The sequence below is a fragment of the Bacillus fonticola genome (assembly GCF_012955605.1).
GTDB classification, from domain to species: domain Bacteria; phylum Bacillota; class Bacilli; order Bacillales; family JC228; genus Bacillus_CG; species Bacillus_CG fonticola.
Map to the genome: position 1 here is coordinate 2,739,856 of NZ_CP052135.1, position 57,671 is coordinate 2,797,526.

Below are 57,671 nucleotides of genomic sequence, written 5' to 3' on the forward strand. Positions count from 1 at the left end.
GCTGATGGTAATGCTGTTCATAGAGGTCATAACGAGAATAATGACTAAAGACATGGAAATGCCAAATGAGTTGGCCCGCTCCAACATGTTTCCTTGATAAAAACCAAAATATGTGCCCCCGATTCCGATAACTAGCGCCCAAAGACTATAATTGACGCCCGTTAGTGAGCCCAAACCGACTGCTACAGCGCCGCCGAGAAAGATTTGGAATAACAAAATAACTTGTGTTTGATATTTTTCCGGTAGCAAGCTTTTTCTTTTGTTCGTTTCCTCGACAGCATCCGAACTTCCACTTTCAATTGAAGCAGCTGTCGCCTTAAAGTTCCCTTCTTCAATTTGCTTTTGTAGCTTAAAACCGTATTTACGCAAAAAGTAGGCTGACAGTGGCATGCCGATAAAGTTTTGTAGCCCTAAGATGAGTGCGGGAATGGTAATTAAGCTGACGAGTCCAAGCTCCTGAAGCTTTTCTGAGGTCACGACAAAGGCGATGATTCCACCTGTTAATGGACCTGTTCCAGCAATAGAAGACGTGTAGCCAATGATTGGGACAGCAATGAGTAAGATCAGAATAGATGCCACTACGATCCCCGATAGTGCAATCAACACAGCCTTGTATTGCTCTTTAATTTGTTTGAAAGGAATTAAAGTGCCCATGTGAACAATTAACGGAGCAGGAATGAGTGCTGCAAAAGCTGCTAGGTTTGCTTGTTCGATAATATTTTGCGGAAAAATCCCCGTCCACAATAGGATTAAATAGCCAAATAAAACGACAAATAGCATGGGGATTCTAGCTTTCGAGATGACGGACAAAAACTCTCCAAAGGCCAACAGTGCAAAAATCAACATGACCGCAACGATCGGTTCACTAAACACGCGAATACACCCTCTCCTGTTTAATCTTTCTTCTCGAGATAATTGTAAATAGTAAATTTTGAAACATTCAGAATCCTGGCGGCGTTTTGCACTGACCCTTTGATCAAAAATAACCCCATATCGTCCAAGTACTGAATAAAGGCGACCTTTTGATCTTTGTCCATGAGTTGAATGGGTACACCGACCTTTTTCGTACCCTCTTGAATGATCTTTTTTTCCAGATCGGTTATCGACAGCGAAAAGGATTCCTTTTGCTCAGCTTGCTCTTCTTCAGTTTTTAATAAGTCTTGCACGAAGGAGTGTGTGACAGATAAATAGCTAGTGTCCAAGTTAATACAAAGACAACCTAACAATTCACCGTCTTCGTCCCTGATCATCATGGAACTTGATTTGATTTCCTTGCCATTTTCGGCCCTGCTTTTATAATTGGTGAGTAAGTCGTTTCCTTCCAACCCTTTTTTGATCGTTTTCAATCCCAGGTCTGTCATGGGAGAACCCGTTTGTCTGGCAGTGACGTGACCATTAAAGATCGCCACGATAGAATCAGATACATCTGTTACGTCGTGCAGCACGACTTCGCAAAAGTTCCCAAACGTCTTGGCGATCCCTTCAGCGACTGGAATGTAGCTTTTTAAAATCGGATGAATTTCAGCTTTAGTTGACTTCACCTGTTTCAGCCCTCTCTGAGTCTTTCGCGAAAAGTAATGTTCCATCTTGATAGACTTTTCGGATATTCTTTAAGCAAACTATATCTTCTAAAGGATTCCCTTCTACCAAAATCAGATCGGACCGCTTCCCTTTTTCGAGTGATCCAATGTGATCGTCTGCCTTTACGCATTGTGCAGCGGTTATTGTAGCTGATTGAATCGCTTCATGAGGTGTCATTCCTTGCTCGATCATCAGAGCCAGTTCATCCACGAGCAAACCTGGTTCATTAAACGGAGTCCCTGCGTCAGTTCCGGCTGCAATTTTCACTCCCGCCTGATAAGCTCTCCGAAAGCTTTCCATATGTCGCTGAATGAGCTTTTCCGTTTTTCTAATCATATGTTCCGGAACTGTACCCTTTTTATCGACGATCAAAGTTGCGGCCATCAGAGTAGGCACTAAGTAAGTCCCTTTTTCTAGCATCAGCTCCACCGCTTCATCGTCCAAAGTGTTTCCATGCTCGATCGTCGTAATCCCGGCACGAACTGCATTTTTAATACCCTCAATCCCGATCGCGTGGGCGGCTGTCGTTTTCGAAACGTGTTCAGCTTCTACACACGCACATCGCAATTCCTCCTCGCTGAACTGCGTTGACCCTGGATCTGTACCTTTCGTTAAAACACCCCCAGTTGCCATCAGCTTTAACAAATCCGCACCCGCTTTTAATTGCCTACGTGCTGCTTTTCTCACCTCCTCTATCCCGTCCACTTCAGTTGCCATCACGTGACCATGTCCGCCCGTCATGACGATGGGTTGACCTGCAGCAAACACTCTCGGCCCCGTTACCATCCCTTGCTCCATAGCCGTTCGATAAGAAATGTCAACGTTATATCTCGTGCCTAAGTTTCGAACTGTCGTAATACCTGAACGCAAAAAAGTTTGACCTTGCTGATGAGCTCTGTAAGCAGTTGTCGCTACGTCATCCTCTCCGATTTGCTTGAATGGGTCTGGAGAACAGTCCATTCCTAAATGAACGTGACTGTCGATTAAGCCGGGAAGCACCGTCATCCCCCTACCATTGATTTCAACATCCGCCTTCACACCAGCACAATCGTGAGGACTCACTTCAGTCACGCCAGATTCATCGAAAGTGATGGTACCGCTTTCAAATACGCCATCTCTTGAGCAGGTGATGATTCTGACATTATGAATTTTGGTGATCATCACCTGGACACCCCCTTGTTAAAATCCGAAATGAGTGAAGCGTACAGTTCAAAACTAATATTTCCACCGCTAACCATGACAGCTACTTTTTTGCCCTTTAGATGTGTGTGATGATACAACATCGCCGCCAATGCAGCGGCACCCGATGGTTCTACTACCAACTTGGCCCTCTCAGAAAGGAGAATAACGGTTTTGGCAATTTCCTGTTCGGATACTAACACGAGGTCATCCACATATTTTTGTGTATGGGCGAAGGTATTGTCTCCAGGTTTTTTCGCCATCAAACCGTCTGCGATCGTTTCAACTTTGTCGACTTCAGACGGCCGTCCTTGTTGAAGGGAGTGATACATCGCCTGTGCACCTTCCGTATTGACACCAATCACCTCGACAGTTGGCTTCATTTCCTTGACAGCTGCCGCCACCCCAGAGATCAACCCGCCTCCACTGACAGGGACAATGATCGCGTCAACATCAGGGAGTTCAGCCAGGATTTCCATGCCGATCGTTCCTTGGCCTGCAATCGTGTACAGATCTTCAAAAGGATGAATCATCTCCATTCCTTCTTCTTCATGAAACTGTTGGGCTCTCTCAAACATCGCAATCGAATCTGTCCCGTATTCCACAGCCCGTGCCCCGTATCCGATGATGGCATTCTTTTTGCTTGGAACCGGATTTTCTGGCATGACGACCGTTGCTTTCACCCCTAAAGCCCTAGCAGCGTACGCTGTACCGGCACCGTGATTCCCTGCTGAAAAGGCGACAATCCCTTTCTCCTTTTGTTCGTTTGTTAGACTAGAGATTTTGTTGAAAGCACCGCGAATTTTAAAAGAACCCGTTTTTTGCAAGTTTTCCGGCTTCAAATACATCTCATTTCCCGACCATTCTGAAAAGGTTTGTGAAAACTGAAGTGGTGTTTCGTGAATAACGCCAGCTAATTTCGCCTTCGCTTGTTGGATTTGATTCAGTGTTACATACACGCTCTATTCCTCCTCATCCGTTTCGATTTCTACAATGAGCTCAATTTCAACAGGCAGATTCATCGGTAGTACACTGGTTCCGATCGCTGAACGGGCATGTCGACCCTTTTCTGACAAAACGTCATGCAAAAAGTCTGAGGCACCGTCCATTACTGCTGGTTGATCAAAAAAATCAGGGCTACTATTCACAAAGCCTAACAATTTTACAACCTTCCGAATCCGATCTAAATCGCCAATTTCCCCTTTTATCATGCTGAAAAGGTTTAAGACCGTTAGTTTTGCAGCATCATAGCCTTGTTCGACAGTAAGATCATCTCCAACCCTTCCTTGATAAAAGGGTTTTCCGTTTACAAAGCACCCCGAACCTGACGTATACAGTAAGTTACCCGATTTATTCGTCGTTACGTAGTTTGCCAGTGGTTTTGGGTTGGCGGGTAGTACATAGCCCAATTCCGCTAACCTTTTCTCCACAAGTGACATACATTCCCCTCCTCCCGATTGAGTGAATCCGTGTCCCTTTACAAAAATATTTGCATTCAAAAAATTTTTTTGAAACTTGAAACAGTATATGAGGTCAGCTACGGTTGTATGTACACAATTCAACCATGTAGAGGAGGAAGGTTTCATGGCGTCAGAATTGTATGTGACGAACAGTTATGTGAAGGAGGCTCAGCGACAGCGACGATTACAAAAAAAGCGAGCGCTCTAAGACTGGGCGACGATCGTTGAACAAACCAATACAGAAATTGGACGAGATCATCAAATCACTTCAAGATTTTTACCGAGAAGTGAAGCGGAAAGTATCTCAGATATGATTAAAATGCAGCTAGTGAAGAGGAAGAATAAAGGGAAAGGGATTACGCGGTTGGAGGTGGAGGTAAGTTAGGGTGAAGAGTGACCCTGTTTTACAGAACTAAAGCGTTGTTTAACTGTGTAGGACCTGTACAGGATATTCGAGTACAAGACGAAGAAGCCCCGTAGAAATTCTCAACGGGGGTTCCTTGTCATCTGAAAATTTCATTCGACAAATTTCGGGTGGTATCAGTTCCCTGATTTGACAGTGCGGTCAACAAACATGCCGATCGAAAGAGACAGTCGTACTTTTTCGTCAATCGATTTTCCACCCGTCATTTTTTCATTGATTTGAATCATGTCGCTCGGTACAGGAACGGTCATATCACTTTTGTCCAACATACTCGAAGTGTCTTATTTCAGTTGGTGACACCATCCACAATCCGGGGTATGAACATTGCTCATGCCACTCGAAAAATGAAAAGAAACCGCAGAGCTCTCTCTCCGCAGGACTTCCTCTATGTCAAACACATTCATTCGACAAATTTCGAGTGGTGACAGGCACCGTTCACTTAACTCCATTGAGAGGAGGCAAGAATACCACCCCCTCTCTTCTCCCACTATTGTTAAAAATTAGGTAAACACAAGAACCGTCCCCGTGTTTCCCAAACACATTCATTCGACATATTTCGAGGGGTGACAGGCACCGTTCACTTAACTCCCCTGAGAGGAAGCAAGAGTACTGTACCCTCTCTTCTCCCACTATTGTTAAAAATTAGGTAAACACAAGAACCGTCCCCTTGTTTCCCAGAAAGTGTTAAAATTAAGAAAAAAACAAGAAGGGACAAGAATGAATTACCATAGCGAGTGCACCGCAACTTCATTCTTCTTGGGCAATCAAAAATTTTGCGTGAAAGCTTTATACATAAACAAGAAGAAAGCACAACGAGCAGATAAAATCCGCTAATTGTGCTTTCTTTCGGGCAAAACTTCCGATTGTCTCCTAAGAGAACCGTCCCCATACTTCTCCAAAGATTATTCAGCGATAACTACTTTAATTTGTCCAGTAGCAGAACCATATCTCACTGTTAATGTGAAAGTGTCCCCTGCTTCAAGTGCAGTAATGTTTGCACTACCTGTACCATTATCATCCACTTCAATATCTCCTGCTTCGTCTTCTTCAACGATATTAGAGAAAGTGACACGTGGTGATTGTTTATTACTTCCACCATCATATTCTGCCACTCCAAAAGTAGCATCTATTAGCTCTGAACTTAGAGTAGCAGCATTACCGTACTGGTCTTTTACCACAATACGTTCTAATAGGTTATCAAGAGATACACTTGAGTCAGTTGTGCTGAATGTTGCATCCTCAGCATCACCTTCAGTATCTAGGAAGCTAACTGAACCAGCGCTTGGTGCTACGCTAGATACTGTTAATGTCCCTTCAAACTCTTCACCAGTATCACCGATAGTCACAAAGAATGGTACAGCTGTGTCATTTTCAACAGCTTTTTGTGGAGTCAAAGTCCAAGCATCAACAGAAGTAACTTTTACAAGGCTGCTTGATACAGCAACGTTGTATTCAGAGATAGGGAGTTCAACTTTACTTCCATCTGCAGTTATACCGTATACTGTAACATTTCGGCTATAATCTTCATCACCGAAAACGTCTGCAACTTCAGCTACTTCATAGCTTTCAAATTCTGTACGCTCAACAGAACGGAAATCCGCAGAATAGGAGCTAACTTCAGTATCTCCATCCATAAGTTTGAACACCAATTCAGCGGAACCTTTTGAACCTGCTAAAACATTAATAGTAGTTTCAGCAGCTGAAAGTGTTTCACTATCCTCGACAACTACCTCGTCTGTTCCATCAACAGTACCGTCTGGTGTAACAAATCCAGCAATCTCAATATCGTCAGTCCTTACTTCAACTGTATATTCACCAATAGAATCAATTGCTCTTCCATACTGATCTTCGAAGTGTAGGTCAGAAAGTGCAATTTCTTCAGTTTCGCCTGTGAATAGTACAGTCGAAACGTCTTCATCTAAACCAACCAATGAATTAGCTTCAGCTGCAGCTTCAACATTGATACGTACAGAATCAGAATTACCTGTGTTAGTCACAGCAGTCAAGTAAAAGATTGATTGATTAGGAGCTGTGAATTCGTAATAAACTACGCCGTCTTCTTCTACGAATTTAGCTGAATTTTCCACACTAGCTGGAAGTCCACTAATTGTTACACCATCAGTTCCTTCAAGAAGGCCTTCTTCGCTTACAACTTCAGTAAGTTCTTCACCATTACGGTCTAGTGCTGTAACAGGGATTCTTACACCAGTTTGTCCAGCAGAGATTGTGTTGTCAATGCTTCCAAAAGTAAATTCATCAACTTGCAGACCAGGACCTACTTCAATATCAAATTGTGCAATTGCTCCAGTAGCTTTCGATACTAAAGTTACAGGTGCTTTACCTGCTCTTGCAAAATCTGTTCCTGCATCACCATTAGCGTCTACAACACCAGTCAATTGAAGAGCTAATACATCTTCCCCATCAACTTCTACAGTTGTTACAGTGACTACATCGTCATCTGATACAAAGTCAACAGCATCTCCACCAACAGTTACCGCAAGGGCATCTTCTAATGTATCTTCAGAAGTAACGGCATTTCCGTACTGGTCTGTAGCTCCTAGTAAAAGGAAGAACTCGTTTGTAGAAAGGTTAGTATCAGCAGTTAGCGTTTTATCGTCTTCATTGTAAAGACCCAAAACTTCTAACTCATCAACTTGTGCAGCGTCAGAAATTTCTACTGTTCCTGATGCATTTATACCAGTAGTATTGTGCACTACAGTAAGTGGAAGTGTATCTCCAACTTCAAAACCTTCACCTTGAAGCTCAAGAGTGATGCTTTGATCGCCAGCAATAGCTTCTACAGCTGAAGTAGCAGTGATGCTTCCATCTTCTTGTGCAGTGATGTTTTCACCATATTGGTTTAGTACTTGGTATCCTACTTTTGCAATAGCATTGCTATTTACATCTGTAGCCCAAACAGCTTTATCAGAAAGAATCTCGATATCTGCAACTGTTTCATCAGCAACTTCTACAGTTGTAGTCAAGTCTTCTTCTTCTACACCAGAAACTACAACAGTATATTCAGCGTCAACAAGTTTGCTGTTAAGCTCAATTACTACTAATTTTCCACTTTCGTTTACAGTTACTTCTTTAACACTTTGCGTGCTATTCCCACGTTTAACAGAAAAGCTATCTTCATCAACATCAACTGCTTTATTAAACTCAACAGTCAATTTATAAGCCCCACTAGCCTCAAAACTAGCAATCTCTGCTACTTCAGGAACAGTAGTTTCAGCGCGGTAAACGAATAGTGCGAACTCTCCGCGAGTTACTTCGCCGTTAGCGTCGAATTGAGTGTCGCTTACTCCGTTAGCTACTTCAGCTTCGTAAAGAGCTGCAACGAAATCTTTGAATGTATCAGATACATCTGTGAAAGGAAGATCTTCTGGGTTTTCAGCAACAAGATCATAAGCGTTTGCAATGACTTTCGCCATTTCAGAACGAGTCATGTTGTCGTCAGCGCCGAAAGAAGTTCCAGTTTTTCCGCTAAGGATTTCAGCCGCAACTAGTGCGTTAACTGCACCTTGTCCACGTGCTGGTACGTCAGTGAATCCAGCGTCTGGAGCGTTTTCAGTATCAAGACCAAGAAGGCCTGCTACCATGATTGCTGCATCAACACGCTTGATTGATTGTTGTGTACCGAATTGTCCTTCAGCTACACCTTGTGTTACGTCGTTGTCAACTAAGAAGTTAACAGCGTCCGCGTAACGGTCACTCACATCTGTAAAGTTTTCTGCTGCTGCTGCAGGTGCTACTGCAGTTGCTACGAGGGTTGCTGTCGCAGCTGTTGCGATGAACTTGCGGTAAGACTTAGGTTGATAAGCCATGTCTAGTATTTCCTCCCTGTTTTGTATTTCTTTTTTAATAATGAACCGATGGAAGAACCACCAGGTTTTCATAAATGAGTTGCAACTTCTCTCACACACAAAACCTATAAGTATGTCAAAAAGTCAAAATCTATGACTCATTGTCATTCTGTACATGTGTCGAAAAAATTGTCTCGAAACAGTAACAGATGAAATTGGTAGAGATAAAAGTACGTAACTCTTAATCTATTCTACCAAAGGCAAGCTTTTTTTCAACTGTTTTTTACAAATTTCTCTACATTACGACTATCCTACAATAGGTTATGTATTTCAGAAGAAATGGAAGTTAAGAAAACATTTCCTCTAACAACAACTCTACCTCATGTATAGACGTAATGACACAGCAAAGGTTTCAATACTTGAGAACTTTTTTGCAACAATGTTAGTGTAACACATTTGTAACCTTGTAAAAAGAGTTTCATAGTATGCAACTACTGGAAATCTATATGAAAATTACACCAATATTTTGTATAGTTATCCCTTTTTTATTACAGCTCATAAACAAACGTCTTCCCTTACGTAAGGGAAGACGTTTGTTTAGCTTGTTGATGAAGGTAAGCAAATGCCACACCGGATACAAGCCAGAAAATGACGTTCATCTGTGGAATGAAGATTAAGTTATTGGACAAGTTCTGAACTAGGTAACAGACACTCCCTACGAACAAACCTGCCGCAATGACTTTACCTTCTGTACTTCTTTGGCGGAAATAAAGCTTAATGAGTACGAAGTAATAAGCAATATAGATGAAAAGAAAGGCGATTAACCCCGGAAAACCTGTTTCAGCACCGACCTTCAAGTACGAGTTGTGTACAGAGTAGACGTCGTGACCGATATATAACTCTGGATACTTTTGTACTGTTGGTAAGTAGTTGTCACGGTAGTTCCCCATGCCGACACCTAAAACTGGGTTGTCTCGTAGCATGTACCAGCCCGTTTTCCATAGCACTGTACGGGAAACGACAGCCCGTTCCGTATTTTCATCAACGGGTTCGTCCTCTTCCTCACTGCCCTCACTACCAGGATCTACTGGATCACCTGGAGCAGACAGTCCATCGCCCCCGCCGAACTTAATTGGAGACAGTTGCTCTATTGCATAGATCGCCGAGCTCGTTCGCGATTGCACATCTGGAAGGAAGTATAACGTCGTAAGCAGAAGCGCAAACGCAATGATGATTTGTGGCTTCACTGCATTTTTTAAGAAGGGCTTCGGCATGACAAGAACGAGTAGAATAAATGCGGCCGCCATTGTCACCCAGGCTGCACGTGTATACGTGAAAATAACATTCACTACAAATACCGCATACACAGCGAAGATGATCAGTTGTGTTGAAGGTTTTTTCGCGTAAACTACTGCGAACAAGACCGTCACCGGAATCACAAAGTTCATAAAGGCTGAGTAATAGTTCGGATTAATAAACGTGGAAAACACACGACCTTTTGCCTCATCCAATGCATACAGGCCCGCCTTATTCAAATTAAAATCAAACACATATTGTGCAAGACCGTATAATCCGACAAGTACGACTGTAGCAGCAAATACTTTTCCTAGCGTACGATACTCTTCTGCACTAAACTTTACTCGCGTGACGATAAAGAATAAGACTACGTAGGATAAGAACCGTGCGAATTCCATAGCACCTGCCACTAAGTTAACAGCATCGATAAATGAAAGTAGCGAGATGACGATAAAGATCAGAAACGCTAAGAAGATGCTCCGATTGTACATATCGTTCAAGTGAATTTTGTTCGTTTTGTATTCATAGAGGAATACAAGCGTCAATAGAGGGATGAGCACTACCTCAGCTGAAGCCGGGAGCGGTCCAATGTACGTTTTAAAGGACACGAGCGGAATAACAAATAATGAAATCAACACAACGTAATAGGTCAAACTATGTTTCGATAGCATGGTCTAACTCCTTCTGAAAAAATTCTACGCGTCTCTGTTCGTTATCAATTGACGATAAGAGGTGACTGTTTCTTCTACTAAACGGTCCAGGGAAAATTGGGAAGATGCGTGCGTATACAAGGCTTCCCCCATTTCAGGAAGCTTGTCGCGTTTTTCGTATGCATCACGCAATGCTCTAGCAAGTGCACTAGCATCTCCAACTGGCACAACCCATCCAGTTTCATTACTTTGGATTAAGTCACGAACGCCCCCTACGTTTGTTGCGATGATGGGCCTTCGTTCATTCGCCGCTTCTAATAGAGCCAACGGAAAACTTTCGCTAAGTGACGCAAGTAAAGCAACATGACTCATTGCGTAAAGACTCGGTACATCGTTACGATGACCTAACATGTGAATTTTGTTCGTTAAATTCTTAATGCTCAACTTCTCTTCAAGAGCTTCCTTCGCCGGACCGTCACCTATCCAAAGAATATGTATCGGTACGTCTCGTAGCTGCTCCATCGCCTCCATCACCACGTCATGTCCTTTAACAGGGTGTAAACGTGCCACCATAGCAACGACGAAGTCTTCTTTTTGCAATTGTAGTGTATCCCGCTCTATAGGTTCGGCGAGTTTCTCTGTATAGTGAATTCCGTTAAACACGGTTTTTATTTTATCATCTGCAACGCCTAAACGCAGTAGAATTTGTCGAAAAGAATCACTTACTGCAAAATAGTAGTCCATTTTTTGCAAAGCACGCTGATGAAGAACGGAAAACACCTTTCCTTTTATTCCGCCTCCCATAAAGTCAAGAGCGGGGTCGCTATGCAGCGTCGTCACCCACACGACACTTGTACCTTTGATCACCTTTTGGGCTAACACATTAGCACGAGGACCATGGGAATGAAGGATGTCGACACCTTCTTTGACGAGATCGCTTCGTACACGTCTCAACACACTCGTATCATAGCGGGATGTTTGGGGGTACACCCGCACAGAGATGCCTGCTGCGCGTGCTTCCTTCGTGAGGGGGCCCTCCTCGAACACAGCAAGCGTTACTTCTTCCTTTGGGAGCTGCGAGAGTAAGGACACGAGGTGGGCACGTGAACCCCCTGTCTCTGCCCCCGTTATAAGATGGAAAACCTTCACGAGTCATTCCCCCTAACTGGTGTGGTCATCGTCTCTTGGAAGATGGCTTCTTTTTTGTTGTACCCTTGGAAGATTGCCCACATGAGCGTTGACGCTTTGTTCACTTGTTTAAACAGCTGATTAAACTGCTCGTTTCGCCCACTCGCTACTTCTACTTCGTGGCAAAACATCACTTTCGGTAGATCGCGGAACGTTTCGACTGCATATACATCGGACTCATTGACTAAACTAGCTTTCAGTTCACCTAGGCGAAGAAATCCGTCAAAATCGATAGACTGTGAAGCGAAGATGTCTGTTGCCTGCGCTTTTTTTCCTTGTTGGTTCGAAATATCAACAATGCAATTAATCGCGTTGTGCGGTAGTGGCGTATTGATTTCATATAAACGTATACGCATATCAAGATCAATAGATTCCAATGCTGACGCTAAGTGGCGCGCGGTGGCCACATGATCGGGGTGGCAGTCTACATAAGTGGTGCAGTAGATGACATCAGGGCTTATCTTCTCGATGATTCCTCTCATCTGCTGCGGCAATGTATCGTCTTCTGCTATCTTCCCGTCTGGTGCATCGAGAAATTGGATGTCTTGGATACCCAGAAGTTGTTGTGCACGCTTTGCCTCTTGTTTGCGTGTTTTCACCAAGTGTGACGTGTCATGTGCCCCGACACTCTTGGCACCGTCTGTCATGTACACTACTGTCGTATGGGCATTTTTTTGTGCGTATCGCAACAGCGTGCCACCGAGCCCGATTGTTTCATCGTCGACGTGTGGAGCAAAAACGAGTACTCGTTGGTTTTCGTCCAATTTTGTTGTCGTTCGATTATCTTGATAGTGACGCTTCACAAAAAAAGTCGTCAGTGGGGCCACAATCGGTTCTAAGATGCGTAACATTGTTCGTTTCCAAGTCAAAGGCCACAGCCTCCTTTTAAAATGAATCCACGTCACCTTGAGCTACTGTCCATCGAGAAAGGTGCGCATCTGCTTCCATTTCTTCCTTCGTAAAATGATTCGATAGGAGAACAAGTGGCATCGGCGCGTCCTTTTGCAAGAACTTCCACCGCCTCAATACTTGCACCGATGTCATTTCTGGGTGTGCCCAAGTTTGGACGAGATCTGCTTTTCGCAAATCATACAACACTGCTGAAAAGAGATCGTCTTCCTTTTGCCTATCTTGTCCACGGATGACGAGGTCGACAATATGTCCGACACGCATACCGTTTCTTTCTTCTTCATAAGACACTACATATCCGAACAGCCCTTTGTCGTCTTCTATAGCGCGCATGTTGTACTTTTTCGTCGGGTGCTGGTGATAGCGCCAATTTAAATAATCCTTATCTCGAATAAGTCCGACTTTCATTGGCGAACAATGGGCGAGTTCCGTAAAGCGCGCATCGCACTCTGTAACGCTCTCTACTTGCGAGGCTCTTTTCATACTCCCCGAACCGACAAAGCGTAAAGGACTGAAAAGAAGTCTAGCAACTCCACGGAAAGCAGGAACACGACTCGCTATAAGCCTGTCCACTCGTTGTAGGCGCACCCAACGCGGAATGTTCCCCACCGTGAAGGCGTCCAACTGCTTTGTTAGCAATTCGTGTGCCTTCTGAGCAGGATATCCGTACAGCATCTGAATTCCCTCTTTGTCTGCTTCTTGTAAGAGCCGCGTGTTTAGCTTTTGGTACAGGCCTTGACCCCGAGCAGATGGAGACACCATCGTATCCACTCGTGCACCAGCGCGGATAAGGTGGGCACCATACTTCATCTGGACGATGGTACAGCCGACGTGCCCAACGATTTTCCCTTCGTGTTCTGCAACCAATACGAACGGGACTTGTGTGGAAGAAGGAGAGCGAAATTTCCATTCCCATTCTTCTATCGGTCTTTCTTTCCCAAACACTTCTCGAAACAAAGTTTGAATACCCGCCTCGTCTCCATCTTGATAGCGTCGAATCTCCACAGAGTCGCTCTCCCTTCTCTCGCGCTGTTATGCCTGGATCGCTTTTAACTCTGATAAATTCCCAATCTTAACAACTTGAACACGCTCATCGTTCATCTCTACGCAATTTTTCGTATCGAAAACAACCGTCGACTTCATGAGTGATTGCAGCTTTTCGCTATCCATCGTTTTAAATTCGTTATGATCTGTTAACACGAGAATAAGGTGGCTGTCCTTCACGCTGTCCTCAAAGTTAGAAAGCGGAAAAGCTACTTGCTCCTGGCGAACGTGCGGATCGTGATAACGAATCGTATACGCCCCCGTGTTCTCAAGCATTTCAGCGATTTCAAGGGACGGGCTTTCACGCACATCATCTACGTTTCCTTTATACGTAAGTCCAAATAGCGTAATCGTTGGGTTGTTAATTTCGGCAGTTAAACGGGCAACTTGCTCGCACACAAATGACGGCATGCTGTTGTTTATGTCACGGGCCATCTTCATTAACTGCGCTTCTTCTGTCGCTTTTTCGATAATGAAATAGGGGTCTACCGCAATACAATGTCCTCCAACACCTGGTCCTGGCTGATGAATGTTTACGCGTGGATGACGGTTGGCAAGCGAGATCACTTCTTGTGCATTAACACCGAGTTTGCCCGACACTTTCACAAGCTCGTTCGCTAGTGCAATATTTACGTCGCGATACGTGTTTTCCATCAGCTTGGACATTTCAGCTGTTAATGCTTCTGTTTCAATACACTCACCTTGTACGATCGTGCGGTATACATCGGCCGCTTTTTTTGCCGCTTCTGGTGTTACCCCACCGACAATACGCGTGTTCTCTATCAGTTCAATCATAATGCGGCCAGGGATCACTCGCTCCGGAATATGAGCTAAGTGTACATCCTCTAAAGAGAAGCCAGCTGCCGTGATGATAGGTGCGACTACATCATCCATCGTACGAGGCGGAATGGTAGACTCTACTAAAACAATGCTTCCTTTTTGTACATAAGGCACGATAGAGTTTGTCGCTGCCACCACATAGTCTAAATTCGCTGTATGATCAGCGTGTACAGGAGTCGGAACAGAAATGATGTAAACGTCTGCTTCTTCTGGTTTTGTGGAAGCACGGAGTTTCCCATTCGCCACAACCTCTTTTACAACCTCGGCTAATCCTTCTTCTTCAATATGAATATCTCCACGGTTCAACGTATCGACAACGTGTTGGCTTACGTCCATCCCTACAACATCAAACCCAGCCCGAGCAAATACGGCTGAAGTTGGCAAACCAATATATCCTAATCCAATCACACAAATTTTCTTCATGCGTATAGAACCTCTCTTTTTCGACAATATTCTTTCATTACCGCAGACAATCCATTCTAATATACTACGTGTTCAACATCCTCTAGTATAGCAAAATTTACGCATTCGTCGATATGCCAATTGCTTGCAAAATCTCCTAGTGATACAATATTGGGTAGCTTTTCAGACAAGTTTCGTCACGTATTGGCAAAGGCGGTTGACATGCTGAAAAGGCGCATTATCACGAGTACATGCCCATTTCTCTACTACTACTCAAGCTCGGGAATGAGGATAAGGCCCGCATACTACACTATATAAGAAGGACGCTAGACGTTAATAGCCTATTAAAAACCGACACTGTTTTGTCGATTTTCCTTAACAGTTATGGCAATCCAATTGCACTACCGTCACGATCTAAGAACAATTCTGTGACACGGTTGGCAAACTGAGTATAAACCACTATGCTAAACTTCGACATTCAATTTCTTCAAATGGAGTGACACCGTTAGAACGCTCTTATTCGGGGATTAACGCTCTTATCCCGGGATTAACGCTCTTATCCGGGGATTAACGCTCTTATATCGGGATTAACGCTCTTATTCGGGGATTAACGCTCTTATCTCGGGATTAACGCTCTTATATCGGGATTAACGCTCTTATCCCAGGATTAGCGCTCTTATATCAGGATTAACGCTCTTATCCGGGGATTAACGCTCTTATATCAGGATTAACGCTCTTATCCGGGGATTAACGCTCTTATCCGGGGATTAACGCTCTTATCCCGGAATTAACGCTCTTATATCGGGATTAACGCTCTTATTCGGGTTTGAACGCTCTTACCCGAGGATCGTGTTGTGTTCCAGAGGAGGAACCTTTGTGAAATTTGTTATTTCAGGCTTTTACGGCTTAGGAAATACTGGGGACGAGGCCATTTTAGAAGCCATTGTAGACAATTTACGAGATACATTTGATCACCCCGACATTACCGTCTTTTCACTTTCGCCTAAAGAGACCGCCCAAACTCACGGTGTCAAAACGGTCTACCGAGCGTGGAGACGGGAAAATAAGGAGAAGGTAAAGGCACTACGAGAAGCAGATGTACTCATTAGCGGTGGTGGAGGGCTATTGCAAGATACATATCCGACAAAGTTTTTGTTCGGTCCGCTTCCATATTATTTACTAATTGTTCTCTTAGCCAAAATATGTGGGACGAAGGTGATGTTTTTTTCGCAAGGAATCGGACCCGTAAATAGTCGTTGGGGAAAGTTTCTCATGTGGCTGCTTGCAAATCGAGCTGATCTTATTACCGTCCGCGATCAACATTCTAAAGACCTGCTTCACAAATTGCGTGTAAGAAAACCAGAAACGGTTGTCACAGCAGATATCGTGTTTGCGTTTCAGCCAAAGCCTGATGATGCTTGTATGAAAAGTTTACCTTTAGACGGACACGAGAAAAAAGTAGCCGTATCCATCCGTCCATGGTTTCAGGAACAGCGTCATTATATTGAACTTGCCAAAGCGTTGGACACGCTTATTGAAACGGAGCAAATCACTCCAATATTTGTACCGATGGAAGGGCATCACGACGTAAAAGCTTCTCGCTTCGTATTAGATCGAATGAAACACAGTGATCGTTGCCATTTGCTAGGGCCTGATTTTACGCCAAATCAATATTATCAAGCCATTGCTTCCTGCGAGATGACGATCGGGCTACGCCTGCATTCACTTATTTTCTCTACGTTAGCTGGTGTCCCGCATGTCGGGATTAGCTACGATCGGAAAGTGGAGAGCCTGTTGAAACGTTCGGGAATGTGGCCTTTTTCTTCTACTATTGAAGAGGTGAGTGCTACGAAAGTCGTGGAGAACGTACAACAAATCCTTCATGACCGCGAAACTTATTCTCACCAAGTCCAGACAGCAGCAGAAGGAATGAGAACAGAAGCTAAGAAGAATCTTGAACTTTTACAAAACTACTTTGCACCCACTATTAAGAAATAAGGAGAGGAGCCTAAAACATGAACATTCTGTTGGCAACCGTGTTTGATTACCCACATGCAGGAGGCTTGTCCACGCACGTTACGACATTGAAAGCTGGTTTAGAGGCTCGTGGACACGTTGTCGACGTAGTAAGTATTTCCGATGTTCCGAAAGCGCAACAATATCTTTTCGCTAAAGGGCCTAGCTTCGGCCTTAACAAGATGAAAAAGGGTCGCGGTATTTTGTGGAGTCGCCAAGCACGGAAAAACTTGTTAAAAGCCGTCATCTTAAGAAAGGCCAAGGAACGTCAATACGATATCGTGAACGCACAAGACGTATTCGCCACCTTTGCTTCTTTAGAGGCGGGTCTGCCTACTGTTTCTACTGTGCACGGATACATGGCATTTGAAGCAGTCAGTGCTGGATCCGTTCCACAGGGAAGTGAAGAGGAAGCCTTCTTGAAGAAAAAGGAAATTGAAGCATTCCAAACGACAACGGAAATTATTACTGTTGATCAACGTATTAAAGAGTACGTAAAAAAACAGGCAAATGTGGACGGGACAGCCATTCGAAACTTCATCGACATTCATGCATTTCAACCAGAAACGGAAAAACGTCAGGAGTTTCGGACCAAGCATGGGGTAAGCGAGGATGCCTTTGTATATTTCATCCCACGACGACTCACAAAAAAGAATGGTGTCATTTATCCGATTAAGTCTCTCCCTGCTGTGCTCAAATCACATCCGAACGTCCAGTTAATCTACGCGGGAACAGGTGAGTCACTTTCTGAGATGAAAGCTGAGATCGAAAGAGAAGGCTTAGCGAATTCGGTTCGTCTTCTTGGTGCGATTCCTCACCACGAGATGAAGGAATTTTACGCGCTCGCTGACGGTGTTCTTGTCCCGTCTATCCACTCTGCTGGTGTTGAAGAAGCCACTTCAATTTCCGCTTTAGAAGCAATGGGTTCTGGCATTCCACTGATTGCATGCGCAGTTGGAGGTTTAAAAGAAATTGTCGATCACAAGCAAGACGGCATTCTAGTGGAAGAAAAGAACATTCCGCAGCTTTCCGAAGCGATGATTCAATTGGTAGAACACCCTGAAGAGGGACAGCGAATGGCAACTGCCGCAAGATTAAAAATTGAAAAGCAGTATTCACATCTGACCGCGGCAGAAAAATACGAAGCGATCTATGAAAAAGCTATTCGTCACAAAAAAAGTTCAACGAGCGTGTAGATTTTTTCTACACGCTTTTTTTGCGAGAGAGGTGGAAAGCATGAATTCTTTAAAAAAAGCCGCTTTATGGATGAGCGGTTTGGCTATTTTAGTCAAACTCTCTGGCTTTTTGCGCGAAAGCGTTATTGCTAGTCAATTCGGTGTCAGTGAAGTGACTGACGGTTACTTGCTCGCTTTTTCGTTTATTACACTCGTCTTGGCCATGATTGCCAATGGCTTTAACAACGTTTTCTTACCACAATATGTACAAAACCGGAAAGAGCGTCCCGAGGAAACTGAACAAAATGCGAACGGGATTATGAATGCGACAGTACTCATCTTTATCGCGGCGACTGCTGTCGGATTCTTTCTAGTTCCGTTTTTAGTCCCCTTCATCTTTGGAAACATGCAACCAGGTACTGAAGCTGTAGCTGTTTCGATTACACAAGTGTTCGTTGCTTTTATGAGTATGATCGCACTTAATGGGATTCTAGATTCCTACCTACAGGGACGCCGTATATTCGTTCCTACTCAATTGTCCAAACTGTCACAAACACTTTTGGGGGCTGTCTTCGCTCTTGCCTTTTCAGAGTGGCTCGGTATCCATAGCTTGGCTTACGGATTTATAGTCGGGGTTTTCCTTGGGATTGTGATTCAACTCATCTTCCTGTTTAAGAACGGGTATAAATGGAGCCCTACGTTACGAGTCGAGCGCGATTATCGCAAAGCATTTCTCGTCCTGCTCGTTCCTGCGCTATTGAACTCAGTCGTCGGCCAAGTCAACATGTTCGTTAATAAATTTTTTGCTTCCGGGACGACTGAAGGGGCTGTCACCTATTTAAACAATGCCTCGTTACTCGTCACGATACCGCACAATTTGTACGCAACGACAGTAGCAACGATTATCTTTACGTTGTTGGCAGAGCGTGCATCAAACCAAAGGCAGTTTCAACAAACCGTTTTTGAGGGATTGCGCCTTTCCTATCTTACGCTACTCCCTACATCAGTAGGACTGTTTATAGTGGGACAACCTGCCCTAGAATTTATTTACGAACGGGGTGCCTTTACGAGTGAAGACACGTACGCCACCTATCTCGCACTTATCTTCTATTTACCTATGATCGTCACGCAAGGCATGCAATATATCGTGTCCAAGGCGATGTATGCCCAACATAAAACAGCAGTAGTGTTCCGTATTAGTGTAACAACGATCGCACTCAATGCCTTTTTAAATTGGCTCTTTGTCTACCCATTAGACTTTGGTTATCCTGGCTTAGCCTTATCAAGTTCTGCCGTTTCTTTCTATTACGTCTCTGCAACCATTTTCTTTGTCTATAAAGACTTTCCTCCAGCAGAGAGAACACGTTTGTGGAGCATGATTTTACGCGGACTCCCGGCAGTGCTCTTGATGGCGCTACCACTCTTTCTGTTACAGCAGTGGGACCCTTTTAATGGACTCTACTCCCTTGCACAGCTCGCCATTTTAGTCCCTATCGGAGGGTTGTTATACATAGTGGGATTACGTTTCTTCTATCGTGAAGGATTCCGACAGTTACTGCAGCTACTTAGAATACGTACAAAAGGTAGGAATGATTCATGAGGACATTGTGGATACGAGGAAGTGTTCTATTACTTGTTCTTGCTGTCATTGGAAGTTTGTATTGGTGGTTTACTCCTAATACCATTTCCAGCCGGTCTATTACCATGTTGGACGGCAGCACGCTTCGTCTTCAAGATCCGAATCAGGAACTCTCCTTTTTACTTGCTGAGACGAAAGCAAAAGGGGAAGAAGGGATCTACACCGACCAGACGTATGTATATGATGTGCTAGACGGTCGCAAAGAAATCGGCCAGTTTCAACTGACTCTTCGCACATTGGAAGATGGGGATACCTTTGTCTTCCATCGTACTGAAAATATAAGGTTTGCAGAAGAGTTACAACTATCGCTATCCGTCACGTTTCCTAACACAAATAGGTACGACTTCAACAATTGGGAAAAGGAAGCCCCCGTTCGAGAGCACGATGGGAATACTGGAATTGATCCCACGTCTTCACCGATCGGGGATGTACGCTTATATCGTTTTGATGATGAAAAGTACTCTCTAGTCGTTGGCAAAACGTATCAATCCATAACGCTGACGGAGCGATATGAAAATGGGGGGAAAAGTACCCTTCGTGAGCTTGTGGGTGAAAAAAGGCAAATGACATGGGCTGTTCAGGATACGCAGCTCACCTTAACCATTCCCATTACAGTAGCTAAAGGGGTTTTGAACGAACAGTGGTGGTTGCAGTCCTCTCAGTCTCTATTCACAAATGAAACTGCCAAGCAAGACTGGATTGACTTTCAAAACGTACAATACAAATCAGCAAACAATTGGCTTACAGATCAGGGCCCTTATAAAAAATTACCGTGGTCGATTGAACCATCGACACAGATGGGCTACGGTCGCAATCTTGGTGCAATGCAGGATCGCTATGCTTTGGCAGCCTATGAGACATCTGAGGAACGTTACTTTTGGGATTTAGTGTTGAATTCGACCGCAGATCTTTTGAATTACCGAAAAGAAAAAGGGACGAAGATGTGGGAGACAGAGTACACAAGTACATGGTTAAAGAAGCCTTACGGAACCACTGCTCCATACATCGACACACGCCATAATGAATTCATTGCTAAGTTTCTTACGCAAGTGGGGCAGCTCCTGGATTCTCCGACGTTACAGCAAGCCGAGTTAAATTACGCTGACTATCTTGTGGAGCAAGTAGAGATGAAAAACGTCATTCCGATCGGAGAAGGATTTGTGATTGCAGATTACTTCTCTCCTTACGATCGTTCTAAACAAACCCATGCCTCGATGAACCACATTTTAGGGGGTCTCAACATCCTTCTTACTGCTTATGAACAAACGAAGGAAGATTTGTATATCGAGACAGCGACGTCAATTTTAACAGCCCTTCAACAAACACGTGAAGGTTGGGTGCGTGAGGAAAACGGAGATCTGTGGTACCAAATAAACCCCGACCTTTCATTTGCTGGTGGCGACTACGAACAGCTAACACTTGTTGACTTATTACAAACATTCGACAATTGGAAAAGGTTGACGGGCGAGCAAAATCAAACACTTGCTTTTTTCATTGAAACGAAAGTAGGCTACTTGGAGTCTATTGATTTTGAAGTGTACGATGAGGTGAAGGGGGACTTAGTCCGATTAGGCTTTCCCCCTTACAAATCATCATGAATAAAGCGAGCAGAACCATACGAAACGGTTCTGCTCGCTTATTTGTTAGTCTGTAATAGGAATCTCATTGACATACACGGAGTAAATGTACGCCTCTTCTGCTTCGCGGGCGTCCGATATTACTTTGTACCAAATAGATCCATCCGATTCTGTTGTTTTATCAAGCAAAGCAACCGCCATTCCGCTATTTTTATACTGATAAAGGAACGTTGACGTTTCTACACTAGGTTGTGTCCGCACATTCAAATTGGTTGTGTTTGTGAGACCAATTTGGTATTTCCCTAAGTCTTTTCCACCGAGAGCCTTATCAGCTCGATACATTTGGCCAGCTACTTTCAATCCCCAGTGCGGGTCTGATGCGTACCGAACATTGATCCCCATCGCTTTGTTGCCGGGGTTCGGTCCATTAGCATAGTCACCGGCCGGATTCACGTAGTTCTTATTCAAATACTCCTCTATGAGTGCATCGACACTTTTTTCAGGAGTTGTATATGAACTACCATCTTCTGGATTTGAATCGAATACACGGATTCCGAATAGGTTGTTGTTATTTTGAGCATGGCTACTTGTACCGAAATCCGACTCGTGTATAGCCATTGCGAGAATGAGTAACGCGTTAATATTTTCTTCTTCTTCTTTTTGCTTAAGATACTCTCCTAAGCCGATCAGTTTGCTCTTCGTTGTAGCATCTTTGTATCTAATATATGTTTTAGGATCCTTTTTATAGCGATCTTCTACTAGTACAAGCATGTCTTCAATATAAGAATCTAACTCTTCTGCCGTGTAAGATGTCTCCGTCCGCGCAGGCAAAAGGTTGAAATAATTGTACTCTTTCCCTACTTGTTTTCCATCAAGCGTATAGAAAGTAGCTCCATCCCAACTTGTATACTTAACCCCTTGTTTCAGAAAACTTGGAGCTGGTCCAATAGCCAAACTCCCTTCGAATCGTTCTGTTCCAAAATTGTAGACGTAAAATACTAGATTCCCATCTGAATCAACCGTGAAATAAGAACGATCTTTTATTTGCTGTTTAGGTAGTAGCTTCACTTGTTCTTGCTTTACAAATACCTCTTGCCCAGCAACAGATACCTTAACGTAGTCTTCTGTCGCATCAAGGTATTTCATTTCGCGATTTCCTTGCACACCATATAGCATAGTAGTCAAAGAACTAGAGTCGTATACATACGTTTGATTAATTCCAGGGTTCACCTTCGTAATGACAAGACCGTCTTCCATATAAACAACTTGATCATCATAAGAAATGACAGTGTATTGATCGTCTAGCTGACTTTCGGCATCTTCGTATGATGTATACGTGCCCGCTTTATACGTCATCGTTCCATCACTTGCGATCGAACCAACTTTATAAGACAGTCCTGGTTCCTCGCCAGGTGCTGCTAGGTTCTGTTCCGCTTCTAGAAGCCGGTATACGAATGCCGCAGCTTCAGCACGTGTTGCCTCTTTTTTCGGGCGGAACGTAAATTGATCGTTGTCCTCTGGGAAACCTTGAATGATTTCATAGTAGGCATTCGCATACACTGCTTTAACAAACACTGAGGAAGTAAATTCAGCACGATCTAAAAACTCTATCGCTTTTTGTTCCTCAGGCATTTGTAAATAATCCATCGCTTTGGAGACTATTAGTGCAATCTCTTGACGATTAATTGTCTGGTTTGGTCGAAATTCATCTTCATTATAACCCGTAACTAGATCAGCTGCTGCTGCTGCGTTGATTCCTGCGGCAAGCGATGAACTTGACGGTACATCCTCGAACTGCTGTGAACCTGAGGGCAGTTTCAACGCACGAGCTAGATAGGTAGCGAACTCGCCACGTGAAATATCTTGAAAAGGCTTGTAGATGCCTTCACCATAGCCCTGAATTACCTCTTCCTCTATGAGACCTCGCATCTCTTGTTCTAATGAGATTCCAGTAATGTCATCTTTCGGTTCAGATGCAAAGACTGTCATGGAAGGAATTAGAAGTCCTATCACAAGTGCCCAAGCTGTCGGCTTTTTCCAAATGCTCATTTTGTCCCTCCTGTCTAAATTTGTCGTGCTCCTCTTCCATTCTACCAAGCTATATCCATTTTTGAATAGGTAAATTGATAGATTTCGAGGGAATTTGACAAAAAGAATCAAAAGAAACCGAACCTTCTCTCCTAGTAGAGTAGGTTCGGCTAGTAATATTCATGAAACTACAGCTTATTCGTACTGCTCGATGTATGCCTTCAACTCGTACGGATCGACCGCTGCACCTCTAAATACATCTCTCACTTTAATTTGGTAAGTGCCTTTAGTGAGGGATACGTAGTGGATTTCATCGTCTCCTTTTCCGTAATCATCACCTGAAAGAACGAGTTCTCCGTTTTGGTATACTTCAATTACTGCGTCGACCTCAGCCGATGTGTTCAGGCGCAACTTGTAAAGGGCATCTTGAGCCACGTTTAATTCATACCAATCTTCATCCCCGTAGTCCACACCTGTATTTAGGTTTCCTTCAACTGTCCAGAGTCGGCTAGACTGTTTCTTTAAAGGGAGTGGTGCGGAAGAACGGTTGTTTGTCACAACTGAATTAGCATCTTCATCATCTTGACTCAGTTCCGATAAAGTGAATCGGTAGGGCTTCACTGTAATGGAAGATTCTAAAGACATTCCTTCTAATACTAAGACGAAGTTTTTGCCTTTTTCCACCTGAAAACCACCATATTGTGTTGTCGGTAGCGTCATGCTAAGTAAATCTGGCATGACAGTTTGTGCTGTCGAAAATTCATCTTCGTCTACTTTACGATTGTTGTTTCTGTCTTCAAAAAGCGTAGCGATTCCCAAGAAATCACCTTGTATTTCTTTTGGAAGCTGCCTTTGCAAGGACTCACTCAGCTCTTTCTGTGCCAATTCAACGCCTAGAACTTGATCTTTCTTAGACTGGTAGTAGAAGGTATCTACGTCATACATTTTTGCAAAGTTACCTTCAAATGTGTTTCCAGGAATATCTTGTACTTTTTCCAGTTTGTCATTTGGCTCGTACTCATCTTGAATGTTAGTGGATACTGTTCGGGAACGGAATGAGTATGGGTCAAAACTTAACGCATCCATCATATAAGATGGTGTCACCATAACATAATACTCTTTTCCCTTTTCCAGGTTCGCAAATACCTCTACATCAGTGTCTTCACCGTAGTAGTCATATCCTCCTGATGCTACGTACATGATCGTTTCCCGTGTCACACCATTTTCATCTTCGTACTTATCAATTGTCACAATATCTAGATTTGCGATCCCTTCTGTTAGTTCAAAGGAATAGATTCCATCCTCTGGAGCCTCGTAACGATACCAATCTTCATCAAAACGCGCTTGGAGATAACCTGTCGTCGTGTCACCGTTGTAGTGTCGCAACGCATTTTGACGAATCTGTTCAATCCTTTGTTCCTCTGGATTCTGGATTGTAAATTCTTCTTCCGTTAAAGCACTAATTTTTGCTTTTTTTACTGCCATCTCAGTCTCCTCGGTTCCTTTCATTTCTTCAGGGAACTCGAGAACCGGTAGTCCATCTTCATCTTCCGGAAGAACCTTTCCTTCTGCTGAAAGAGTGTACGGTGTGATTGATTGAGCTACTCCTTCAGAAAGATCCATTCCTGGGTTCAAGAAGAAATCTACTGGACCGAAAAAGTAGGTTGCTTCGTTTGAAACTTTTACAACAAAACTTTCCCCCGCACCTGCTTCAAACGTTAACGATTCGTCTTCACCTGCTCCAGCACTATTTGTTTGGGCAATCGGATACGGTGTATAGATCTCGCCAGTACCTGGGAACGGAGCTTCTTCTTCGACGGGTACTTCTTCAAGCATTTCTAAATACTGAGCGTATTCTTCACCATTGTATACTTCAATATTGCCGTCAACGCCGGGAACTCCTGACAAGTCTACCTTGATCACCTGATCTTTGTCTGAAGTAATTTGGTAGTAATCGTCATCTACTTCGGTTTCTGTGTCTGCTGAATAGAATGTGTCCTCTATAGAGCCTGGAATTTCTTCAAAGACAGCAAGTTGTTGGTCACTAGAGCCGTCTGTGGGTTGTTGTGATACTCTGCTGAAAGAGAGCTCAAAGCTGTTGGCTCTTGCATCGGAGTCATCAAAACTTCCATTTACATCACGAATCCCAATATAAGCATTTCCGTCACGAGGTGCTTCGTATAATAAGCCTTCTTCGCCACCCTCTGTCACTTTGTTTACATCGGTTACATCGTGAGTAGCTCCACCTAAAAATCGAAAATCAATACCGTGATCAAATTCATCTGCACTACTTAAATTAAGCTGTAGTAATTCTCCCTTTTTAAGTGGCACTGCATACCATTTTTGCTCATAAGCATTTACAAAGGACCCTTCTACTGTTGCCTTCCCTTCAGAAAGCACTACCTCTGCTGCAAGATCCATTACGTCACCAGTTGGAATATTACTCGGTGTACCCTTTGGAGCCTGTGATACATCGAACTGTAGTGCAGCAACAGGATTTACAAGACCATTGCCAAACGTGGAATCGAAGCCCTTATTCCCTAGGTCTTCTGCAGTTTTTTCTAACACGTATTCAACTTGTGTTGGCGTCAGTTCTGGATACTTACTAAGAAGTAGTGAGGCAACTCCAGCTACTACAGGTGACGCCATGGATGTTCCGCTTAGGAATTCAAACGTAGATCCTTTTTCGTAATCATAGAACGGAGAGTAAATAGCCTCTCCTGGTGCTACGACATCGACAGACGAACCATATGAGCTAAAATCCGCAAGCTCTTTTTTATTGTTCACTGCGCCAACGCTGATGACACCTTCATAGGCAGCCGGATAGTTCTTGTCATCCGATCCATTATTCCCTGCGGCAGCAACGATGACCACGTTTTTTTGTAGTGCGTACTCGACAGCTTCTTCAATAACAGTTGAAGGGAACGGTCCACCTAAACTCATGTTGATGACTTGCGCTCCCTCGTCCACTGCTTTTCGTATCCCTTCCGCAATGGCATAATCCGTTGCGCCAAGGCCCCTGTTGAAGACGTCAATGGGTAGTATGTCGACGTTAGGGTTTACCCCATAGCCCCCAACACCATTCCCTTTTTCGGCGCCAATAATACCCGCCACGTGCGTTCCATGAAAATCTGCAATCGGCTGCCTCATCGGATTGACAGTATTATACCCTGGCAACATTTGACCGTCCAAATCCGGATGTTCGGCGTCAACGCCTTGATCAACAACTGCCACCTTTACTCGTTTTTCTCCTGCGAGCTGGAGTGCTTCTGGAATCTTCAACATGGATAAATAGTACTGCTCACTAGCTTTCGGGTCAGTAACTGTAGAGAATAATTGAAACTGTACGCTCGGTTGCACCGATTGTACCCCGTCATAGGTGCTGTAGGTGTTAATGGCATTATGTAATCCTTCTTCACCGTTTTGAACTTTAATGATTATGTGGCTTCCAATGTTCTTTATCACTGTTCCCCCAGCTTTTTGGTGCTGTAACGCTGTTAGTGGCTGTGATGTTTTCACCACTATTGTGTCTTTACTGAGTGCATCCACGGAATTTTGATCCGTTTTTTGTTTCCACTGTTCTTTGATGTCTGTCAACGAGGTAACAGATGCCGGGTTTGCATCCACCTTTTCCTTGGCTAATAAACTGCTTGGTGCGAGAGTCGAAACAACTAGACCCGCCACAAGTCCCAAACTGAGTAGCTTTTTGTATTGCATGCATTCACTCCTCCTTACGAGAGTTTTTGATAGGGTAGACACCCTACTATATAACTACGACCAAGTTCTCTAAAAGTTTCATATTTTTACAAATAAATAGTAAGTATTTGATTGAAACTTTTTACTTTTAGATTCGTCTATTCTAGTGATACAAAAAAATCCTAAAGGTTCGACCCCTAGGATTTATGAATGTATTTAATTTAATTTTATTTTATTTGGCACTATAGATTGCTGCAGCAAAGTCTGCTCTAGTCGCACGGTCTGTTGCTCGGAATGTAGGCGTTTTAAAGACCGATGTTTTATCACTAGCATATAAAGCTGAGATGGCGCTATATGCGTAATAGTTCGTAGCAATATCTGAATATACTACACTAGCTATGTGTGCACTGTTTCCTTTCAACTCAAATGCTCTATCGACAATAAGAGCCATTTCTGCTCTAGTCATGTATGACGATGGTTGAAACGTGCCATTCGTGAATCCTTGGATAATGCCTGCTTTTTTAATAGCTGCAATATCCTTAGCAAAACTCAAGTTTGGACTTACATCTGGAAAATTCGTTACACCTGAACCGTCTAGCTTTAACACCCGATTCATAATGGCTGCTGCTTGTCCACGAGTGACTGGGCTTTCTGGACGGAACTGGCCATTGTCAAAACCGTTAATCACCTTCTCATCGGCTAATGCCATAATAGCGTTATATGCTTGATGATCTTTGGAGAGATCTGCAAAATTCAATTCATACGACACACCACTAAGGCGTGCCCCTTTAACAAATCGCGGAGCCCAGTAAGGATTGTCCATTGAGTCAATCTTTATCCCGCTGCTGGTGGCACTAATGAATTGGTTATTCCCTATATAAAATCCTGAATGGGAGATTCCGGGTTTGTATGTATTTTCAAAGAAAATAAGGTCACCTGGTTTTAAATCATTTTTACTAATTGATGTTCCAATAGTAGATTGTGCTGCGGATGTTCGGGGTACATCTACGCCTACTTGATCTAGTACGTATTTAATAAATCCAGAGCAATCAAACCCCGCTGTTGGTGATGATCCACCGAACTGGTACGGTACACCTATGTATTCCTTCGATTCTTTTACCACTTCAGTGCTTTCTGCTCCTAACGCTTGTTCTGTCGCGAAAGGAAGCATCACCATCGCTATCGCACCTACGACAAATTTCTTCAGGATGTTCTTCATTTCTCGCACCTCGTTATCTCAATTCGCCATAGAGTGACGTTTTTCTACTTTTTCTTCTACGGCTAGTCTACCAGATAACACTGCTTTGGGAATTTACACTTGTGTTACAGTTCAGTTACTAAAAAACGACAAAACGTTTCTCTATTGGCTACTTTCCGAAAGACTGTTTTCAAAAAGATTGTTGCTTTATTAATGAAATCTCATTACACAGTAGCCATATGATGCGACGTACTGCTATGTTGATTTCCGCTGCAGGCGGACGCTTTCCGCGGGGCGGGCGGTGAGCCTCCTCGGCGCAAGCGCCTGTGGGGTCTCACCTGTCCCGCTGATCCCGCAGGAGTCGCCGCCTTCTGCTCCAATCAACGAACAGACGGCGATAAAAAAATCCCCTTACTAAGTAGTAGTTCAAAACAAGCGTAGTGTATTTCCGGAGCGGTATTCAGGCACTATGAATTTGCATTACGTCGCATCATGAGATAACTGTTTAATAAAAACAACAAAGGATACGAAAAGAGCCTTCCGAAACAAAACTACCCTCGAAAATTATCCATTCGAGGGCAGTACATGGTTATTGGAAATTTTCATTTTCTGCTCGTGATAGAAACACAGAAAACTGAGCGCGTGTCATGGGTAGAAAAGGTTGGAACGTATTGTCCTCATAACCTTGGGTAATGCCCGCTTCCGCTATTTGATAAATGTTTTTTTCCGCTGTGATCCCGTTAACATCCTTAAACGAACTAGTTTCTGTTGGTTCAGCTAACTCGTATGCCTTCGCTAGTAAAATAGCCATTTCTGCACGAGTGACTTTATCATTTGGACGAAAACTACCATCTGGAAAACCGGTTACTATGTTCTCTCCTACCGCTTCTTGTATATAGCCCGACGCAAAGTACTGGCTTCCTACATCTGCAAACGAAGTAGCTCGTTTTTGACCATCTAACCCTAACGCACGTCCGATCATAGCCACTGCTTGTCCTCTCGTTACGATCTGACCTGGTTTCATAGAGTATTGATCAAAACCTGTCAAAATGGATTCATTGTACAAATAAATCATATTCGGCGTAAACCACTTGCCCATTGTTAAATCTGTAAAATTTGGCTCTAGGACGTTTACATTACGAGTATACGTTTTTGTTACACCGTCACCGCCTTCTACAGAAAACTCGTACATGTATTCCCCAGCTAACACATAATCTAGGAAGCTAGTGTTTGTAGAACGTACCACTTCTTCCCCATTGCGATAGATTGTATATTCTTTTTGTCCTTCTTCCCCTATAAGAAATTCCACCTTACCGTTTGCTGTGGAAATTAAACTGACTGTTGAATCATCCTCTTGTAAATCAGTTTCTAGAGCTTGCACAAGCCCATACCCATATTCGTCATCTCGCCCAAGTCTTCCTAAGTCGAGAGTATTCTGTTGTAATAATGTACGTAATTCTTTATTTGTTGCATTAGGTATCTTTTCCATATAAAGAGCCAGCATTCCACTGACGTGAGGGGCTGCCATCGATGTTCCTGACATATAGGCATACCCATTACCCAATTCGGTAGGAACTGTACTATAAATATTTGAGCCAGGCGCCACTACTTCTAATGAAGGTCCGTACGAAGAGCTGGACATTCTTACTAGATTATCCTGAATTCCCCCGACAGCTATTACCGAATCGAATTGACCTGGGTACGCTACATCACTCCCCCCCACAACATCTCCTTTATTCCCTGAAGCCCCAACTATAAGCAAGCCAGCTTCATATGCTTTAGCAAGCCCTCTCTGTAAGGCTGTGTCTTTGCCACTTGTCGTTAAACTTAGATTGATAATGTCCATGTCATTGTCAATGGCCCAGTTAATCCCAGAAAGAATAGAAGAACTTGAGCCTTCCCCTATTTCATCTAGTACTTTAACTGCAAAGATATCCGCATCTGGTGCAACACCCTTTACCCCTATGTCGTTATCCTCCGCACCTATAATTCCTGCAACGTGTGTGCCATGACCATTATCATCATCGTAGCTGTCACAATTATTTAGGGCGCACATTCCACCCTTTACGATAAGATCCGGATGATTTGTATCTATCCCAGTATCTAGCACAGCAATCTGTACACCTTTTCCTGTCTGCCCGCCTTGTTCCATAATAGGCTGCTCAATCTTATTAAAAGACCATGATACTTGTTGAGACCCTTGTAATTGTACATCTTTATTTTCGTAGATGCCTACTATACCTTGTTCATTTACTAGGGAAGTTATCGCAGATTTCTCGACTATAATAGAAGCAAGACCTAGAGTAGGAAAGACATCTACTATCTCCACTCCATAATCTTGAAGATTCTCTTCATCTAACTTTCCTTCATACTCAAGTATAAACTCATCACTATCAGCCGCTCTTGCTAATGATCCCATCGGTTGCCACGCAAATGTACTTACGAGCAACATAAACGTCAACATTAACTTTCCTGTTGGTTGCACTACTCTCATCCTCTTTTTTTCATTTTCTTGTAAAGAAAAGAGAAACTGTTGAACAGTTTCTCTTTAGATACTTAATGGCGCTTCGGTGAAGGGGAAGCTTGGAATTCATCATAAAGGTCGCGTACATCTAGTCCTTCATATTGATAGTAATAATCAAGAATTCCAATCGCTATATACTTTGCTATACGGTCCCGTTCAGTAGAAGACATTAATTTTTCCCGGTCCTTTTCGTTATCAATAAACCCTAGCTCAAGTAGTGTAGCAGGCATAGATGTTTCTCTAATAACAGCGAACGATTTTGTTTTTACTCCACGGTCCCTTAAGTTCCATGCCTCGAGCAGGCGATACTGTATATAGGTAGAAAGTGCTTTACTCGCATTCGTTCTCTCATTTGCGGTATAGTAATACGTTTCTGTCCCTTCAGCGGATCCATTAAATGAATTAGCATGAATACTCACGAACAGATCCGCATTCAAGTTGTTAGCGAAGTCAGAACGATTAGACAAAGAAATAAATTTATCCGTGTCTCTCGTCATTTCGATATTAAAAGGCGTTTTATCCAACCACTTCTTCACCTTTAAACCGACATCTAGCACGATCTCACTCTCACTATATCCTGCAGAATTAGCCCCAGAATCATAGCCTCCATGACCGGGATCTAACACGATAGTTTTCTCTTCACTAGTACCCGGTTTCGGTTCTTCAGTTTCACCGACCTCCGTTTTGGAGAGGTAATCACGGTGGACAAACCCTTTTCTCCCGGCACTGTCTTGAACGAAGTACCAGTTGCCGATCGGGTATGCGGCTTTCACTTTGTCATTTGGAGAGAGTTGAGCAACACTCGCAAAATTGGTAGTGGGTCCCATTCTGAAATTTAGCGCTGTTGCATCTACGAAGTACTCCTCAACAAATTGTTGTCCAGGTTTTGTACGCAAATCTTGCAAAACGCTTCTGGCCAAAAAAACGGCAAAGTCTGCACGTTTAATAGATTCTTTTTCCCCGAATGTTCCATCTTCTTTCCCATCTGATATGCCTTTTTCCATTAGCACTTGAGTAGCCACTCGTAAAGAATCAGCACCGTATGCGAATGCGCGACTAAGCATAATCGCCATTTCTCCACGATTAACAGGTTGAGAGGCACGAAATGTGTTGTTCGGGTATCCAAAGATAATTCCGCGGTCAGCTGCTGCTTGAATATAGCCGGAAGCAAAATTTCCTGAACCTACATCGGAAAATTCTGTTCCGGTTCGCTCCCCACTTAACGAGAGGGCACGACCAATCATGGCGGCAGCTTCCCCACGAGTCACTACTTCGTCTGGGGCAAACTGTGTGGAGGATTTTCCGTTTACAATTTCTCCAGAATAAAGATAGTAAATTTCTGCATTCGCTCTGTGGGTATTCCCGACGTCTGTAAAAGTATTTGTTGACATTTTCGCAACGATATCATCAAAGCTCGCCATAAATGTCTGTTCACTAGTAGTTTCCTGCGTTGCCTGATCAGAGATGGTTTGTCCGCTTTGTTGTTCGTCCTGTTGCTGTTCAAATTCTTCAGCATTTGCATTTTCAACATGCTCATCTGCACTTGCAAATGAGGTAGGGACTAGTAAACTAGCAGTAAGGACACATGCCATCACCCGACGCCTCCGATGACGCATAACAGCTCCCCTTTCGACAGTTTCCTACATCATATCACAACTGATTTCTGTGAAACATCATTCCTTATATCTATTTTTGATAGTCTTTGTCATTTTTTGCAGAAGACTCATTTTTGTTCGACATTTTTTGTAAGCACATTCCATTCCATGAAGGGTTGAGTGTCGAATTCATCATCTTTTCTTCTACCCACCAAGTGGTTTCAATAGTATAATAGAGGAAACTTTTTCTATAATCATTGGAGGAATTTGATGAAGCTATTTCGCACGATGAGTATCGTCCTTATGCTCACGATTAGCGTAGGAATAATAGTCGGATCGAACCATTCCGAAGCAGTTTCGGACCCAGCATTGTTGCGGGCATTCCCTGATGGGGAGGAAAAAACGTACGTCTCATCGCAATATGTATATGAATTTAACAGTGATATTGTAGATGTAAACAATTTTGGCATTCGCTTAAATAAAGAGAAGCCGTGGAAACGGATTCCGTTAGAGGATATTCGCTTTGAGGATCAATTTCTCATCATTACTCCCGAAGATCCTTTAGAGTTTGACGAAACGTATGAGCTTACCATTCCCGCTTATTCAATTGAACTAGAAAACGGGAAATACAAACAAGAAATTGAAGATACATTTTCAACAGAAACCACTACGTTAAATACTCTTTTTTCGAAAAAAGAGTATGTGCTTCAACAATATTTAGATAAGGCTAGCACAAAGGACTTATACTTCACGACGCCAAAACGTTACATTAAAGCCATCGAAATTCAACAGAAAAGCAAAGACGATACAGCTGGACTTACGAACATCGACATCTTTGTATCTGATTCCAACGAAATCAATGATGTTCAGGTTGAGATCATTTCCAACGGAGAAGTTTTGTGGAGAAGAAATGCGAACGCCACTCGTGAAGAAGATGGAACGGTTGTCTTTTCACAAGGTTTCACGGATATGCCATCTATTTATGATGTTCGTGTAAGAGTCCTAGACCGTGATAGAAGCTTCCATGATGAAGTCACACTAAAAGTATTTGAGCCCGATGAAAAATTCAACTATATTGAAGAGTCTTTTGACTACGAGACTACTTCCCAAACATTCTCTCTTAATGAATTAATTCGGGAACCTGACTTATTCGAGCAATTTTTAGCAGAGAATTCGTTATCACGTGTGGTAGTACAAATCGGAAAAAACAAACAAAATTAAACAAAGTCCACAAATATGTGGACTTTGTTTCGAGGGCTACTTCTTTTTTGAATGGATAACAGCGGTTAGAAGGAATTTCGGAAGGACTAGTTGTCTTTTCAACCTCCAAGGTTCTCTCAAAAGTCTGTACAGCCACTCTAACCCAATTTTTTGAAAACCATCAGGGGCTCGTTTCACGTTTCCAGAGATGACATCAAAAGATCCCCCCACCCCTTGAAACACAGTCGCGTGACACTGCTTCATGTGTTGAAGTATCCATGTCTCTTGTTTAGGAGAACCCATCGCTACAAACACAATGTCAGCCTTTGATGCGTTTATCTTTTTAATGACTTTACTCTGATCCTTTTCGTAGCCATCTTGAGTCCCAACTATGCGAATAGATGGAAACCTTTCTAGAAGCGCTTTTTCTGCTTGTTCCGCAATACCAGGTTTTCCGCCAAATAAAAACACATTCTTGTTTTTCTTAGCAGCCTCTTCGCATAACCGAAGCATAAAGTCGACTCCAGTGACTCGTTCATGAACGGAACCTTTTACGAGTTTGGAAGCGATCAGAACTCCGACCCCATCTGGAATTTGGTAAGTAGCGCTGTTAATTAGTTCACGTAATGAGTCGTCTTGTTTTGCCTTCATTATTTTTTCTGGATTGACCGCGACAATAAATGTGTTTTCTTGTTGATCAATGTGACGCATACATGCTTCCGCTAATGAATCGTACGTGACTCTAGAAACGTCGACTCCTAAAATGGACTCTTTCATTATATATCCTCTTTCTTTCATCGTTTTGAGTGTATTGTACAATGAAATGTCCATTTCCGAAACAATACCTTTGTGTGAAGAGACTATTCAATCGAAAAATAAATGGAGAAAGGAGCAAATCCCTTTGAACCGAACCCCTTATTTAGTCGTCTTATTGCTCATTTTATGGGTGTTCCTCCCTGTCAGATCTTTATTTGCAGAAGAAGGGTTGGAAACATGGGACGTTAGACAAATAAAAGACAATCAAAAGGAATGGATCATCACATTCTCAAAGTCTATTCGTTCCAAAAGTACGGATGCAAAGGATATCTACATAGTAAATGACCAAGGGAAAATTCATCCAACTGAGTTACAATTTACGAATTCTTATCAAACAGCTCGAGTAGTGCCACTTGCTCCCTATGAACCTAGAAGAACCTATGAGCTCATTGTCAATTCCAGCGTTAGAGCTTCTAATTGGGACTTAATCGAAAAAGGGATTATCCAGCCTTTCCGATTATTTCAACCCTCTGAAGAGGAAAAAGCTGTGTCTTCTCCACAAGCTAATGAGCGCGATACAGCACTTGATGATGGCCCTCTCTCTAACAATGAACTAGAAAATGAAGGGGTAGATGAAGAAAAAAAAGGGTCCGACCCCGTGAGTGAAAAACCAATCCAGAGAGAAAAAAATAAGCTTCCTGACGGGGTTACAGTCACACTTTCTAGCACCTCTTACTTTGAAACGATGGAGGTTGTTGCCTTACAAGAAACAAAGCGAGTTGCCATTGACGGGAAATTCCTGCAGTATATCGGAAATAACACCTTCCGCATGTCTTCTCCAAGTTTACAAACAAAAGACATAGTTACCCTTACTTTTTATAATGTTGAAGATCAAAAGACCCACTCGTTCTCATACAAACTCCCGTAGAAAGAGGTAATCAAACGTGTGGAAGAAATCTTTAATTAGCACAGTGATCCTTTCGTTTCTCTTAATCAATGCCATACTGTGGCCGAGTATTATGTTGGATTCGTCCTCTCCTCCTGCCAAATCGCCATTACAGGAACAAAAGGGCACAAATGACAGCTTAAATGAAGACGAACCTTTAACTGTGGAAGAAGAAGACGATATTGGTGACAATGATGGGCGAGATAAACAAAATATAATTGATCAAGGAACAGGTGAAACACAAGATGAGAGCCCTTTAGAGGTACTCTCCATTGAATAGTTTGACAAAAGGAGTGGCTGACTAAAAGCCACTCCTTTATTCGTACATCCTTTTTCACACTTTGGAAAAGCTACAAGAAAAAGGAGGGCTATTCATGTTTAACAAAGTGTTTCTACTTATTATATTGCTCGTCTCCACCACCCTCCTCCCCCACCCCACCCAGGCGACTCCAATTGAAAAGCGCAACGTCATCTTCATGATTATGGACGGAACGAATCAAACGGCTACGACACTTGCTCGTTGGTACAAAGAGGAACCGCTCGTGTTGGATGAGATGGCGACTGGGCTCGTTCGGACGTATTCCAAACCGTCGATCGTGACAGATTCTGCTGCGGCGGGGACTGCACTTTCCACTGGCATGAAGACGTTTAAGGATTACGTGGGGATCGTGCCTGGTGGGGAGGCGGCAACCGGAGACGGAAAACCGGTCGCTACCATCATGGAGGCTGCCAAACTGGAGGGCTACCGAACTGGGCTTGTTGTTACAGCACCGGTACAGCATGCGACTCCGGCTACGTTCAGTTCCCATGTGATGAATCGAAACCAATTTCAAGACATCGCCAAGCAACAAGTGTATTTAGGGATGGACGTCGTCATGGGCGGTGGTGTAGAGTCACTCGTCCCAACGCAAAATTCGGAGAAAAGAAATAGTCAGGGAGCCGATAAAGAGCTCAAATCGATTCCCATGTTGCCAAAAAACACAGGACGGACAGATGGTGAAAATTTACTCGAAGTCATTCGCAATAAAGGGTATTCTCTCGTCCAAACCAAACAGGAGTTAGCACAGGTTCGTAGCGCTCACATTTGGGGTGCCTTTTCCACAGACGATATGCTATACGATTTTGACCGAATCGCGACCCACTCCGATCAGCCGAGCTTAGCGCAAATGACTGAAAAGGCATTGAATGTTTTGGAAGAGACGAGTGAAAAAGGGTTCTTTCTTCTTGTAGAAGGAAGCAAAGTGGATTGGGCTGCACATCAAAACGATCCCATTGGAATTGTAAGTGAAGTGCTCGCCTTTGACGAAGCTGTAGGTCGGGCGTTGAATTTTGCGAAGACTCATCAAAACACCGAGCTCGTTGTCGTCACAGATCATGGAAACAGTGGGCTCACTATCGGAAATGAAGAAACAAACAAAACGTATGCGACTACCAAATTCAATCAAGTCATTGATCCTTTGAAGAAAGCAACACATACGGTGGAGGGTGCCGTTAGTTTGTTAAATCAACGCCATTCAAACGTTAAAGAAGTGGCAGAGGCGTATGGTTTGGATGGCTTGAGCGACGAGGAATTCGATCAGCTGAAAACTGCTGCATACGAAGGCGATACGGCGATGAAGAATGCTCTCACCACCCTTCTTGCCAAAAGAGCTCATCTCGGCTTTACAACGCATGGACACACTGGTGAGGATGTCGTCTTATATGCGTACGGCGGGGATGGAAACTGGAGTGGTACGTGGGATAACACCGATTTACCGAAGAAGATGGCCAAACATCTCGGCGTGTCACTTGAAGGGACCACACGCGCCTTACTCGTCGATGCGAATGCATGGCTCAGCGATCATGGTTACAATACCCACTTGGCGGATACTAACGGCGAAAACATAGTTCTCGTCGCTTCAAAAAGGGGCCTCCCTACACTCCGTTTTCCGGCAAACAAAAACATCGTGCTCATTGGCGAAAATCAGGTGGAGCTACCTGGCGTTACCGTATTTATAAACGGTCGTTTTTACTTGCCAAACGAGGGGCTACCGAGACAATAAGGGCTAGAAAAGTTGATGATTGAGGTGCTGACACTCGATACTCAGCACCTCCTTACGCTTTCAATACCCCCTGTCGTTTTATGTTGATCCATGTCAATTCCTCTTCCTTTTCTACATAGAATAGGGTAAAATAGACTCACAAAGTTAAGGGGGGTGAAGTAGCAAGATTTCTAAAATTCCTTCTGAACAAATGTCTTTTCCCACCGTGTACTCCTCATGAAAAAACATCGTCACTTCCACCGGACCATTCTACATTCCAGGAGGATAACTTACTATGACCCCCTCACAAATTGAGCAAGTCATGCAGGCAATTCGTGAATTAGACAAGAACATGCAAAAGTTAGCCGCGAAAGTTGAAAAATTAGACGCCAAAGTTGAAAAGTTAGACGAAAACATGAAAAATGGTTTTAAACAAGTTAACGAACGCTTCGACAAAATTGAAAAGCGTATGGATACTCTTGAAAAGCGCATGGATACGCTTGAAAACCGCTTTGATCAATTCGAAAATCAATACAAAGAAGACATGGTCGATGTAAAAGGTCAGCTTCAAAATCAAACAGACAACACAAAATTCCTCTACAAGACGATCGGGACACACGAAATGCACCTTCAACAGGCTGGCATCATTCGGGAAACTCGCTCTACATCATCTTTAAATGAACCCAAAAAGGACTAAAAACGAGACAGTAAGAGAGGCTCCGCTACGAAAAGCGGTGCCTCTCTTTTATTATTGGTAAAAAGCTTTTATAATGGAAGGATGGAATTTGTACGGTGTTTTAGTTTTGCGAAAAACAGTGCCGGGGAGCAGGACGCTTCACGTTCGTTTTTTGTGGAATGGGAGGGGAAATTATTGAGTGAGTATACGCATCCAATGTCGCATTTATCCAACTACTTAATAGAACAGCTGAACGCCAATGATACGGAGCACGCTAAGCTCGTGCAAAAAGGGTTGTTATTGTATCGACAAGGGGTCGTTTCCCGTATGCACGTGACGAAGGACAGTGCCATTCAGGCGACCGTGCAAGATGTGACGCCGGTCCAGGTGCTTCTACAACCGTTTGCGTTCGAAGAAAGTACATGTGAATGCCCACACGAAGGGGTTTGTCGTCATCAGATGTCTGTCTTTTTTGCCGGCTATAGTCACCTTGCTTCTCCTTCTAATTGGCTTGAGGAATGGAAGGCAAAAGGGCAGTCGCGGCTGGTGGATGAGTGGTTTGCCTCAAAGAAGCAGCAGTCAGCAGTTCCTGAGCGAAAAACGTACGTTTACGAAAATTGGATTCGTCGGTTCAACCGAGAGTGGGAGTCTCATCAGTTAGATTGGAAAAACATTTCAAAGGGCGGCATGACTTGGTTCAAAAAAATAGACTGGAGTACCCCACACATGGCTGGCGAACGGCAATTGTATCGGATCGCATCCTGTTTATACTTTTTTCAAAAGAGCGCCAGTTTCCCTCAAGACGATGACCGTGATTATATAGAATACTACACGTTACAACGGCTGACAGATGCTGTCGATACGTATACTCGTGGCTTATATCAATCTCTACACAGACCTTTACTTATGTCTTTGCGTGATCATACGCGTGATTTGTTACTCCTCCATGCTACACTTTCTTTCTATGTGTACCATTTTCTGTGGAAGGATTTGTTCGACACCCTTCTTCCTTTAGACGATGAACAACAATGGGTGGAGGAGACGCTTACGGAGGATGTTGATTCCGAAGCTCTTCAATATGCAAAAGTCACACTGATCTTCCTTGGAGGAAATGCGCAACAAGCTCTCGACTCTTTAAAACAACAACAGCTAGATCTAGGTTTGCTGTTCACTTGTCTACAATCTTTTATTGAGCGCTATGGACCTGTGCAAGCCCGTCCGCTTTTGTACTGGTTCATACAGCAGTATTCTTTTGTACGGAATATCCATGAGAAAATCGCATCCATGCTTTGCGGTTTTCTCTTTGACCTCATACACGCGGAACAAGATAAACAAGATGTTGCCGTAACTGAGCAGTTTCTCATCTCCATTTACCCATTAGAAAGCAATGCGTTACTCGATTTATTCGCTTACCAAAGTAAGTGGCGTGACGCTGTAGATTTATTACGTCTGCAAAAAATTGAGAAGAACGAACTCTCAACTCACTTTTACCAAGACTTAAAACAGAAAGATCCGGAAGCTTTGTTGCCGCTTTATCATATGTGGATCGACCGCGCCATTCATGCAAAAAACCGCACTAGCTACCGGTATGCCGTTTCCTTACTGCGGGAACTCGAGAAGCTTTATGATTCCGTTCAAGAAAAGCAGCGATTTCAAACCTATTTACAGCATTTGAAATATAAGACAAAGCGGTTACGCGCTTTTCAAGAAGAGCTGACGGAAGGATTACAGCATGCTTTTTAATCAACCATACTCTGGCCGCACGAGGAGGCAATCGTCATGCTTCATGTAATGGACTATCCAATTTTAGCAGAATTAACGGAACGTAATGACGTCTTTCTTTGGTCAGAATCCGTGGATGGGCGTTTGTTTCCTACAAATGAATGGGCGCCTCTTCTTCTTCAGTGGGATCCACATTCGTTTTACGGCTCACACGTTACACCTTATAAACGCCACGGCAAAGAAGGCGTTTTTCTCCCAGCTTGGCACGCAACAGAACTGTTTGCAAACGAGTATTTTAATATGTTAGTTGACTGGAAATGGAATGAACAAGCAGAAGTCATGCTGTCCACAGCGCCTGTTCTAAAGGAAGCCATTCATTCTTTAGATTTAGCCCCTCATCAAGAGGGTGAACAGGTTATATGGCAAGTACCAGAGAGGATCTGGTCTGAGTTTCCTGATTCCCATTGGCAGCGACACTTACCCGAAACGCTTACTAAATCCGGCGGGCAAACGATTAAAGACTTTGTCACAAAATGGTATCAACAGGCTGCACAAACATGGTTAGAGAGCTATGACCGATTTAGCGCGCTACAAGAAGCCCTCTCTGATCGACCTGAAGAGCGTCGCCGTGCCATGTACTATTTTGACCGCACTCGGTTTCAACAATGGGTTGGAGAAACGGACGATCCCCTCCCCTTTACGCTCGGTCTTCGCTTAGAAGACCCAAGTCAAGATGGCGTGCCTTGGGAGCTACATACTTTCCTCCAAACCGAAACCGAGACGATCGAGTTTTCTCGAGAGTTGCCGAGCGCTTTTGCTGCCCATGAAGAGGCAGTGAAAGAAGAACTAACGCGCTGGTGTCGGGTAGCTCCTTACTTGGATAATAAAAAAGGTGGTATTGTTACGCAACTCACTGAGGATGAGGCATGGCAGTTTTTGACGTCGGAGAGTGAACTATTTCTCGCACTTGGCGTAGAAATTCTGCTTCCTTCTTGGTGGCAGCAAATTAAAGATGCACAGCTTCGCTTAAAGGCAGACGTAAAGGATCCGACAAGTGGTCGCAAATCGTTTGTCGGGCTTGATGCGATGGTACAGTTTGACTGGCGTATTGCAATGAACGGCGTGGAATTTTCTGAGGACCAATTTCGTAGCCTAGTTGAGCAAAAGCGGCGGCTTGTGAACTGGAATGGGCAGTGGGTGAAGCTTGATCCCGCGTTTATCGAACGAATTCAGGCGCTCATGAAAGAAGCCTCTGAGGAAGGAATTCATGTTCGAGATGTGGTGGAGCGCCATTTGCTCGGTGAAGAAGCGAACACAGTAGACAACGAAGAGGACATCTTGAATCAAATCGATATTCGGGTACACCACCACTTCGACCGCATGATTCGCCAGTTACAAAAGGTAGAGGCTGTTCCCGAGCTTCCTGTACCGGCTACGTTGGAGGCCACACTGCGCCCCTATCAACAACGGGGAATGAGTTGGTTATTGACACTGCGGGAATACGGATTTGGCGCATGCTTAGCAGATGATATGGGGCTGGGGAAAACGGTTCAACTCATCTCGTATTTACTCACAGTGAAAGAACATAACAAGCATGAAGGGAAACCGTCTCTCATCATCGCACCGACATCGGTCATCGGCAACTGGCAACGGGAATTAGCACGCTTCTCCCCTTCCCTTTCGTGTGGGCTTCACTACGGAACACGACGGGAAAAGGGAGAAAACTTTGGGGAATTTGCCAAAAATCACGACGTCATCATTACAACGTACGGCCTTGTACAAAATGATCAAGAAACTTTGCAATTAGTGGACTGGGATGCCGTCGTACTGGATGAAGCGCAAAACATTAAAAATGCAGAGACGAAACAATCGAGAGCGGTTCGCAACTTAAAGGGAACACACCATATTGCACTCACTGGCACACCGATTGAGAACCGCCTTATGGAATTGTGGAGCATCTTTGACTTCCTTAACCATGGCTACTTAGGCAGCAAGCGTGCCTTTGCCAATACGTTCGTTAAACCAATCGAAGGAGACAACGACGAAGAAAGGCTCGCCATGCTACGGAAACTCGTCAGTCCGTTCTTATTGCGGAGACGAAAAACGGATGAAGCGGTTAGCCTTAGTTTGCCCGAGAAGCAAGAACAGAAAGAATACGTTCAGTTAACAGCAGAACAAGCTGCTCTTTACGCACAGCTCGTAGAGGACACGATGCACACGTTACAAACCGTCAAAGGCATGCAAAGAAAAGGTCTCATACTGAAACTTCTCGGCAAATTAAAGCAATTATGCAATCACCCAGCCATCTATTTAAAAGAGAACGAAGCGGCAAATATTATCGACCGTTCTGAAAAGATCAAAAAGCTTGTGGACTACTTGGATATGATTTTAGAGGAAAAAGAGTCTTCCCTCATTTTCACGCAGTACATCGGAATGGGCAAATTGCTTCAAAGAGTGCTGTACGATCGCTACAAGCTCGAGGTCCCGTTCTTAAACGGTAGTGTACCTAAAGCAAAGCGGGATGACTGGATTGCCTCCTTCCAAGAAAATGAATTCCCTATATTTCTTCTTAGCCTAAAAGCTGGAGGAACCGGTCTGAATCTAACAGCCGCCAATCACGTATTCCACGTTGACCGTTGGTGGAACCCCGCCGTGGAAAATCAAGCAACAGACAGAGCCTACCGGATTGGCCAAAAACGATTCGTCCAGGTTCACAAATTCATTACCACCGGCACACTAGAAGAAAAAGTGGACCGCATGTTAACAGAAAAGCAAGCGCTCAACGACCAAGTGTTAGAAAAAGGAGAACATTGGGTAACCGAATTATCCGATGACGAACTACATGCACTGTTTCGACTCGACAACTAAGAAGGAGCATAGCGCTTCCTTTCTTAGTTGTTTTTTTGTGATGGACAGTTAATAAAATGGATGAGCCCGAAGCGGTTATCCTATGTTGTGGTGACCCTATTAGCGGTTGGTGGTAGGCGTCTTCATGCTGCACATTTCATTCACTTATTGTTGTAATTAGCGCCTTCCCACTCCTTTTATTCATTTCATGCATAATATTTACTTTTGTTTACTTCTCAAATTCAAGATTTTATATAGATTGGTACAAATTTACCCGTCCTCAAAAATGTGCCACGAACGGTGTAAAAAGATCCTTCTATTTCTAAAGCAAACGATGTATACACCAGGCTTGCTTCCTTCATCGTTAATTCATAACCTGACGTTGTGGTGTGGTATACTGACCAATTCCGATCTATCTCTGTAAATTCGACTCGCACATACCCGCTCACGGCATACCAATCTCCTGGAAGATAAAGTGGTTCTCCATCTTTCACATTGAACGATTGAACAAATGGGGATAGAATTTTTGCCGTTTTCAACTTTAGTAAGACAGCATCACCAAAATGGGTTTGTCTTGTTCGCCATTGATTCTGTGGCAATGTAGTCGTTTCGTTTTGAAAGAAAAAATGGGCACACATCCTTTTCGACATCCCCTCACCTCCTTATGTCATATGTCTTTATACCTAATAAAGACCATTTCTACATAATAATCCATAGTCCTCCTTACTTTTACAATTTTTTCACTTTAGAATGAAAAAAGTCGAATTGTGGAAGAGGCAATTTGCACGGTGCAGGTTTGAAACTCAACAAAAAAGAAGGCCGACAGAGGAAGTGGTGTCGGCAAGAAGAAGGCAAATTGGAATTTTATCCTTTATTATAGATAGGAAACAGACACTCGTTCTGTCGACACTGGAGAAGACAGTGAAACGAATGCGGGAGGACTACCTCTTACTTAAGATGGAGGAATACGTGGGTTTCTCTTTACATTCATTGGTTCACCCCAAGGAAACAAAACGTTCGCCACCCTAGAACGTGGGTTACCTGCTTCACTTGCACCGACTAACCTAACCCTTTGCATGTTAGTTGCCGGAAATTCGCCATAGTGAGTCGCCGCGGCTAGTTCTAGCTCGTTCACTCTTTCTTGTAACTTCATAAGCTCTTGTTCTTGTAAATAAACAACTTTCTCAGCCTTGTCCATTCGTTGTTCTACGTTTTCCACCCGTTCACGAAGCTTACCTGTGTATCGAACGAGTGCTTCTACCATCGCCATCGTTTGTTCTTCATTTGATGAGTTCATTCACTTTTCCCCTTTCTATTTTCATTAGGTGTAGGGAGCCTGGTTACATAGTGAGCTGCTGTTTTAGATCACTTTTCTTGAGGTGTAATTACGGAAGCAGCACTTCTTCGATAGACGAGCGATCGGAGTTAGCGGATTCGTTACGTTCTGTAGTCGATTGGCCACCAAGAAAGCGGATTTGTTCAGCGACTACTTCTGTCACATAGACACGCTTGCCTTCCTGGTTTTCGTAGTTGCGTGTTTGAATACGACCGACAACACCTACAACCGAACCCTTTCGGCAGTATTTGACCGTGTTTTCAGCCATCTTCCTCCATAAAATACAAGGGATAAAATCCGTATCCACTCCTCCTTGCTGATTCGTAAACGAGCGATTGACAGCAAGCGTGACATTCGAGACAGATGTTCCGTCAGAAGTGGCTCTTCGTTCAGGATCTTTCGTTAACCTCCCGACAACTGTCACTTGGTTAATCAATGGGCTACCTCCTTTTTGTCAGTTTTACAAGCCATTCACCTAACCATAGAACGGAGGGGGACGGGGGCGAATGGCTTGTGTATGTATCCTAACTCGTTTTAGTAGAATTGCAAAATCGCGATTCTCCCTTTTTCATAGAGTCTCTTATTTGTAAAATCCCCGTTTCGTCTCAATCAATTTTCTCTTTTCGCCATACCAGATTCGGTTTTCAGAGAAATTTGTCCGTTCTGAAAACTTTTTTTCGATGAGGTGGTTTTGCCTTCCGAACCCCTTCCAGACTATGGTATACTTACGAACAACATCGTACGGCAACGGAGTCCCACATTATTGTAGGAGGTCATGTCCATGAAAACCTTTAAGCTTGTTTCGTTGCAATTCATGAATGGCGATACATTAACAGACACGGAGTTGTTGGATGGGCTCATTATCAACAGAGAAATTGAAGAGAACAGTTGGATATTGGAAGCTTATACGACGACCGAACATGTCGACACATTTGATCGAGTTTGTCAAAGTGGTGAATGGTTGACTGTCCAAGCCGTGATCACAAAGCCAACAAACGCTCCTGCCCCTTTTCAAGTGCAAATACGCAATGTGCAGCGTATCAATGACTTAGTAAGTGTGTTGTTTAGAGGACACATTATTCATGCGAAACACGAATACGCTGAGCTGCTACTCGCTCAATTACTCAAAGACGGTCTTCAAGGCGAAGAACTCCTCAAATCATTTACGAACAAAATACATGCTTCCAAACCCATTACAAAGGTGACAGTAAAACCTGTTCCACCGAAACCTACCACTACAACATGAACAATTTATTTTTCACACCATGAAAGCGATCGTTTCATGCAATAAAAAATAGCGAGAGATAGGGAAGGATTGGTGTTATATGCTAGCCGTTACAAACGCAACCGGGTACATCGGTGATGGGACAAGACTTACAGGGGAAACAATTCTAGTCGCAACAGATGGGAACATTGAGGCAGTAGCGAGAAATGTAGATGTTCCAGCTACCTATAGAGTGATAGATGCGACTGGATTCACGATTACTCCAGGACTCATTGACGTGCATACACACCTTGGTGTGCACGAGGAAGGGATTGGACAACCTGGAGCAGACTTTAACGAAACGAGCGATGCTGCGACCCCTCACATTCGTGCATTAGACGGTATCAACCCGATGGAAAAGGGCTTTGCTGATGCGAGACAGTTTGGCGTCACCACTGTACAAATTATGCCTGGAAGTGCCAACGTTATTGGTGGTACGATGAGTGTACTTAAAACGGTAGGTACTGTCGTCGATGATATGCTCATAAGAGAAGACTCCGGTTTGAAGGCCGCGACAGGCGAAAATCCAAAACGCGTACATGGCGCAAAAGGAAAGATGCCTGTTACACGCATGGGTGTGGCTGGATTATTACGTGAGAGATTAATAGAAGGGCAAGATTACATCCAAAAACAGAAAGAAGGCACCGTACCGCGAGACTTGGGCAAAGAAGCGATTGCCAAAGTGCTCCAAAGGTACATGCCACTACGCGTGCACGCGCACCGGGCAGAAGATATTATGACCGTCCTACGCATTCAGCGGGAGTTTGCTATTGATGTGACGATTGAGCATTGTACGGAAGGTCACAAAATCATTCAACACTTACAGAACAGTGGTGTCAAAGTTTCTGTAGGACCAACGATGTCTACTCGCTCCAAAGTAGAGTTAACGGACAAAGGATGGGATACGGTCGTCCAATTGGAACAAGCAGGAATTCCGTTTTCCATTACGACAGACCACCCTGTCGTCGGTATCGAGCACTTAATGACCAGTGCAATCTTAGCAGTAAAAGCGGGAGTGACCCCGGATGGCGCGATGAAGGGGATTACCATGAATGCTGCCGAACATCTCGGAATGGAGAAACGTGTTGGCTCTCTGGAAGTGGGCAAAGAAGCAGACTTTGTATTGTGGAGTGGCGATCCTTTTGACCTTCGTACGAAAGTGCACGCAACGTACATTGAGGGGAAACAAGTGTATGGGAACTAACTAGTCAAAAAGGCTGCAGAATTACGGGATTTTCCGGTTCTGCAGCCTTTTTCAATTTTTCGGTTTATCGCTGGATAAACTCAACAATATCTGGTTAATCCTAGTTGAATTTCCACCGCTGATTCCAAAGCGATCATGCGGGAAACGACTACTGCTAATGGCGCCCGAGTAACAGGATTATATGGCTTAAAGCCGGCCCCATCACCTTTCATAAGCCCAACGGCATTGAATCAAACGTTGCACCGTTCATTTGTAAATACTGGGACGAGTAATACATCATCTGACGCGTTTACCGCAAGCTCAATCGAAGTGTTCAATCCCTTTGCCATCGCAAGAAGGTCATGTTTCATGTCACCTTCTGCGTAAGGAAACGGGAAAAGATGAGTCTATCGAATCATTGTGGTGATAAATTACGTATTTGTTTTCGTTGCATGTACCGTTTGAGCAAAGGTGTCACAACGAGCAGGATGAAGAAAATTCGAAACAGATGGAAGCTCGTCACGATCGCCAAGTCCCCATCAATCGCGATGGCTGTAATACTCATCTCTGTAACACCACCTGGAGCCACCGAAAGAAAGCTATCACGAAAGCTAAATCCAAACCATTTAGAAAGCGCACCTGCTATAGCAAGACACGCTACAATTAAGGAGATATTTGTAAACACTGTATCTCGTATAATACGCCACGTAAACATAGATTTATCTAGTCGCATACTTACGCCTAGATGGGCACCGAGCAATAACTGGGCAGTCGCAGTAACACCCCCCGGAATTTGCATGTCGGCAGGAATTCCGGCAATTTGCCCTACTGCAACAAGCAACATAGGAACGAGTAAATACGGAATGGGAAGGCCTATCTTTTTCCCTAGTATAATACCAATAGGCATCCCGATGACGAGGACAAGCAGCATCGAAGGCTCTACAAATAGTTCCGTGATCTTCACTACATTCACATCGCTAGTGGCACCCGATCCATTGTCCCCATAAATAGCATACGCAATCAATGGCACGACAAGTATAACGAGCAAGATTCGGAACGTCTGCATGAAAGCAACAAGGGATTCGTTCGTTTCCTCAAGCTCTTCAGCTACGATCACCATTTGACTCAACCCACCTGGAAAGCTACCAAGCAAGGCAGTACTCTTTGAAACACCTGTGTGACGGGCGTATAAAAGGGCTAATCCGACTGAGAAGCCAATCAATATTAACGTCGTCATCATCATATATGGCAACAGGACTCCCATTTGTGCTGCAGCCTGCTTTGTAAAAGCACTCCCCAATTGGATCCCGAGAATGAGGAGACCCACACTACGAAGCAACGCCGGCCAATGTAACGCTATATTTGGCTTCCACAGTTTTACGATCAATAGCGCCAACAAAGGCCCCAATAACCATGGAAGTACCACCCCTATGAAACTCGCAGTTACCCCTGAAACTACTGCGATAACGAACGTAGTGAGAACCGCCTGAACCGACCTCATGCCCATCCCTCCATTCCTTTATTTTAGCACAGGACACAAAGGGAATTGCTTAGAAATTTCGAGTTCCGTAATATTCAACAGATTTGTTTCCTGACCGCGGATATCTGCCCCTGACCGCGGATATCTGCCTCTGATCGCGGATATCTGCTCCTGATCGCGGATATCTGCCCCTGATCGCGGATATCTGCTCCTGATCGCGGATATCTGCTCCTGATCGCGGATATCTGCCCCTGACCGCGGATATATTCTCCTGATCGCGGATATCTGCTCCTAATCGCGGATATCTGCTCCTGATCGCGGATATCTGCTCCTGATCGCGGATATATTCCCCTGATCGCGGATATCTGCTCCTGATCGCGGATATATTCCCCTGATCGCGGATATATTCTCCTGATCGCGGATATCTGCCCCTGATCGCGGATATCTGCTCCTGATCGCGGATATATTCCCCTGATCGCGGATATCTGCTCCTGACCGCGGATATATTCTCTTGATCGCGGATATCTGCTCCTGATCGCGGATATCTGCCCCTGACCGCGGATATATTCTCCTGACCGCGGATATCTGGCCCTGATCGCGGATATATTCTCCTGACCGCGGATATCTGCTCCTGATCGCGGATATATTCCCCTGATCGCGGATATATTCTCCTGATCGCGGATATCTGCCTCTGATCGCGGATATCTGCTCCTGATCGCGGATATCTGCTCCTAATCGCGGATATCTGCTCCTGATCGCGGATATCTGCTCCTGACCGCGGATATCTGCTCCTGATCGCGGATATATTCCCCTGATCGCGGATATCTGCTCCTGATCGCGGATATCTGCCTCTGATCGCGGATATCTGCTCCTGATCGCGGATATCTGCTCCTGATCGCGGATATCTGCTCCTGACCGCGGATATCTGCTCCTGATCGCGGATATCTGCTCCTGACCGCGGATATATTCCCCTGATCGCGGATATCTGCTCCTGATCGCGGATGTTCAGCCTGTCCTAACGTATGCACGACCCCAGTATCAGTTTTACATCACTATTTCCTGTTTGATCAAACGTTTAATGAAAACCTTTTCTAACGAGAATGGATAAGTTGTGAAGACACACTCTTTAATCAGTCGTTTAGTTAGGAAATATAGTGTGAAGCAACAAAATACGCCAAGTTTAACTACTACTGGAAATGGGTTTTGTGGCGCTGAACGACGATGCCTGCATCATGTCGCGGATCCCTCTCTCCCTGAACGCAAATTCAGCTCCCGCGTCGTCAATTCTGCAGCTGATCATGCAGATTTCTATCACGCGCGTTGATCTCGATTGCTGCTTATTACTCCATAATAAAAAAAACGAACCCGCATAATGGCGGATTCGCTCTTTACAGAGGTGCTTATTTCTGTGGTCCTTTTCCTGGGTTATCTGGTTTACCAGGTCCTTTTCCTGGGTTATCTGGTTTACCAGGTCCTTTTCCTTTTCCCGGATTAGGTACTCTTTCTTTATCGCCTTTTGGTGGTTTTTCGCCCTCTTTTAGCTTGTAGAGTTCCACCGTTTTTGCTGTTTTGTTGCCGGCGACATCTGAGACTTCAAATACAAATACGTTTTCACCTTCTGCAAGTTCTAGCTCAATATCTTCAAAAGTTTTTTCGAAGGCACGCATTTCAAATGGTTGCTCAAATTGCTGGAAGAATAGTTCGTTTCCGTTCAAATAGAAGCGGATTTCGTCGAAGTTGTCTTTTACAGTCACATCTACGACGGGGTTTGCTTCTTTGTATTTAACGTACGTTTTAGATGAGAGACCATCGATTTCTAGTTCTGGTCCTGTCGAATCAACAAAGATGGTACGTTTAAAGTCAAATGCGTTTCCAGATGCATCTACTGCTTCAACCCGGAAGTCTTTGACACCGTCTTCAAATGTCAGCGTCGTGTCAAATTCATATACACCGGCTTCTTCGTTGTACGTAAATGGAATGTCTTGGTCTGCAATCGTTAACTTCGCCAGTTCCCCTTCTTCTTCCACAGTTCCAACGAAGTTTAATTCATTTGTGTTATATACAGATAGTGTTTCAGGCTCTGTCAAACGAACGATAGGAGCTACACGGTCATCTCCTACCGTGACTTCACTTGCTACCTCGTTTCCAGCAAAGTCAACGGCTACCACACTATACTCTGCGTCAGCAGATGCTCCTTCAGGGAGATCAAGCTCTGTTTGTTCTGCAGAATAGAGTTCAGGTAGTGCAGTTCCATCTGCTACAAGCATGTAATACGCAACGCCTGAGCCGCCTTCATTGTCTACTGCTTGCACAGTAAATGTGTTCTCTTCTGGATTAAACGAAGCAGTTACTTCTGGTACAACCGTGTCTACCTGGACAGGAAGTTGGAAGTTTTGCCATTCTCTTGTTTCATCCAAACGAGCACGCACTTCATAAATATAGTCTCCGTCTTCAGCTAGCTGCCCATTAATGTTCCCGTCCCATGCACGACCCGGATCTAGCGAGTACGTTGGGGCGAGTCCACTATCATAATAGTGCTTGCGTAGATCGAATTCTGAGCGAATCGTTCTGAGTGCATTGCCTTCTTCATCTAGTACGCGTACTTCCGCTTGCTCTGCGTTTCGCAGGAGTGAAATGATTCCAATAATTTGATCCTGTACGCCATCTCCGTTCGGCGAAATGGCCAAGTTTTCTTTCGTGTAGCTACCGTCTACTGGATTGTAACCAAGGTAGTAATAGCCTCCACTGCTGTATACTGCGCCTGCAGCTCCATAGAAAGACTCTTCATCATACACCGTACCGTCAAAAATGTTCGGGTCGTTCCAGTCTCCTTTGAAGCCCATGTAAGGAACATTCAATGTAGGGTTCGTGTCTGCTGGATCTGTAAATGTGACAAACCCTTCTACAAAGTAACCATTTTCAAACACGTCTTCTACAGGAACAGTAGCTTCAAAGTTTCCAGTAATAGATGGCTCAACTACTTTAGCGTTTGTTACATCAACTGTTACCTTCACTTTGCGCTTTTGCCCTGCTTTTAGCGTTACCGTTTCAGTTTCTTGACCATTAATGGTAATTACCGCATCGGCTAATGCTTGTGCTTCTAAGCCGTCAGCATCCCAACCAAGTGAACCGTAAGCAGCCAAATCAGTTTGAATATTTGCTGTTACGTCATATGTCACTTCTTCATTAGAGAAGTTCTCTAGCTCAAGATCAAAGCCAAATTGGTCTCCAACCTCTTTCAAAGCTACTTTCGCTTCTCCAGTTTCTTTGTTCGTGACCATAGCTGGTGTAGACAATGCACTGTTTAGTTGCATCACGCCTGCCCCTTGGCGACGTGGGGAGTATGGTAGGTCCCAAGCGAAAGCACTGTTAACAGCTCCTTTATCGATAAGTGGTGATGCTGTGTTCATCATAATATTTTTCGCGCGAAGCATACGGTCATAACCTTCTAAACCAAATTCCCCGTCAATGCGTTGGTACACAAGAGCAGATCCACCGGCAACGTGCGGGGCTGACATGGATGTTCCACTCATGATTCCGTACTGGTTGTTTTCCAAAGTGGATAAAATTTGTCCACCTGGTGCAGTGATTTCAGGTTTGAAATCAAGATTTGGTGTGGTTCCCCAAGAAGTGAAAGAACTCATTTTGCCAGCTTCACTATTTAGTGCTGTTATTTTTTCTCCCGCAAAGGTGACTTGCACTTGTTCTCCGGCTGTTAAAGAAGCGGCCAATTTGTCCCCATCGGATTTGCTCATGAACAAATGAGGAATCTCAATCGCCGGATCGTCCGCCATATTGATCGTACCGTCCGTGTTGTTATAAATGAAGACACCAGCTGCCCCTGCCGCTTGTGCATTCAATGTTTTAGCAGTGAAATTAAATTCTCCACGTTGAATGAGCGCAAATTTCCCTGTAAAATCCTTCCCTTCAAAGTCAGCTGGTGTGCCTAATCCTGCGTAGACAAGATCAAATGTCTTCTGTTCCAGCGTGTTCGGGTCAACTGTTCCTGACACGTTGTAGCCAGCTTGACCTGCTTCAGCGCCTGCTGTGTAGTTGACAGCGTCTAGTTCAACATATGAGTTTTCTAGAGAGGCCACTTGTAAAGAATCGTATGCGATACCAGGCGATCCGACAACACCGATGTCTGGGTTTTCTGCCCAAGGATTCGCCCATCCATTTCCGAAGTTTGCTGAGTTCCCACCCGAAATGGCCATCATAATTCCGTTTTCTGTCGCACGTTTGATCGCTTCTTGTTCAGGTGAATCTGCCGATACGAACCCAGCTGTTGAACCAAGGCTCATATTAAGGACGTCCGCACCTAGGTTGATCGCGTCGTCAATCGCCTTAATGTAGATGTCTCCGTATGTGGTTTGCACTTCTGGATCATTCCCAAACACTTTCAATGCCAGTAGTTGCGCTTCCGGTGCGATCCCTTTGATTCCACCATTTTCTTCGTCACCGTTAGCCCCTGCAATTCCACTAACGTGCATCCCATGCATGGAAGCTCCTGGTGCAATATCACGAATCTCTTGGTTATCGTCCATGTAGTTATAACCGTATGGAACTTTCGCAGTACGGAACGTTCCCGGTAGATTGAAGGCTTCAGCGGCTTCGTTCACTTCTGCTTCTGTTAAAGCTCCTGTCGAGTCATCGGTTAATACCATGTCGCGATGGGATGGGTCTAGTCCCGTATCAATGATTCCAATTACCATGCCTTCCCCTTTAAACCCGTAATCGCGCCATGCGGATTGTGCTTCAACAAGTTCTTTAGAATACTTCATTTCTGGTGTTGCTTCAGGACGTTGATACTCATTTGTAATCGATACTTCCGCAACTCCAGGAATTTCCTTCAGGGCTTCTATGTCTTTGAACGAGACATCTGCACTGAATCCGTTGACAATAGTTGTAAAGCTCTCGTATTCTTTGAGCTTTACCCCTTTGTCTTTCGCTTTCGATTTAGTAGCTGCTTGCCCTTTTAATTTGTCAGCTTTCATTTTGTCTTTCGCTTGTTTCGGTAAATCCTTGAATTTTTTCCCTTGCCGTGTTGCCTCTGCGATGGATGGTTCGTCCTCCATCTCGACAACTACACGAACAAGCTCGTTCGGATCAAACTGTGGATTAGGCTTTACTTCATTTGATACTGGATTCGGCGTGCGGTCCTGGGGTGTTTTATTATCTAGCTGTGCCCCCGAAACTGCACTGGATAGCATCATGAGGAATGCCATCGCTAACACTGTGATTCTACTTAGCTTTCTCTTCAATCCTCTTTCCTCCCCTATGCTGTAAGGTTTTGAAAATTACATCTATTATCCTATCACCTATACTACTTATTTACTAGTAACCTTTGACACAGTATCCCGCGACAAACTTCTATGAAAATCGTCACATTTTTCCACCTATTTCGCAAATCAAAATAATAATAGGTCTATTCACCCATATCCAAAGTGGTATCCGAATAGTTTCCAAGACTGGGTACCTAGTTGTATGCACTTACAATGTCGAATTTTTATGTGTAAAACGTTATACGTTGTCGAAATATTTTTCTATTAGATAAAGGTTTTGTCAGGTGTTGGAAAACATTTGATGATGTCTTTTGTGGAAGAATAGAAGGTAAGCAGGTTTGTAAACCTATTGATCGAATAGTTAATGGATTCATGCAAAAGACGCTTTCCATATAGTTCGAAAAGCGTCTTATCCATCATGGTGTAACTGGGACGATTGAAAACAAAATAGGCAAAGTGACAATGCTTAACAAGGTTGTCACGAGCGTTACGGCAGACACAGCGTTCGGTTCAATCTGAAATTGCACGGCAAACATCGTCATATTTGCCGCTGCCGGTAACCCCGCTACAATCATAAAGACGGAAACGAGTAACGGATCCATTCCGAAATCTACGGTTGATAGGAGGATGATAACGATAAGTGGTGAAATGATCATTCGAAACGTTACGCCGGAAGAAAAGATCGTCCAATCGAGTTGGCGAAATTGGATATTGGCTAGTTGCATGCCTAATGCGATCATCACAATGGGGATCGCTGCATCGGCAATTAATGAAATCGGCTGTAACACTACATTTGATAAGGTCCAACCGGTTATTTGCACGGTCCATCCTAGGATAACTGCATATAAAATTGGCATTTTGGCTACTTTTTTCAAAGCAAGGACTGCCACATCTTTCGTGGATCCTTTCGCCTCATTTGAACCATACGCTGTTAAAAAGAGGCCAACCGTATTCATTAGGATAGACTGAATCACCATAATGAAAATAGCGTATGTTGCGGCAGCATCACCATACGTAAACAGTAGTAATGGCACGCCATAATTCCCACTATTCATGAAAGCTGACGAAGCAAGCACCGCAGTAGTCTTCGTACGTCCTAACTTTCTAAACCACCCAAATGCTAGACCCATAGCTAGTAAGACAAAACAAAGAACTAAGCAGTATATGAGAATATAATAAGCATCATTTGTGAGTGGATTTTCATAGAACGTCAAAAAGGCTAGAAACGGATACAAGCAATATATGGATAGCGTTGACATTTGCTTTACATCAAAGGAGAAAACCTTTTGAGCGAGAAATCCTACTGCAAAGATGCTAATGACTGGTAATAATACGCTGAAGTACACATACAAGACCCCTTTCGCTCTCTACTCTTCAGTGTAGCACAGAGACCGCGTTCAATGGACTTAATTTGCCATGACAAATATGGTGAGTTTAGCGTTTGAATGACTGTTTTGCCTGAATGCCCGAAAAGGAGTGCACTTGGAAAGGTTACGTGTTTACTACAATTAAAACAAGCCCACCCCACCAAAGTGGGATGAGCTATAGAAACGAAGCATGTTGTTAGCAGTAAACCGCTGGAATAAGCGAAGGACGCAAAAAAGTGTGTGTGATCCACCATTTTGCAAAGGAAGAATGCGAAATGGAATGGTCAAAGAGTTTCCGTCTCTACATGACCGTTACGTCCATCGTTAAACGTCATGCATTCATTTCCTCGTAGCCCAACTGTTTTCGGCAGTTTGGTAGAAACTTCTCAGACCTTATCACTGAGACTATACGAGCACATATTGTGAATTTCACTAGTATATCGGGCAGAACGAGTTTCGTCAAGCGTTACAATTTGATATTTCGTATAGTCTATTTTTTAACTGTTTGCTTGCGCTTCTCTTTCACTAGCCTGATTTGAAAGAAGGTAATTTCTTCTGGGAGTTCCTCTTTAATAGGAGTTAGTCGATTGTCCCCTATCTCTTCCATGACTTGAGTAATTTGTGTTTGTACGTCTTTCGGCACTTCAGAATCAATGTCTAGCGAATGTCCTTCTCCCATGGCTTTTATAATGTGCCCCTCAATTGTTCGGGATTGGATGCCACGTTGCTGTGCTATTTCCTCGACCGTTGTACCTTCAATGTATTGCCTATAGCTAACCATGTACGATGGTTCTTCCGTTGAAAGTTTTGCAGGTTTGGCTGCATGGGCGCTCATCACGTGCTCTTCCGGTTTTCTCTCCGGATTTTCTTCACAAAACTCGGCAATCGCTTTACGAAATCTTGCTCCGTACCGATCATTCTTCTGCTGCCCGACCCCTTTCACAGCGAGAAAATCCTCTTCGGACTGTGGCAACATGGCGGCCATATGACGAAGCGATTCATCTGAAAAGACAACAAATGGAGGCACACCCTCACCACTGGCGATTTCTTTTCGAAGTGATCGCAGAACTTCAAACAATGGATCGTCGACAGCTACAACCTTCTGCACTTGCATATCTTCTTTGCGCAAAACCACTTCCTCGCCGAGCAAAACCTGTTTCCCCTTCTCTGTCACGCGCAAAGTCGGATATTGTCCCCCTTCAATGCGAAGAAACTCTGACGAGGCTAGAAAATCGATGAAAGTAGCGATATCTTTGACCGTGCGTCCTTTCATCAGTCCGTATGTCGGCAACCTATGAAAGTGGAACTCTTTCACTTTTTTGTTTGCGCTCCCTGCCAGTACTTGTGCAAGTAGTTGCTTACCAAAGCGTTCTCCCATACGAATCAAGCAGGAGAGCACCATTTGCGCATCCTTTGTTGCGTCAACTGTCTCTCGCTGGTCGGTACAATTTCCACAGCGGCCACACCCCTGCGGATTTTCCTCACCGAAGTATTGCTGGATTGTAGCTTGCAAACAAGTTTCCGTATGCGCATAGTGGCTCATCGCACGGAGTTGTGCATAGTCGTGCGCCTTTTTCTCTTCACTGCCTACACCTTGTTCGATAAGAAAGCGCTGAATATGCTCATCTTGAGGAGAAAATAGCAAGATACAAGCGCTTGGACTTCCATCTCGTCCGGCACGACCAGCCTCTTGATAATAACTTTCGAGCGTTTTCGGCATTTGCGCGTGAATGACGTAGCGAACGTTTGACTTATCGATCCCCATCCCGAACGCGTTCGTGGCTACCATGACCCGAGTTTCATCTATTAGAAAGGCCTCTTGAGATGTGGCGCGTTCTGCTTCTGATAACCCTGCGTGGTAGCGACCTACTTTGAACCCTTTGCTTTTTAATCGTTCATACAGATGATTCACTGCTTTTCGTGTGGCTGCATACACGATGCCAGATTCGTTTTCATTTTTTCTTACGTACGATTCAATGTACCGTTGACGGTCTTGTCCTTTTACGACAGACAAAGACAAATTTTCCCGCTGAAATCCCGTGACGACAATTTCTGGAGAGAACATAACAAGTTGCCCAACAATGTCCTCTTGAACTTGCGGAGTTGCCGTTGCCGTCAACGCCAAAAGAATTGGACGCTTTGGGAGAGACTGCAAGATACGGGCTACAGACCGATAGCTCGGGCGAAAGTCGTGACCCCATTGGGAAATACAGTGCGCTTCGTCCACTGCAACGAGAGGGATCTCCACCTCCTGAAGCACTCTTACAAACGAAGGAACTTCCAACCGCTCTGGCGCGACATAAACAAGTTTGTACTCGCCTGCTCGAATGCCTTCAATTCGTTCATCATACTCGCGCGGTGTACAAGAGCTGTTGAGGAACGTCGCAGACACCCCCATCGTATGGAGCGCATCCACTTGATCTTTCATGAGGGAAATGAGCGGAGACACGACAAGCGTAGTTCCAGGAAACAAAAGGGCAGGCACTTGATAACAAATCGACTTTCCGCCACCTGTTGGCATCACTCCAAGCGTGTCTCGCTTTTGAAGTACGGAGGCGACAATTTGCTCCTGTCCTGCCCGGAATGCGTCGTATCCAAAGGTGGATTGTAAAATGGTGGTTGCTTGAGGAAAATTCATGAGATAAACTCCTTTCTATTTTTCAATTGTAGCAAATAGATGACCCATCTTGTAGAATTGACTCATAAAGTTTGGGTGCCTGGCACGCCTATCAATACGAATGGACGTAGTTTGGGTGCCCGGCACGGTCTATTAAGTGCCTGGTTTCCAAGCTCTAAACCATATTCAACAACTTAAAGGAGATATTTTGATGAACATCCAAACCATTTATGCCGTCGGACGAAACTACGCAAAACACGCACAAGAACTCGGTAACGACATCCCTAGCGAGCCACTTCTATTTCATAAACCTGCAAGCGCAGCTGTTTATGCAGAAGGGCAAACGATACCACTCCCTTTTGACAAAGGCGAAGTTCATTTTGAAACAGAACTTGTCCTACGAATTGGCAAGCGACCTTCACAGGGAGCGACTGTGGACGAATTGATCTCCCATATTACGGTCGGACTTGATCTCACCTTACGCGATGTCCAATCAGAACTAAAGAAGAACGGTCACCCTTGGTTACGAGCAAAAGGCTTTCGTAACAGTGCTGTTTTAGGGGCTTGGCAGCCATGGATGGGGTATGAATCATTTAAGTCACAACCGTTTTCTCTTGAAAAGAATGGACATCAGACACAGCACGGCACCCCTTCGGAAATGATGTTTTCCGTGGAAAGGTTGCTAGCCGAACTAGACGAATGGTTCGGTTTAGCGGAAGGAGACCTTTTGTTTACAGGGACCCCAGA

The 57,671-nt window shown here is 44.0% G+C and carries 40 protein-coding genes and 1 riboswitch (2 of these 41 only partly in view); of the genes, 14 read left to right on the forward strand and 26 right to left on the reverse strand.

Annotation, left to right across the window (positions count from 1 at the left end; all coding sequences use genetic code 11):
* From HHK01_RS13530 to HHK01_RS13585, 12 genes are all read right to left on the reverse strand, one after another.
* Positions 1–873, reverse strand: partial view of a hypothetical protein gene (locus tag HHK01_RS13530; RefSeq protein WP_170008270.1) — the 5' portion only. 318 nt of this gene lie to the left of the window's left edge; only the first 873 of its 1,191 coding nucleotides appear in the window; the start codon lies at positions 871–873; its stop codon lies beyond the left edge, outside the window.
* Between the two features lie 20 nt (positions 874–893).
* Positions 894–1,541 (reverse strand): helix-turn-helix transcriptional regulator, encoded by a 648-nt coding sequence (locus HHK01_RS13535; protein WP_228027581.1) that lies wholly within the window; start codon positions 1,539–1,541, stop codon positions 894–896.
* Positions 1,528–2,742 (reverse strand): metal-dependent hydrolase family protein, encoded by a 1,215-nt coding sequence (locus HHK01_RS13540; protein WP_170008805.1) that lies wholly within the window; start codon positions 2,740–2,742, stop codon positions 1,528–1,530. Before HHK01_RS13540 ends, HHK01_RS13535 begins: the two co-directional genes overlap by 14 nt.
* A complete protein-coding gene (locus HHK01_RS13545; protein WP_170008272.1) occupies positions 2,742–3,719 on the reverse strand; it encodes a threonine ammonia-lyase in 978 nt (325 codons plus the stop codon). Before HHK01_RS13545 ends, HHK01_RS13540 begins: the two co-directional genes overlap by 1 nt.
* Before the next feature lie 3 nt (positions 3,720–3,722).
* The gene (locus HHK01_RS13550) at positions 3,723–4,199 is read right to left on the reverse strand and encodes a RidA family protein (protein ID WP_170008273.1); all 477 of its coding nucleotides are present in this window, start codon (positions 4,197–4,199) and stop codon (positions 3,723–3,725) included.
* Positions 4,200–4,760: 561 nt separating this feature from the next.
* The gene (locus tag HHK01_RS13555) at positions 4,761–4,913 is read right to left on the reverse strand and encodes a hypothetical protein (protein WP_170008274.1); all 153 of its coding nucleotides are present in this window, start codon (positions 4,911–4,913) and stop codon (positions 4,761–4,763) included.
* 633 nt (positions 4,914–5,546) lie between these two features.
* Complete coding sequence (locus HHK01_RS13560) at positions 5,547–8,543, reverse strand: S-layer homology domain-containing protein (protein WP_228027582.1); 2,997 nt, start codon at positions 8,541–8,543, stop codon at positions 5,547–5,549.
* A gap of 482 nt (positions 8,544–9,025) precedes the next feature.
* Positions 9,026–10,417, reverse strand: a complete 1,392-nt coding sequence (locus HHK01_RS13565; RefSeq protein WP_170008276.1) for an O-antigen ligase family protein — start codon at positions 10,415–10,417, stop codon at positions 9,026–9,028.
* A gap of 24 nt (positions 10,418–10,441) precedes the next feature.
* Positions 10,442–11,545, reverse strand: coding sequence for a glycosyltransferase (locus HHK01_RS13570; protein WP_170008277.1), 1,104 nt, complete (start codon positions 11,543–11,545; stop codon positions 10,442–10,444).
* A complete protein-coding gene (locus HHK01_RS13575; protein WP_170008278.1) occupies positions 11,542–12,453 on the reverse strand; it encodes a PIG-L deacetylase family protein in 912 nt (303 codons plus the stop codon). Before HHK01_RS13575 ends, HHK01_RS13570 begins: the two co-directional genes overlap by 4 nt.
* A 16-nt stretch (positions 12,454–12,469) precedes the next feature.
* The gene (locus tag HHK01_RS13580; RefSeq protein ID WP_170008279.1) at positions 12,470–13,498 is read right to left on the reverse strand and encodes a GNAT family N-acetyltransferase; all 1,029 of its coding nucleotides are present in this window, start codon (positions 13,496–13,498) and stop codon (positions 12,470–12,472) included.
* Positions 13,499–13,525: 27 nt separating this feature from the next.
* Positions 13,526–14,800 (reverse strand): nucleotide sugar dehydrogenase, encoded by a 1,275-nt coding sequence (locus tag HHK01_RS13585; RefSeq protein WP_170008280.1) that lies wholly within the window; start codon positions 14,798–14,800, stop codon positions 13,526–13,528.
* Positions 14,801–15,655: 855 nt separating this feature from the next.
* On the opposite strand from HHK01_RS13585, the gene csaB reads away from it, so the two are divergent.
* Genes csaB through HHK01_RS13605 form a run of 4 tightly spaced genes read left to right on the forward strand, consistent with a single transcriptional unit; the run spans position 15,656 to position 21,207 of the window.
* Positions 15,656–16,777, forward strand: coding sequence for a polysaccharide pyruvyl transferase CsaB (gene csaB / locus HHK01_RS13590; protein ID WP_170008281.1), 1,122 nt, complete (start codon positions 15,656–15,658; stop codon positions 16,775–16,777).
* 17 nt (positions 16,778–16,794) lie between these two features.
* Complete coding sequence (locus HHK01_RS13595; RefSeq protein ID WP_170008282.1) at positions 16,795–17,991, forward strand: glycosyltransferase family 4 protein; 1,197 nt, start codon at positions 16,795–16,797, stop codon at positions 17,989–17,991.
* Between the two features lie 40 nt (positions 17,992–18,031).
* Positions 18,032–19,570, forward strand: a complete 1,539-nt coding sequence (gene murJ, locus HHK01_RS13600) for a murein biosynthesis integral membrane protein MurJ (protein WP_170008283.1) — start codon at positions 18,032–18,034, stop codon at positions 19,568–19,570.
* Complete coding sequence (locus tag HHK01_RS13605) at positions 19,567–21,207, forward strand: hypothetical protein (protein WP_170008284.1); 1,641 nt, start codon at positions 19,567–19,569, stop codon at positions 21,205–21,207. Before murJ ends, HHK01_RS13605 begins: the two co-directional genes overlap by 4 nt.
* 45 nt (positions 21,208–21,252) lie before the next feature.
* Here the strand turns inward: HHK01_RS13605 and HHK01_RS13610 are convergent, their stop codons facing one another.
* The 5 genes from HHK01_RS13610 to HHK01_RS13630 form a co-directional block, all read right to left on the reverse strand.
* Entirely contained in the window at positions 21,253–23,235 is a 1,983-nt protein-coding gene (locus HHK01_RS13610) for an S-layer homology domain-containing protein (RefSeq protein WP_170008285.1), read from the reverse strand.
* Between the two features lie 174 nt (positions 23,236–23,409).
* Positions 23,410–26,931 carry a S8 family peptidase gene (locus tag HHK01_RS13615; protein ID WP_170008286.1) on the reverse strand — a complete coding sequence of 1,174 codons (3,522 nt, stop codon included), beginning with the start codon at positions 26,929–26,931 and terminating at the stop codon, positions 23,410–23,412.
* A 211-nt stretch (positions 26,932–27,142) separates the two neighbouring features.
* Complete coding sequence (locus tag HHK01_RS13620; RefSeq protein ID WP_170008287.1) at positions 27,143–28,129, reverse strand: C40 family peptidase; 987 nt, start codon at positions 28,127–28,129, stop codon at positions 27,143–27,145.
* 568 nt (positions 28,130–28,697) lie between these two features.
* Positions 28,698–30,593 (reverse strand): S8 family peptidase, encoded by a 1,896-nt coding sequence (locus HHK01_RS13625; protein ID WP_170008288.1) that lies wholly within the window; start codon positions 30,591–30,593, stop codon positions 28,698–28,700.
* Positions 30,594–30,664: 71 nt separating this feature from the next.
* Positions 30,665–32,224, reverse strand: coding sequence for an N-acetylmuramoyl-L-alanine amidase (locus HHK01_RS13630; protein ID WP_170008289.1), 1,560 nt, complete (start codon positions 32,222–32,224; stop codon positions 30,665–30,667).
* A 273-nt stretch (positions 32,225–32,497) separates the two neighbouring features.
* Here HHK01_RS13630 and HHK01_RS13635 point away from each other — a divergent pair, with 273 nt between their 5' ends.
* Entirely contained in the window at positions 32,498–33,448 is a 951-nt protein-coding gene (locus HHK01_RS13635; RefSeq protein WP_170008290.1) for a hypothetical protein, read from the forward strand.
* 36 nt (positions 33,449–33,484) lie between these two features.
* On the opposite strand, the gene HHK01_RS13640 is transcribed toward HHK01_RS13635, so the two are convergent.
* On the reverse strand, positions 33,485–34,204 hold the full coding sequence (locus HHK01_RS13640; RefSeq protein ID WP_170008291.1) for a WecB/TagA/CpsF family glycosyltransferase: 720 nt from the start codon (positions 34,202–34,204) through the stop codon (positions 33,485–33,487).
* A 124-nt stretch (positions 34,205–34,328) separates the two neighbouring features.
* Between HHK01_RS13640 and HHK01_RS13645 the strand changes: the two genes are divergently transcribed.
* The 6 genes from HHK01_RS13645 to HHK01_RS13670 all read left to right on the forward strand — a co-directional run bounded on the left by HHK01_RS13645 (position 34,329) and on the right by HHK01_RS13670 (position 42,416).
* Entirely contained in the window at positions 34,329–35,111 is a 783-nt protein-coding gene (locus tag HHK01_RS13645) for a hypothetical protein (protein ID WP_170008292.1), read from the forward strand.
* A gap of 16 nt (positions 35,112–35,127) precedes the next feature.
* Entirely contained in the window at positions 35,128–35,409 is a 282-nt protein-coding gene (locus tag HHK01_RS13650) for a hypothetical protein (protein ID WP_170008293.1), read from the forward strand.
* Between the two features lie 94 nt (positions 35,410–35,503).
* Positions 35,504–37,171, forward strand: coding sequence for an alkaline phosphatase (locus HHK01_RS13655; protein WP_170008294.1), 1,668 nt, complete (start codon positions 35,504–35,506; stop codon positions 37,169–37,171).
* A 274-nt stretch (positions 37,172–37,445) separates the two neighbouring features.
* On the forward strand, positions 37,446–37,847 hold the full coding sequence (locus tag HHK01_RS13660; protein ID WP_170008295.1) for a coiled-coil domain-containing protein: 402 nt from the start codon (positions 37,446–37,448) through the stop codon (positions 37,845–37,847).
* A gap of 174 nt (positions 37,848–38,021) precedes the next feature.
* Positions 38,022–39,569: a hypothetical protein gene (locus HHK01_RS13665; protein ID WP_170008296.1), complete on the forward strand. Its 1,548-nt coding sequence runs from the start codon at positions 38,022–38,024 to the stop codon at positions 39,567–39,569.
* A gap of 36 nt (positions 39,570–39,605) precedes the next feature.
* Positions 39,606–42,416, forward strand: a complete 2,811-nt coding sequence (locus HHK01_RS13670; protein WP_228027583.1) for a DEAD/DEAH box helicase — start codon at positions 39,606–39,608, stop codon at positions 42,414–42,416.
* 221 nt (positions 42,417–42,637) lie between these two features.
* Here HHK01_RS13670 and HHK01_RS13675 read toward each other — a convergent pair whose 3' ends face one another.
* The 3 genes from HHK01_RS13675 to HHK01_RS13685 all read right to left on the reverse strand — a co-directional run bounded on the left by HHK01_RS13675 (position 42,638) and on the right by HHK01_RS13685 (position 44,167).
* A complete protein-coding gene (locus HHK01_RS13675) occupies positions 42,638–43,045 on the reverse strand; it encodes a hypothetical protein (RefSeq protein ID WP_170008297.1) in 408 nt (135 codons plus the stop codon).
* Positions 43,046–43,347: 302 nt separating this feature from the next.
* Positions 43,348–43,692 carry a hypothetical protein gene (locus tag HHK01_RS13680; RefSeq protein WP_170008298.1) on the reverse strand — a complete coding sequence of 115 codons (345 nt, stop codon included), beginning with the start codon at positions 43,690–43,692 and terminating at the stop codon, positions 43,348–43,350.
* 88 nt (positions 43,693–43,780) lie between these two features.
* The gene (locus HHK01_RS13685) at positions 43,781–44,167 is read right to left on the reverse strand and encodes a single-stranded DNA-binding protein (protein WP_170008299.1); all 387 of its coding nucleotides are present in this window, start codon (positions 44,165–44,167) and stop codon (positions 43,781–43,783) included.
* Between the two features lie 345 nt (positions 44,168–44,512).
* Between HHK01_RS13685 and HHK01_RS13690 the strand changes: the two genes are divergently transcribed.
* Complete coding sequence (locus HHK01_RS13690; protein ID WP_170008300.1) at positions 44,513–44,977, forward strand: YwpF family protein; 465 nt, start codon at positions 44,513–44,515, stop codon at positions 44,975–44,977.
* A 79-nt stretch (positions 44,978–45,056) separates the two neighbouring features.
* Entirely contained in the window at positions 45,057–46,199 is a 1,143-nt protein-coding gene (locus HHK01_RS13695; protein WP_170008301.1) for an amidohydrolase, read from the forward strand.
* A gap of 394 nt (positions 46,200–46,593) precedes the next feature.
* Here HHK01_RS13695 and HHK01_RS13700 read toward each other — a convergent pair whose 3' ends face one another.
* The 5 genes from HHK01_RS13700 to recQ form a co-directional block, all read right to left on the reverse strand.
* Positions 46,594–47,679, reverse strand: coding sequence for an AbrB family transcriptional regulator (locus tag HHK01_RS13700; protein WP_170008302.1), 1,086 nt, complete (start codon positions 47,677–47,679; stop codon positions 46,594–46,596).
* A 710-nt stretch (positions 47,680–48,389) separates the two neighbouring features.
* Entirely contained in the window at positions 48,390–48,686 is a 297-nt protein-coding gene (locus HHK01_RS13705) for a hypothetical protein (protein ID WP_170008303.1), read from the reverse strand.
* A 372-nt stretch (positions 48,687–49,058) separates the two neighbouring features.
* A complete protein-coding gene (locus HHK01_RS13710; RefSeq protein ID WP_228027584.1) occupies positions 49,059–52,919 on the reverse strand; it encodes a S8 family serine peptidase in 3,861 nt (1,286 codons plus the stop codon).
* A gap of 437 nt (positions 52,920–53,356) precedes the next feature.
* On the reverse strand, positions 53,357–54,286 hold the full coding sequence (locus HHK01_RS13715) for an AEC family transporter (protein ID WP_170008304.1): 930 nt from the start codon (positions 54,284–54,286) through the stop codon (positions 53,357–53,359).
* A gap of 351 nt (positions 54,287–54,637) precedes the next feature.
* A riboswitch (purine riboswitch) is annotated at positions 54,638–54,740 on the reverse strand.
* A 57-nt stretch (positions 54,741–54,797) separates the two neighbouring features.
* Positions 54,798–56,945, reverse strand: coding sequence for a DNA helicase RecQ (gene recQ / locus HHK01_RS13720; protein ID WP_170008305.1), 2,148 nt, complete (start codon positions 56,943–56,945; stop codon positions 54,798–54,800).
* Between the two features lie 190 nt (positions 56,946–57,135).
* On the opposite strand from recQ, the gene HHK01_RS13725 reads away from it, so the two are divergent.
* Positions 57,136–57,671 carry the 5' portion of a fumarylacetoacetate hydrolase family protein gene (locus HHK01_RS13725; RefSeq protein WP_170008306.1) on the forward strand. The gene runs 82 nt beyond the window's last position, so only the first 536 of its 618 coding nucleotides appear in the window; the start codon lies at positions 57,136–57,138; the stop codon falls past the right edge of the window.

Coding starts and splice junctions, on each gene's coding strand:
- HHK01_RS13630 (WP_170008289.1), bottom strand. CDS start 32,224: ATGGCATGTGTCCTTACTGCTAGTTTACTAGTCCCTACCTCATTTGCA.
- HHK01_RS13660 (WP_170008295.1), top strand. CDS start 37,446: ATGACCCCCTCACAAATTGAGCAAGTCATGCAGGCAATTCGTGAATTA.
- HHK01_RS13695 (WP_170008301.1), top strand. CDS start 45,057: ATGCTAGCCGTTACAAACGCAACCGGGTACATCGGTGATGGGACAAGA.
- HHK01_RS13655 (WP_170008294.1), top strand. CDS start 35,504: ATGTTTAACAAAGTGTTTCTACTTATTATATTGCTCGTCTCCACCACC.
- HHK01_RS13615 (WP_170008286.1), bottom strand. CDS start 26,931: ATGCAATACAAAAAGCTACTCAGTTTGGGACTTGTGGCGGGTCTAGTT.
- HHK01_RS13555 (WP_170008274.1), bottom strand. CDS start 4,913: ATGTTGGACAAAAGTGATATGACCGTTCCTGTACCGAGCGACATGATT.
- HHK01_RS13680 (WP_170008298.1), bottom strand. CDS start 43,692: ATGAACTCATCAAATGAAGAACAAACGATGGCGATGGTAGAAGCACTC.
- HHK01_RS13620 (WP_170008287.1), bottom strand. CDS start 28,129: ATGAAGAACATCCTGAAGAAATTTGTCGTAGGTGCGATAGCGATGGTG.
- HHK01_RS13550 (WP_170008273.1), bottom strand. CDS start 4,199: ATGTCACTTGTGGAGAAAAGGTTAGCGGAATTGGGCTATGTACTACCC.
- HHK01_RS13670 (WP_228027583.1), top strand. CDS start 39,606: ATGCTTCATGTAATGGACTATCCAATTTTAGCAGAATTAACGGAACGT.
- recQ (WP_170008305.1), bottom strand. CDS start 56,945: ATGAATTTTCCTCAAGCAACCACCATTTTACAATCCACCTTTGGATAC.
- HHK01_RS13675 (WP_170008297.1), bottom strand. CDS start 43,045: ATGTCGAAAAGGATGTGTGCCCATTTTTTCTTTCAAAACGAAACGACT.
- HHK01_RS13635 (WP_170008290.1), top strand. CDS start 32,498: ATGAAGCTATTTCGCACGATGAGTATCGTCCTTATGCTCACGATTAGC.
- HHK01_RS13605 (WP_170008284.1), top strand. CDS start 19,567: ATGAGGACATTGTGGATACGAGGAAGTGTTCTATTACTTGTTCTTGCT.
- murJ (WP_170008283.1), top strand. CDS start 18,032: ATGAATTCTTTAAAAAAAGCCGCTTTATGGATGAGCGGTTTGGCTATT.
- HHK01_RS13565 (WP_170008276.1), bottom strand. CDS start 10,417: ATGCTATCGAAACATAGTTTGACCTATTACGTTGTGTTGATTTCATTA.
- HHK01_RS13640 (WP_170008291.1), bottom strand. CDS start 34,204: ATGAAAGAGTCCATTTTAGGAGTCGACGTTTCTAGAGTCACGTACGAT.
- HHK01_RS13690 (WP_170008300.1), top strand. CDS start 44,513: ATGAAAACCTTTAAGCTTGTTTCGTTGCAATTCATGAATGGCGATACA.
- HHK01_RS13610 (WP_170008285.1), bottom strand. CDS start 23,235: ATGAGCATTTGGAAAAAGCCGACAGCTTGGGCACTTGTGATAGGACTT.
- HHK01_RS13560 (WP_228027582.1), bottom strand. CDS start 8,543: ATGAAAACCTGGTGGTTCTTCCATCGGTTCATTATTAAAAAAGAAATA.
- HHK01_RS13700 (WP_170008302.1), bottom strand. CDS start 47,679: ATGAGGTCGGTTCAGGCGGTTCTCACTACGTTCGTTATCGCAGTAGTT.
- HHK01_RS13595 (WP_170008282.1), top strand. CDS start 16,795: ATGAACATTCTGTTGGCAACCGTGTTTGATTACCCACATGCAGGAGGC.
- HHK01_RS13540 (WP_170008805.1), bottom strand. CDS start 2,742: ATGATCACCAAAATTCATAATGTCAGAATCATCACCTGCTCAAGAGAT.
- HHK01_RS13585 (WP_170008280.1), bottom strand. CDS start 14,800: ATGAAGAAAATTTGTGTGATTGGATTAGGATATATTGGTTTGCCAACT.